The sequence below is a fragment of the Verrucosispora sp. WMMD573 genome (assembly GCF_027497175.1).
In the GTDB taxonomy this organism is placed as follows: domain Bacteria; phylum Actinomycetota; class Actinomycetes; order Mycobacteriales; family Micromonosporaceae; genus Micromonospora.
This window is the reverse complement of sequence record NZ_CP114901.1, coordinates 399993-457527: the sequence shown is the minus strand read 5'-3', so window position 1 is coordinate 457527 and position 57535 is coordinate 399993. Positions and strand designations below refer to the sequence as shown.

52 protein-coding genes, 2 tRNA genes and 1 pseudogene (2 of these 55 only partly in view) are annotated in these 57535 nt (G+C 72.3%); 36 read left to right on the top strand and 19 right to left on the bottom strand.

What is annotated here, in order from left to right; translation table 11 throughout:
- Positions 1-590, top strand: the 3' portion of a protein-coding gene (gene dapE, locus O7601_RS02135; RefSeq protein ID WP_281564621.1) for a succinyl-diaminopimelate desuccinylase. It extends 481 nt beyond the left edge of the window; the window shows 590 of its 1071 coding nt (coding positions 482-1071); its start codon lies off the left edge, out of view; its stop codon occupies positions 588-590.
- A gap of 42 nt (positions 591-632) precedes the next feature.
- On the opposite strand, the gene O7601_RS02130 is transcribed toward dapE, so the two are convergent.
- Entirely contained in the window at positions 633-785 is a 153-nt protein-coding gene (locus tag O7601_RS02130; protein WP_281564620.1) for a hypothetical protein, read from the bottom strand.
- Positions 786-924: 139 nt separating this feature from the next.
- Here O7601_RS02130 and O7601_RS02125 point away from each other — a divergent pair.
- The 9 genes and pseudogenes from O7601_RS02125 to nudC form a co-directional block, all read left to right on the top strand.
- A pseudogene (locus O7601_RS02125) lies at positions 925-1749 on the top strand (TIGR00730 family Rossman fold protein); the annotation flags it as partial.
- A gap of 144 nt (positions 1750-1893) precedes the next feature.
- A complete protein-coding gene (locus O7601_RS02120; protein WP_281564619.1) occupies positions 1894-2439 on the top strand; it encodes a TIGR00730 family Rossman fold protein in 546 nt (181 codons plus the stop codon).
- A 540-nt stretch (positions 2440-2979) separates the two neighbouring features.
- On the top strand, positions 2980-6261 hold the full coding sequence (locus O7601_RS02115) for an ATP-dependent DNA helicase (protein WP_281564618.1): 3282 nt from the start codon (positions 2980-2982) through the stop codon (positions 6259-6261).
- The gene (locus O7601_RS02110) at positions 6258-9614 is read left to right on the top strand and encodes an ATP-dependent DNA helicase (RefSeq protein WP_281564617.1); all 3357 of its coding nucleotides are present in this window, start codon (positions 6258-6260) and stop codon (positions 9612-9614) included. Before O7601_RS02115 ends, O7601_RS02110 begins: the two co-directional genes overlap by 4 nt.
- Positions 9615-9845: 231 nt before the next feature.
- On the top strand, positions 9846-10049 hold the full coding sequence (locus tag O7601_RS02105) for a cold-shock protein (protein ID WP_013735772.1): 204 nt from the start codon (positions 9846-9848) through the stop codon (positions 10047-10049).
- A 264-nt stretch (positions 10050-10313) separates the two neighbouring features.
- The gene (locus O7601_RS02100; protein WP_281564616.1) at positions 10314-10496 is read left to right on the top strand and encodes a hypothetical protein; all 183 of its coding nucleotides are present in this window, start codon (positions 10314-10316) and stop codon (positions 10494-10496) included.
- Positions 10497-10598: 102 nt separating this feature from the next.
- The gene (locus O7601_RS02095; protein ID WP_281564615.1) at positions 10599-11912 is read left to right on the top strand and encodes a pitrilysin family protein; all 1314 of its coding nucleotides are present in this window, start codon (positions 10599-10601) and stop codon (positions 11910-11912) included.
- Between the two features lie 58 nt (positions 11913-11970).
- Entirely contained in the window at positions 11971-13305 is a 1335-nt protein-coding gene (locus O7601_RS02090; protein WP_281564614.1) for a pitrilysin family protein, read from the top strand.
- 61 nt (positions 13306-13366) lie between these two features.
- Positions 13367-14320, top strand: coding sequence for an NAD(+) diphosphatase (gene nudC, locus O7601_RS02085; protein WP_281564613.1), 954 nt, complete (start codon positions 13367-13369; stop codon positions 14318-14320).
- 139 nt (positions 14321-14459) lie between these two features.
- Here nudC and O7601_RS02080 read toward each other — a convergent pair whose 3' ends face one another.
- The 3 genes from O7601_RS02080 to O7601_RS02070 form a co-directional block, all read right to left on the bottom strand.
- Complete coding sequence (locus O7601_RS02080) at positions 14460-14732, bottom strand: hypothetical protein (RefSeq protein ID WP_281564612.1); 273 nt, start codon at positions 14730-14732, stop codon at positions 14460-14462.
- A gap of 210 nt (positions 14733-14942) precedes the next feature.
- Positions 14943-15179 (bottom strand): DUF397 domain-containing protein, encoded by a 237-nt coding sequence (locus O7601_RS02075; RefSeq protein WP_281564611.1) that lies wholly within the window; start codon positions 15177-15179, stop codon positions 14943-14945.
- Between the two features lie 68 nt (positions 15180-15247).
- Positions 15248-16228 carry a helix-turn-helix transcriptional regulator gene (locus O7601_RS02070; RefSeq protein ID WP_281564610.1) on the bottom strand — a complete coding sequence of 327 codons (981 nt, stop codon included), beginning with the start codon at positions 16226-16228 and terminating at the stop codon, positions 15248-15250.
- A 216-nt stretch (positions 16229-16444) separates the two neighbouring features.
- Between O7601_RS02070 and O7601_RS02065 the strand changes: the two genes are divergently transcribed.
- On the top strand, positions 16445-17782 hold the full coding sequence (locus tag O7601_RS02065; protein WP_281564609.1) for an MFS transporter: 1338 nt from the start codon (positions 16445-16447) through the stop codon (positions 17780-17782).
- Between the two features lie 96 nt (positions 17783-17878).
- Here the strand turns inward: O7601_RS02065 and O7601_RS02060 are convergent, their stop codons facing one another.
- Positions 17879-18121 (bottom strand): mycoredoxin, encoded by a 243-nt coding sequence (locus tag O7601_RS02060; protein WP_281564608.1) that lies wholly within the window; start codon positions 18119-18121, stop codon positions 17879-17881.
- 92 nt (positions 18122-18213) lie between these two features.
- Here O7601_RS02060 and O7601_RS02055 point away from each other — a divergent pair, with 92 nt between their 5' ends.
- The 3 genes from O7601_RS02055 (at position 18214) to O7601_RS02045 (ending at position 21291) form a co-directional block, all read left to right on the top strand.
- Entirely contained in the window at positions 18214-20367 is a 2154-nt protein-coding gene (locus O7601_RS02055; protein ID WP_281564607.1) for an ATP-dependent DNA helicase UvrD2, read from the top strand.
- A gap of 138 nt (positions 20368-20505) precedes the next feature.
- Positions 20506-20790: a hypothetical protein gene (locus O7601_RS02050; protein WP_281564606.1), complete on the top strand. Its 285-nt coding sequence runs from the start codon at positions 20506-20508 to the stop codon at positions 20788-20790.
- A gap of 135 nt (positions 20791-20925) precedes the next feature.
- Positions 20926-21291 (top strand): WhiB family transcriptional regulator, encoded by a 366-nt coding sequence (locus O7601_RS02045; RefSeq protein ID WP_099849908.1) that lies wholly within the window; start codon positions 20926-20928, stop codon positions 21289-21291.
- Positions 21292-21590: 299 nt separating this feature from the next.
- On the opposite strand, the gene O7601_RS02040 is transcribed toward O7601_RS02045, so the two are convergent.
- The 3 genes from O7601_RS02040 to O7601_RS02030 form a co-directional block, all read right to left on the bottom strand.
- On the bottom strand, positions 21591-22919 hold the full coding sequence (locus O7601_RS02040) for an AarF/ABC1/UbiB kinase family protein (protein ID WP_281564605.1): 1329 nt from the start codon (positions 22917-22919) through the stop codon (positions 21591-21593).
- Between the two features lie 68 nt (positions 22920-22987).
- On the bottom strand, positions 22988-24034 hold the full coding sequence (locus O7601_RS02035; protein ID WP_281564604.1) for a hypothetical protein: 1047 nt from the start codon (positions 24032-24034) through the stop codon (positions 22988-22990).
- Between the two features lie 194 nt (positions 24035-24228).
- Positions 24229-24396, bottom strand: coding sequence for a DUF5679 domain-containing protein (locus O7601_RS02030; protein ID WP_012014940.1), 168 nt, complete (start codon positions 24394-24396; stop codon positions 24229-24231).
- Positions 24397-24931: 535 nt separating this feature from the next.
- Between O7601_RS02030 and O7601_RS02025 the strand changes: the two genes are divergently transcribed.
- Together O7601_RS02025 and O7601_RS02020 are read left to right on the top strand one after the other, a co-directional pair.
- On the top strand, positions 24932-25453 hold the full coding sequence (locus tag O7601_RS02025) for a M48 family metallopeptidase (protein WP_281564603.1): 522 nt from the start codon (positions 24932-24934) through the stop codon (positions 25451-25453).
- Between the two features lie 42 nt (positions 25454-25495).
- Positions 25496-26179: a hypothetical protein gene (locus O7601_RS02020; protein WP_281564602.1), complete on the top strand. Its 684-nt coding sequence runs from the start codon at positions 25496-25498 to the stop codon at positions 26177-26179.
- Positions 26180-26220: 41 nt separating this feature from the next.
- Here O7601_RS02020 and O7601_RS02015 read toward each other — a convergent pair whose 3' ends face one another.
- Positions 26221-27519 carry a zinc-dependent metalloprotease gene (locus O7601_RS02015; RefSeq protein WP_281564601.1) on the bottom strand — a complete coding sequence of 433 codons (1299 nt, stop codon included), beginning with the start codon at positions 27517-27519 and terminating at the stop codon, positions 26221-26223.
- Positions 27520-27634: 115 nt separating this feature from the next.
- Between O7601_RS02015 and O7601_RS02010 the strand changes: the two genes are divergently transcribed.
- The 6 genes from O7601_RS02010 to O7601_RS01985 all read left to right on the top strand — a co-directional run bounded on the left by O7601_RS02010 (position 27635) and on the right by O7601_RS01985 (position 33572).
- Positions 27635-28648, top strand: coding sequence for a PDZ domain-containing protein (locus tag O7601_RS02010; RefSeq protein ID WP_281564600.1), 1014 nt, complete (start codon positions 27635-27637; stop codon positions 28646-28648).
- Positions 28649-28749: 101 nt separating this feature from the next.
- Positions 28750-31785 carry a UPF0182 family protein gene (locus tag O7601_RS02005; protein WP_281564599.1) on the top strand — a complete coding sequence of 1012 codons (3036 nt, stop codon included), beginning with the start codon at positions 28750-28752 and terminating at the stop codon, positions 31783-31785.
- Positions 31786-31966: 181 nt separating this feature from the next.
- A tRNA-Met gene (locus O7601_RS02000) sits at positions 31967-32040 on the top strand.
- A 182-nt stretch (positions 32041-32222) separates the two neighbouring features.
- Positions 32223-32296: transfer RNA gene (locus O7601_RS01995), tRNA-Met, on the top strand.
- A 118-nt stretch (positions 32297-32414) separates the two neighbouring features.
- Entirely contained in the window at positions 32415-32654 is a 240-nt protein-coding gene (locus O7601_RS01990) for a hypothetical protein (RefSeq protein WP_139233146.1), read from the top strand.
- Positions 32655-32741: 87 nt separating this feature from the next.
- Positions 32742-33572, top strand: coding sequence for a phosphoribosylaminoimidazolesuccinocarboxamide synthase (locus O7601_RS01985; RefSeq protein ID WP_281564598.1), 831 nt, complete (start codon positions 32742-32744; stop codon positions 33570-33572).
- A 22-nt stretch (positions 33573-33594) separates the two neighbouring features.
- Here the strand turns inward: O7601_RS01985 and O7601_RS01980 are convergent, their stop codons facing one another.
- Positions 33595-34068, bottom strand: coding sequence for an ATP-binding protein (locus O7601_RS01980; protein ID WP_281564597.1), 474 nt, complete (start codon positions 34066-34068; stop codon positions 33595-33597).
- Positions 34069-34184: 116 nt separating this feature from the next.
- Here O7601_RS01980 and O7601_RS01975 point away from each other — a divergent pair, with 116 nt between their 5' ends.
- Both O7601_RS01975 and O7601_RS01970 read left to right on the top strand, forming a co-directional pair.
- Positions 34185-35309, top strand: coding sequence for a DUF5931 domain-containing protein (locus tag O7601_RS01975; protein ID WP_281564596.1), 1125 nt, complete (start codon positions 34185-34187; stop codon positions 35307-35309).
- Positions 35306-35968, top strand: coding sequence for a response regulator transcription factor (locus O7601_RS01970; protein WP_281564595.1), 663 nt, complete (start codon positions 35306-35308; stop codon positions 35966-35968). The genes O7601_RS01975 and O7601_RS01970 overlap by 4 nt, the downstream gene beginning before the upstream one ends.
- Positions 35969-35986: 18 nt before the next feature.
- Here the strand turns inward: O7601_RS01970 and O7601_RS01965 are convergent, their stop codons facing one another.
- Both O7601_RS01965 and O7601_RS01960 read right to left on the bottom strand, forming a co-directional pair.
- Positions 35987-36559, bottom strand: coding sequence for a DUF5709 domain-containing protein (locus O7601_RS01965; protein ID WP_281564594.1), 573 nt, complete (start codon positions 36557-36559; stop codon positions 35987-35989).
- A 90-nt stretch (positions 36560-36649) separates the two neighbouring features.
- Positions 36650-37642, bottom strand: a complete 993-nt coding sequence (locus tag O7601_RS01960; protein WP_281564593.1) for an SDR family oxidoreductase — start codon at positions 37640-37642, stop codon at positions 36650-36652.
- A 135-nt stretch (positions 37643-37777) separates the two neighbouring features.
- Here O7601_RS01960 and O7601_RS01955 point away from each other — a divergent pair, with 135 nt between their 5' ends.
- Positions 37778-38980: a glycosyltransferase gene (locus O7601_RS01955; RefSeq protein ID WP_281564592.1), complete on the top strand. Its 1203-nt coding sequence runs from the start codon at positions 37778-37780 to the stop codon at positions 38978-38980.
- Here the strand turns inward: O7601_RS01955 and O7601_RS01950 are convergent.
- From O7601_RS01950 to aroA, 4 genes are all read right to left on the bottom strand, one after another.
- Positions 38935-39879 carry a hypothetical protein gene (locus O7601_RS01950; protein WP_281566762.1) on the bottom strand — a complete coding sequence of 315 codons (945 nt, stop codon included), beginning with the start codon at positions 39877-39879 and terminating at the stop codon, positions 38935-38937. The genes O7601_RS01955 and O7601_RS01950 overlap by 46 nt on opposite strands.
- A gap of 49 nt (positions 39880-39928) precedes the next feature.
- A complete protein-coding gene (hisN, locus tag O7601_RS01945) occupies positions 39929-40741 on the bottom strand; it encodes a histidinol-phosphatase (protein WP_281564591.1) in 813 nt (270 codons plus the stop codon).
- Positions 40742-40811: 70 nt separating this feature from the next.
- Entirely contained in the window at positions 40812-41768 is a 957-nt protein-coding gene (gene rsgA / locus O7601_RS01940) for a ribosome small subunit-dependent GTPase A (RefSeq protein WP_281566761.1), read from the bottom strand.
- A 135-nt stretch (positions 41769-41903) separates the two neighbouring features.
- Positions 41904-43208, bottom strand: a complete 1305-nt coding sequence (gene aroA / locus O7601_RS01935) for a 3-phosphoshikimate 1-carboxyvinyltransferase (RefSeq protein ID WP_281564590.1) — start codon at positions 43206-43208, stop codon at positions 41904-41906.
- 103 nt (positions 43209-43311) lie between these two features.
- Here aroA and O7601_RS01930 point away from each other — a divergent pair, with 103 nt between their 5' ends.
- The 7 genes from O7601_RS01930 (at position 43312) to O7601_RS01900 (ending at position 47683) form a co-directional block, all read left to right on the top strand.
- A complete protein-coding gene (locus tag O7601_RS01930; protein ID WP_281564589.1) occupies positions 43312-44022 on the top strand; it encodes an SOS response-associated peptidase in 711 nt (236 codons plus the stop codon).
- A 195-nt stretch (positions 44023-44217) separates the two neighbouring features.
- Entirely contained in the window at positions 44218-44610 is a 393-nt protein-coding gene (locus O7601_RS01925) for a WhiB family transcriptional regulator (RefSeq protein ID WP_204001477.1), read from the top strand.
- A gap of 41 nt (positions 44611-44651) precedes the next feature.
- Positions 44652-45263 carry an alpha/beta family hydrolase gene (locus O7601_RS01920; protein WP_281564588.1) on the top strand — a complete coding sequence of 204 codons (612 nt, stop codon included), beginning with the start codon at positions 44652-44654 and terminating at the stop codon, positions 45261-45263.
- A gap of 247 nt (positions 45264-45510) precedes the next feature.
- A complete protein-coding gene (locus tag O7601_RS01915; protein WP_281564587.1) occupies positions 45511-46323 on the top strand; it encodes a sigma-70 family RNA polymerase sigma factor in 813 nt (270 codons plus the stop codon).
- Between the two features lies 1 nt (position 46324).
- Complete coding sequence (rsrA, locus tag O7601_RS01910; RefSeq protein ID WP_281564586.1) at positions 46325-46612, top strand: mycothiol system anti-sigma-R factor; 288 nt, start codon at positions 46325-46327, stop codon at positions 46610-46612.
- A 355-nt stretch (positions 46613-46967) separates the two neighbouring features.
- A complete protein-coding gene (locus O7601_RS01905; RefSeq protein WP_093405215.1) occupies positions 46968-47183 on the top strand; it encodes a biotin/lipoyl-binding carrier protein in 216 nt (71 codons plus the stop codon).
- Complete coding sequence (locus tag O7601_RS01900; protein WP_281564585.1) at positions 47180-47683, top strand: GNAT family N-acetyltransferase; 504 nt, start codon at positions 47180-47182, stop codon at positions 47681-47683. Before O7601_RS01905 ends, O7601_RS01900 begins: the two co-directional genes overlap by 4 nt.
- 70 nt (positions 47684-47753) lie before the next feature.
- Here O7601_RS01900 and O7601_RS01895 read toward each other — a convergent pair whose 3' ends face one another.
- Positions 47754-48350 carry a TetR/AcrR family transcriptional regulator gene (locus O7601_RS01895; RefSeq protein WP_281564584.1) on the bottom strand — a complete coding sequence of 199 codons (597 nt, stop codon included), beginning with the start codon at positions 48348-48350 and terminating at the stop codon, positions 47754-47756.
- Between the two features lie 114 nt (positions 48351-48464).
- On the opposite strand from O7601_RS01895, the gene O7601_RS01890 reads away from it, so the two are divergent.
- Positions 48465-50051 carry an MDR family MFS transporter gene (locus tag O7601_RS01890; RefSeq protein WP_281564583.1) on the top strand — a complete coding sequence of 529 codons (1587 nt, stop codon included), beginning with the start codon at positions 48465-48467 and terminating at the stop codon, positions 50049-50051.
- 13 nt (positions 50052-50064) lie between these two features.
- Here O7601_RS01890 and O7601_RS01885 read toward each other — a convergent pair whose 3' ends face one another.
- Positions 50065-51735 carry a tetratricopeptide repeat protein gene (locus O7601_RS01885; RefSeq protein ID WP_281564582.1) on the bottom strand — a complete coding sequence of 557 codons (1671 nt, stop codon included), beginning with the start codon at positions 51733-51735 and terminating at the stop codon, positions 50065-50067.
- A gap of 194 nt (positions 51736-51929) precedes the next feature.
- Between O7601_RS01885 and O7601_RS01880 the strand changes: the two genes are divergently transcribed.
- Entirely contained in the window at positions 51930-52961 is a 1032-nt protein-coding gene (locus tag O7601_RS01880) for an SIS domain-containing protein (protein ID WP_281566760.1), read from the top strand.
- A gap of 25 nt (positions 52962-52986) precedes the next feature.
- Positions 52987-54534 (top strand): PAS domain-containing sensor histidine kinase, encoded by a 1548-nt coding sequence (locus O7601_RS01875; RefSeq protein WP_281564581.1) that lies wholly within the window; start codon positions 52987-52989, stop codon positions 54532-54534.
- 27 nt (positions 54535-54561) lie between these two features.
- Here O7601_RS01875 and O7601_RS01870 read toward each other — a convergent pair whose 3' ends face one another.
- Positions 54562-56088 carry a glycosyltransferase family 39 protein gene (locus tag O7601_RS01870; protein ID WP_281564580.1) on the bottom strand — a complete coding sequence of 509 codons (1527 nt, stop codon included), beginning with the start codon at positions 56086-56088 and terminating at the stop codon, positions 54562-54564.
- A gap of 368 nt (positions 56089-56456) precedes the next feature.
- Between O7601_RS01870 and O7601_RS01865 the strand changes: the two genes are divergently transcribed.
- On the top strand, positions 56457-57535 hold the 5' portion of the coding sequence (locus O7601_RS01865; protein WP_281564579.1) for a nitrite/sulfite reductase. It continues 613 nt past the right edge of the window; only the first 1079 of its 1692 coding nucleotides appear in the window; the start codon lies at positions 56457-56459; the stop codon falls past the right edge of the window.

Below are 57535 nucleotides of genomic sequence, written 5' to 3'. Positions count from 1 at the left end.
ACGGCATCGTCGAGGCCGGCTGCCAGGGCACCGTGCGGGCCGTGGTGGTGACCACCGGGGTCCGGGCCCACTCGGCCCGTTCCTGGCACGGCATCAATGCGGTGCATGGCGCGGGTGAGGTGCTCCGCCGCCTGTCGACGTACCAGGCCCGGCGGGTGACCATCGACGGGTGTGAGTATCGGGAGGGTATGAACGCGACCCGCATCCACGGTGGGGTCGCCGGGAACGTGGTGCCGGACCGGTGCGAGATCGAGGTGAACTACCGCTTCGCGCCGGACCGTACGCCGGCCGAGGCCGAGGCGCACCTGCGCGAGGTCTTCGCTGACTACGAGCTGACCGTGACCGACTGCGCGGCCGGTGCGCTGCCCGGACTGGAGGCCGCCCCCGCCCGGGAATTCCTGGCTGCGGTGGGTGCCGCGCCCATCGGCAAGCTGGGTTGGACCGACGTGGCGCGGTTCGCGGCGATGGGGATCCCGGCGCTCAACTTCGGCCCGGGTGATCCGAACCTGGCCCACCACCCGGACGAGCACGTCGAGATCAGCAAGATCCGCGACGGTGCGGCGACGCTGCACCGTTGGCTGGCCGCCTGATCGTCCGGGCGTCAACTCCGCAGGCGGGTGAGCGCTCCGACGTCAGACGGCGCTCAGGTGTGACTCGGCGGCCGGATCGGCCGGCGGCTCGGGTGGCTTGTCGAGCAGGCGGGTGCGGCGGCGCTCGGCCACCACGTCGCGGATGCGCCGCTGCATCTGGCGGCGGATCCGGATCCGTTCGTTGTTGCTGATCACGCTGTCTCCTCCCCCGAAGCCCGCGCGCCGGGGCATACCCGGTATGTGAATAGTAAGACGTACGGGAAAGCGATTTGGTTGCACAAGATCACAAAGTGTTTGCCGGGTTATCTGGCTGGACTCCACTACGGTTGCTTCCATGACCCAGAGCAACCGGCGCGAACGAGAACAGGAGCGGCATCGCGGCGCCGTAACACTCCGTCGCCAGTCGATCACCAATAGTACCGCGGATCAACGCCTGCTGGATTCCCGGGCGCGGGCCGACTGGAAGACGAAGGATGCCTGGCGGGCGCTGCGCATCCTCTCCGAGTTCGTGGAGGGCTTCGACACCCTCGCCGACCTGCCGCCGGCGGTCAGCGTCTTCGGGTCGGCGCGCAGCAAGCCGGACAGCCCCGAGTGTCAGCTCGCCGAGGCGTTGGGCGCGGCGCTGGCCCGGGCCGGCTACGCGGTGATCACCGGCGGCGGTCCGGGCGTGATGGAGGCGGTCAACCGGGGGGCCAGCGAAGCCGGCGGCCATTCCGTCGGCCTCGGCATCGAACTTCCCTTCGAGCAGGGCATCAACGAGTGGGTCGACCTGGCCATCGACTTCCGCTACTTCTTCGCCCGCAAGACCATGTTCGTCAAGTACGCCCAGGCGTTCGTGGTGCTGCCCGGCGGGTTCGGCACCATGGACGAACTCTTCGAGGCGCTCACCCTGGTGCAGACCGGAAAGGTCACCCGGTTCCCGGTGGTGCTGATGGGCGCGGACTACTGGCAGGGGCTGCTCGACTGGCTGCGTGACACGATGGCCGCCGAAGGCAAGATCGGCCCGGTCGATCTGGAGCTGATCTGCGTCACCGACGATGTCGCGGCGGCGGTACGGCACATCGTGGAGGCCGAGGCCGCCCTCAGCGTCGAGCAGGAGACCGTACGCGAGGAGGCCGTCGCCCGGGTCGCCGCCGACCAGCAGGCCGCCGCCGACGAGTCGGCCACCGTCAACGGGCGCGCCACGGCGGGCGGTTCGGCCGACTCGAACGGGCAGGCGGTTGCGGACGGGTCGGCTGCTGTTGGCGGGCCGGTCGCCGCAGACGAATCCGCCGCGACCGACGAGCCTGCGGGGCGCTGACCGATGGCCGCGATCTGCGTGTTCTGCGCCTCCTCCCGGACACTCGACAAGCGTTGGTTGGACCTGGCGGCCGACACCGGTGCGGAGCTTGCTCGGCGCGGGCACACGCTGGTCAGCGGCGGCGGCTGCGTCGGGATGATGGGTGCGCTGGTCAACGGCGCACGCGCTGCGGGGGGTCGTACGGTCGGCGTGATCCCGCAGGCGCTGGTCGACCTGGAGGTCGCCGACCTCGACTCGGACGAACTGCTGGTCACCGACTCGATGGCCAGTCGGAAGATTCTGATGCTCGAGAAGTCGGACGCCTTCCTCACCCTGCCCGGCGGGCTCGGCACGCTCGACGAACTCTTCGAGGTCTGGACCACCGCGACACTCGCCCTGCACCACAAGCCGATGGTGCTGGTCGACACCGACGGCTTCTACGACCCGCTGCTGGAGTGGCTGCGGAACCTGACCGACCAGAGGTTCCTCAAGCCCGCCGGCTTCGACCTCCTGCGGTCGGTCGACACCGTCCCCGGTGCGCTGGACCTGATCGAATCCCACCTCACCTGACCGCCTGGCCCGTGGCGGCGCGCCCGCTGGCAGGCCCGCCTCGCTGGGCGACCCCGCCGCCTCGCTGGGCGACCCCGCTGCCCCGGGCTGGCCCGGCGGCTGATCGGCCCGGGATGCGGCGAACCACATCTTCCCGCCGGGCGCAAGCCCCACCTCGCCGCACCCCGAGCCCCGAACACCGACCGGGGCGGGTGTGGCGGGTCGGGCGGTGTCGCAGGGCCGTGATGGGATGGCGGGATGCAGGCGTACCGGTTGGTGCGTCGGCCCGCCGGGCCGACCGAGGGGAGCGGCCCGTCCGTCGCCCCGTCCTCGGACGCCGCTGATCCGCAGGCTCGGCCTAGTCGGGTAGCGCCCGACCAGGTTGGACCTGGCCATGCCGGAGCGGATCGGGTTGCGCCGGACCAGGTCGGGTCCGACCACGCCGGAGCGGATCGGGCTGCGCCGGACAACGCCGGACCGTCTCGGGCCGCGATCGGTCGTGTCGGGCCGGGGCAGGTCGATCCGCGGCAGGCGGAGGTCGTCGCGCACACCGCCGGTCCGATGCTCGTGGTGGGTGGGCCGGGCACGGGTAAGACCCGGACCCTCGTCGAGGCGGTCACCGCCCGGGTGACCGAGGGAGTCGACCCGGAGCGGATCCTGGTGCTCACCTTCAGCCGACGTGGTGCCGCCGATCTGCGGCACCGGATCGAGGCGGGCATCGCCGCGACCGGGCAGCGGGTACTGCGCGAGCCGCTGGTGCGCACCTTTCCCGCGTACGCCTTCGGTCTGCTGCGGCGGGCCGCCGCCGAACGCGGCGAGCCGTCGCCCCGGCTGCTCACCGGCCCGGAGCAGGATCTGATCATTCGCGAGCTGCTCGACGTCGTCGGTGCGGAGCCCGACGCGGAGCCCGACGACGACCAGGTCGGTTGGCCGGCGGACCTGCGGCCGGCGCTGCGTACCCGGGCGTTCGCCGCTCAACTGCGCGACCTGCTGATGCGTGCCGCCGAGCGGGGGGTGGGCCCGGTCGAGCTGGCCCGGCTGGGTGAGCGGCTCGGCCGTGCCGACTGGCCGGCCGCGGCCCGGTTCCTCCGGCAGTACGTGGCCGTGCTGGCCCTGCGTGACGTGGCCAACCGAGGCTCGGTCGCCTACGACCCGGCGGAGCTGGTCCGGGCTGCCACCGGGATGCTGCGCGACGATCCGGAACTGCTCGCCGCCGAGCGGCGCCGGCTGGCGTACGTCTACGTCGACGAGCTGGCCGACACCGATCCCGCGCAGCTGGAGCTGCTGGACACGGTGGCCGGCGGCGGCCTTCCCCTGGTCGCCTTCGCCGATCCCGACTCGTCCACGTACGCGTTCCGAGGGGCCGACCCGGGCGGCGTGACGAACTTCCCGCACCGGTTCCGCACCGCCTCCGGCGCACCGGCCGCACAGGTGCTGCTGACCACCAGCTACCGCGCGGGAGCGCGGCTGCTGGCCGCTACCACCCGGCTGGCCCGACGGCTGCGCGGGCCGGCCGCCCACCGGCAGCTACGACCGCTGCCGGACACTCCGCCGGGGACGGTGGAGGTACGCACGTTCTCCTCGACCACGAGTGAGGCGGCGTGGTTGGCGCATGCGTTGCGGGAGGCGCACCTGCTCGACGGCGTGCCGTGGGCGCGGATGGCGGTGCTGGTCCGCTCCACCGCCCGGCAGCTGCCCGGGCTGCGTCGGGCGCTGCACACGGCCGGCGTGCCGACCGTGGTGCACGGTGAGGATCTTCCGCTGCACCTGCAACCGGCGGTCGCGCCGCTGCTGCTCCTGCTGCGCTGCGCCCTGGAGCCGGCGCGACTCGACGAGGAGGCCGCGGTCGCGCTGCTGCACTCGCCGTTCGGTGGCGCCGATCCGCTGGCGGAGCGGCGGCTGCGCCAGGGTCTGCGTGCCCTCGCCCTGGCCCGGGGTGACCGCCGACCCTCCGGAGAGCTGATCATCGAGGCGCTCCGCGACCCGGCCGAGCTGGCCGGAGTCGAGCGGCGCTGGGCCGAGCCGGCGCAGACGGTGGCCGGATTGCTGGCCGTCGCCCGGGAGACGGCCGGCCGGCCGGCCGCCACCGCCGAGGAGGTTCTCTGGGCGGTCTGGCGGGCCAGTGGGCTGGCCGAGCTGTGGTCGGCCGCGCTGACCCGAGGCCCGACCGTGGCCGGCGAGGGCGATCTCGCCCGGCGTCGCCGGGCCGAGGCGGCCGACCGTGACCTGGACGCCGTGCTGGTCCTCTTCGACGCCGCCGCCCGGTTCACCGATCGGCTGCCGGGCGCGCGTACCGAGGTCTTCCTCGATCACGTGCTCGGTCAGGAGCTGCCGGCCGACACGCTCGCACCGACGGCGGACCGGGGCGACGCCGTACGGCTGCTCACCGCGCACGCGGCCAAAGGACTTGAGTGGGACCTGGTCGCGGTGGCCGGAGTGCAGGAGGGCGTCTGGCCGGACCTGCGACTACGCGGCAGTCTGCTCGGCTCGGAGCGGCTGGTCGACGTGCTGGCCGGCCGAGGGGACGGTGCGGCCGCGGTGGCCGTCGTGGTCGGGCAGACCTCGGCGCTGCTCGACGAGGAGCGGCGGCTGTTCCACGTCGCGGTGACCCGTGCTCGGCGGCGGCTGCTGGTCAGCGCGGTCGCCTCGGCGTCGGTGGGCGGCGACGACCACGAGGAGCAACCCAGCCGGTTCCTCTACGAGCTGGGCCCCACCGACGATCCGGGCGGCGCCGCCGGTCCGCCACCCCCGCCGCCGAACGAACCGCTTCCCCCCGGCACCCCGGCGGATGGCGTCCCGGACGATGACGGCCCGACGGGTACCGCCGAGGCCGGGCACACCGGTCCGCGCCGGCTTCCGTTGAGTCGGCCGCCCCGGGCACTCACCCTGCCCGCGTTGGTGGCGGAGCTGCGTACCGCGGTCGCCGATCCGGCGGCACCGCCCGCCCGGCGGCGCGCGGCAGCGGCCGAGCTGGCCCGACTGGCCGCCGCCGGGGTGTCCGGCGCGCACCCGGACGACTGGTGGGGGCTGCGCGCCCTCTCCGACGACCGGCCGCTGGTCGACGACGGTGAGCCGGTCCGGGTGACCCCGTCCGGGATGGAGAGCGCGCTGCGGTGCAGCCTGCGCTGGCTGCTGGAACGGCACGGCGGTAGCGCACCGGCCAGCACCGCGCAGGGCGTCGGCAACCTGGTGCACGCGGCGGCGATGCTGGCCGAGGACGCCCGCGCCGACCGGGAGACACTGCTGGAGTACGTGGCCGCCCGCTTCGACGCGATCGAGCTGGCGGCGCGCTGGATGGTCGGCCCGGAGCAGGCCCGCGCCGAGGCGATGGTCGACAAGCTGCTGCGCTGGCTGGCCGCCAACCCGCGCCGGCTGCTCGCCATCGAGCAGGAGTTCGCGGTACGCCTCGACGACCCGACCCGGCCGGTCGAGCTGACCGGCCGGGTCGACCGGTTGGAGATCGACGCGAACGGCCGGTTGGTGGTGGTCGACCTGAAGACCGGCAAGTCCACCGCGGTCACCGAGAGCGAGGTGGCCGAGCATCCCCAGTTGGGTGCATATCAGGCCGCCGTGGAGGCCGGCGCGTTCGCCGAGTTCGGCGACGAACCCGGTGGCGCGGCACTGGTGCAGCTCGGCACCGGCGCCAAGGATGCCCGCGAGCAGGCCCAGCCGCCGACCACCGACGGCCCGGAGGCCGGCTGGGCGACCGCACTGGTGCGTCGTACCGCCGACACGATGGCCGCCGCCACCTTCGCCGCGGTCGCCAACTCGAAGTGCCGGGTCTGCCCGGTGCGCAGCAGCTGCCCGGTGTCCGGTCAGGGCCGGCAGGTGGTCGAGCCGTGACCCAGCCCACCCTGTTCGAGCCGGTCCCACCGGCACCCCGCGCGGCCGACGCCGGCCCCCGGTACACACCCGTGGAACTGGCGAAGCTGCTCCGCCTGCCGGCGCCCACCCGGGAACAGGCGGCGATCATCGCCGCGCCGGTGGAGCCGCTGCTGGTGGTCGCCGGTGCGGGCTCGGGCAAGACCGAGACGATGGCCGCCCGGGTGGTGTGGTTGGTGGCCAACTCGTACGTCCGGCCGGAGCAGGTGCTCGGCCTCACCTTCACCCGAAAGGCCGCCGGTGAGCTGGCGCACCGGGTCCGCATCCGGCTCGACCAGCTGGTCCGCCGGCTGGGCCGCCGCGACCGCAACCCGCTCGACGATCCCCTCGCCGGTGAGCCAACCGTGGCCACCTACCACTCGTACGCCGGGCGGATCGTCACCGAGCACGGCCTGCGCGCCGGCTACGAGCCCTCCACCCGGCTGCTGACCGAGGCGTCCCGCTGGCAGTTGGTCGACCTGATCGTGCGCAACTACGACGGGGACATGTCCGAGGTGGACCGGATGCCGAGCACCGTCACCGACGCGGTGCTCGCGCTCGCCGGCGAGCTGGACGAGCACCTGGTCGAACCGGACGAGCTGGCCGCCTGGACCGGCCGGTTCTTCGCCGACGTGCAGTCACGTCCGGGGCGGGTCTACGCCGGGGTACGCAAGGCCCTCGCGCTCCAGCAGGCCCGGTTGAAGCTGTTGCCGTTGGTGCGCGGCTACGCCCGCCGGAAGGACGATTTCGAGGCGATGGACTTCGCCGACCAGCTCGCTCGGGCGGCCCGGGTCGCCCGGGACCATCCCGGTGTCGGCGAGATCGAGCGCAGTCGCTACCGGGTGGTGCTGCTCGACGAGTACCAGGACACCAGCCATGCCCAGGTGGTGCTCCTCAGAGCGCTGTTCGGTGACGGCCATCCGGTGACCGCGGTGGGAGATCCCTGCCAGTCCATCTACGGCTGGCGGGGAGCCAGCGCCGGCACCCTGGACCGTTTCCCTACCGAATTCACCCGCGTCGACGACGGCCCGGCGCGGGTGCTCGGGCTGACCACCAGCTGGCGCAACCGACCGGAGATCCTGGCGGTGGCGAACACGCTGGCCACGCCACTGCGCGCGGCCGGGGCGCGGGTGCCCGAGCTGCACGCCGCGCTCGGTGTCGACGAGCCGATCCCGCATCGCAGCCCGCGCGGGGCCGCCGCCGGCACGGTGCACTGCGCGCTGCTGCCGACGTACGCCGACGAGGCCGACTGGATCGCCGACAGCCTGCTGGCCGCCTGGCGCGGCGCGGCCGGCACGCCGGGTGTGTTGCCTGAGCACATCCCCGTGACGCGACGCCCGACCACGGCGGTGCTGGTCCGGCTGCGCAGCCAGATCCCGGCGATCGCCGCCGCGCTGCGCGAGCGCGGCCTGCCGGTCGAGGTGGTCGGTCTCGGCGGCCTGCTGGACACCCCCGAGGTACGCGACGTGGTCTGCACCCTGCGGGTGCTGGCCGACCCGACCGACGGGGCGGCGTTGCTGCGCCTGCTGACCGGTGCGCGGTGGCGGATCGGGCCACGCGACCTGGTGGCGCTGCATCGCCGGGCCGGCTCCATCGCGTCGGCCCGGCGTCGACTCGCCGACGACGGCACTCCGGAGGTCAGCCCCGATCGCCTCGACGAGGCGACCCTGGTGGAGGCGCTCGCCGACCTGGGTCCGGCGCAGGCGTATTCGGCCGAGGGGTATGCGCGGCTGCGCGCGTACGGCCGGGAACTGGGCCTGCTCCGCTACCGGCTGGACCAGTCCCTGCCGGAACTGATCGCGGACGTGGAGCGGACCACCGGGCTGGACGTGGAGGTGGCGGTGCGGGCGGGCCGCGACGGTGCCGGTGACGCCGGCCTGGCCCGGGGCCACCTGGATGCGTTGGGTGACGTGGCCGCCCGGTTCAGCGGGGAGTCGCCGGCCGCCACGCTCGCCGGGTTCCTGGCCTATCTCGCCGCCGCCGAGGACGAGGAGCGCGGTCTCGCGCCGGGCGAGGTCGAGGTGGTCGAGGGGGCGGTGCAGATTCTCACCGCACACGCCGCCAAGGGGCTGGAGTGGGACGTGGTGGCGGTGGCCGGGCTGAGCCGTGGCGGGTGGCCAGGGCCGGTCCGCAACTCGGACCACTGGCTGGGCGGCCTGGGCGTGCTGCCGTTCCCGCTGCGCGGGGACGCCGACGGGCTGCCCGAGTTGGCCCTGGCCGAGGCGGACGACCAGCGCGGCGTGGCCCGGGCGGTGGAGGACTTCACCGATGCCTGGCGGGCCCACGACGAGCGGGAGGAACGACGGCTGGCGTACGTGGCGGTGACCCGGCCCCGGCGGCTGCTGCTCTGCTCCGGGCACTGGTGGGGTGAGGGCACCAAGCGGCCGCGTGGCCCGTCGGCGCTGCTCCGCGAGGTGCACGATGCCTGCCTGGACGGCGGTGCCGGTCATCTGGTCGACGAATGGGCTCCGGAGCCGGCGCCGGACGCGGTGAACCCGACCACCGAGGTGGTTCTGCGGGCCGAGTGGCCGGCCGATCCGCTCGGCCCTCGCCGTCCGGTGCTGGCCGAGGCGGCGGCGCTGGTCCGCCGTTTCCTGACCGACGGTGACGGCGGGGACGGGCCGGACGACGCGATCGGCGAGGATCCGGAGGTGGCCCGGTGGCGACGGGAGGGTGAGCTGCTGCTGGCCGAGCGGGCGGAGGTGAGCCGGCTCTCCGGCCCGATCGAGGTGTCGCTGCCCGAGCATCTGTCGGTGACGCAACTTGTCGCGTTGCGCCGGGATCCGGCCGGGCTGGCCCGGGCACTGCGTCGCCCGATGCCGACCGAGCCCAACCCGTACGCTCGCCGGGGCACCGCGTTCCACGCCTGGCTGGAGCAACGGTTCGGCGCGGACCGGTTGCTCGACACCGACGAGCTGCCGGGGGCGGCGGACGCGGACGCGGCCCCGGACGAGGAGCTGGCCGAGCTTCAGCGGCGCTTCCTGACGAGCGAGTGGGCCGACCGCACCCCGATCGAGGTGGAGGTGCCGTTCGCCACGGTCATCGGCGGTGTGGTGGTACGCGGCCGGATGGACGCCGTGTTCCGTCGTCCGGGCGACCGTTTCGACGTGGTCGACTGGAAGACCGGCGCGCGACCGGACGGCACCGCGGCCGAGGTGGCGGCGGTGCAACTGGCGGTCTACCGGCTCGCCTGGGCGGAGCTGGCCGGTGTGCCGGTCGACCGGGTCGGTGCGGCGTTCCACTACGTGCGGGACGGGGTGACCGTCCGTCCGACGGACCTGCTGGACGTCGACGGGCTGACGGCCTTGATCAGCTCGGTTCCCGAGTCGACATGAAGCACTGGCGTGCTGCCGGATCCATGGTAGGGTTCCCTCGTTGCAGTTTCGGTTACCAGCTCTGTTTGCGCCTGGCGGAATGTGGCCCCAGGCGCTCTTTGTTATGTCCGGACTTCTCCGGGCGGGGCGACCAGCAGCGACAGGCGTTCCGAGCAGGTTCGCTCGGGACATTCCTCTTTCAACTCCGCAACAGGTGCGGAGTTGACGTTCCGTCAAGGAGACGAAACAAGCATGGCTATTGGCACCGTCAAGTGGTTCAACGCTGACAAGGGCTTCGGCTTCATCACCCCGGACGGCGGCGGCGCGGACGTCTTCGCCCACTTCTCGGCGATCCAGTCCTCCGGCTACCGCAGCCTCGACGAGAACCAGCGGGTGGAGTTCGAGGTCGTGCAGGGCCAGAAGGGCCCGCAGGCGGAGAACATCCGTCCGCTCTGACCTCTCGGTCACCCGGTGTCGGCCGGGTCGCCGCCGTGCACTGCGCACCGGCGGCGGCCCGGCCGTCCGCGTTCCTGCGCCTGTCGACGTCCCCGGCCAATTCCGGTTCGCGCCCTCCGGCCCGCGCCGAGCAGGGCCGCAAGCCTGAGTCGGCAATCAGTAGACCGACCGTCGGGTGGGCGACTGTCTTCCTGATCCGGCTCGGCAACCCTGACTGCGGGGGAGGAGCCGGGGGGCTCCTGATCGGGTACGGGGAGGAAGACCATGGTGGGCTCGGCGGTGCGTGAGCTGCTTCTGGTGATCGCGGTGGCGGCCGTCGGGCTGCTGCTGGCCACGGCCGTGACGTTCGCACCCTGGCCGGTCACGCCGGGCGGGTCCGCTCCGTCCGGCCTGGTGGAGTTGCGCGGACCGGCACCGACCGAGCACACCGGCAGCGCGTCCGGCTGACGGCACGCGGCGCTCCGCTCGGGTCCGGGCGTAGCTCCGATGGCGGTGCGCTTCCTTGCACGCCGGCACCGGCGGGCGCGCCGAGACGTTAGGGTCGGTTCCGTGCCGACCCGCAGAGCGAGAATTCCAGCGACGAGGTATCCGGTCGAACGGTTCACCCTCGAAAACGGCCTACGGGTCGTCCTGACCCCCGATCGCAGCGCTCCGGTCATCGGGGTGGCGGTCGTCTACGATGTCGGCATCCGTTCCGAGCCGGAGGGGCGGACGGGTTTCGCCCACCTCTTCGAGCACCTGATGTTCCAGGGCTCGGAGAATCTGGAGAAGCTGGCCCACTTCCGGCATGTGCAGGGTGCCGGCGGCACCTTCAACGGCTCCACCCATCTGGACTACACCGACTACTTCGAGACCCTGCCGAGCAACGCTCTGGAACGGGCGCTGTTCCTGGAGGCCGACCGGATGCGTGGCCCTCGGCTGACCGAGGAGAACCTGCGCAACCAGGTCGACGTGGTCAAGGAGGAGATCCGGGTCAACGTGCTCAACCGGCCGTACGGTGGGTTTCCCTGGTTGACCCTGCCGCCGGTGCTGTTCGACACCTTCCCCAACGCCCATGACGGGTACGGCTCCTTCGACGATCTGGAGTCGGCCACCGTCGCCGACGCCGCGGACTTCTTCCGGCACTACTACGCCAGCGGCAACGCGGTGCTCACGGTCAGCGGGGACATCGACACCGCCGAGACCGTCACGCTGATCGAGCGGCACTTCGGTGACGTACCGGCCCGTCCGGCGCCCGACCGGCCGGACTTCGCCGAGCCGGACCTGACCGCCGAGCGGCGCACCGAGTACACCGACAAGTTGGCTCCGCTGCCGGCGGTGGCGTCGGCATGGCGGGTACCGGACCCGATCGACGACTTCGCCGCCTACCTGCCGTACGTGGTGCTGGCCGAGGTGCTCACCGACGGCGACGCGTCGCGGTTGGTGGAGCGGTTGGTGCGCCGGGACCGCTCGGTGACCAGCGTCGGTGGCTACCTGGGTTTCATGGGCGACCCGTTCGACGTCCGTGATCCGACCGCGTTGCTGCTCCAGGCGCACCTGCCGCCCGGCGGTGACGTGGACAAGGTGCTGCGGACCCTGGACGAGGAACTGGACCGGCTCGCCCACGACGGGCTCGGCGACGGCGAACTGGCCCGGACCCAGGCGCGGATGGCCACCCACCTGCTGCGTGAAACCGATGCGGTGCTCGGCCGCGCGCTGGGCATGGCGGTGCTGGAGCAGCAGCGCGGCGAGCCGGGGTTGCTCGGTGAGCTGCCGAGCCTGATCGGTGAGGTCACCGACGAGCAGGTCCGGGCTGCCGCGGCCACCCTGCGCCCGGAGCGCCGCGCCTCCATCGAGGTCCTCCCCGGAGGTGGGTCCCGGTGAGTGCGAGGAGTGAGCCGGTTCTGCGAGCCCCGCAGTCACGAACGGAAGGTGAATCCCGGTGACCGCGACCGTACCGCGACGACAGTTGCCGCCGCTGGGACCGACCCGTCGGCTCAAGCTTCCCCGGCAGGCCGAGCGCACGCTCGGCAACGGGCTCACCGTCATCGTGGTGCGCCGGCCGGCGGTGCCGTTGGTGGAACTGCGACTCTGGATGCCCTTCGGACGGGCCCATCTGGCCCGGGGCCACCTGCTCACGCAGACTCTGCTCGCCGGCACCGAGACGATGAGCAGCGTGCAGATCGCCGCCGAGTTGCAGAAGATCGGCGGCGGGCTCTCGGCCGGGCTCGACCCGGACCGGCTGATGATCTCCGGTACCGGGCTGGCCACCGGGCTGGACCGGATGCTGGAGATTCTCGCCGAGGTCCTCACCGGGGCGAACTACCCGGCCGGGTGGGTGGGCGTCGAGCGGGGTCGGCTCGTCGACGGCATCGAGGTCGCCCGGAGCCAACCGGCGCATCTGGCCCGTACGGCACTGCTCCGGCGGATCTTCGACGGCCACCCGTACGCCGTGCAGACACCGGCCCCGGAGCAGGTCGCAGCGGTCCGCCCGGCGGCGTTGCGGTCGCTGCACGCCCAGCGGGTGCATCCGGCTGGTGCGGTGCTGGTACTGGTCGGTGATCTGCGCCCGGAGCGGGCGTTGGACGCGGCCGAGAAGGCCCTCGGTGGCTGGAACGGTGCCGGGCACCCGGCCGACGTGCCGCCCGCCCCGCCGCTGGAACCGGGTCCGCTGCTGCTCGTCGACCGACCCGGGTCGGTGCAGTCGTCGATGCGGGTGGCGTTGCCGGCGGTGCCGCGCACCCATCCCGACCACGCCGCCTTGCAGTTGGCGAACTTGATCTTCGGTGGTTACTTCTCGTCGCGGTGGGTGGAGAACATTCGGGAGGACAAGGGCTACACCTACGGTCCGCACTCGTTGATCGAGCACGCGGTGGCCGGCTCGGTGCTGGTGGCCGCCGCCGAGGTGGCCACCGAGGTGACGGCGCCGGCGTTGCTGGAGACGAGCTACGAGATGGGCCGGCTCGCCACCGTGCCGCCCGCTCCGGAAGAGCTGGAACAGGCCCGGCAGTACGCCCTCGGCACGCTCCAACTCGGCATCTCCACCCAGGCCGGGCTGGCTTCGCTGGTCAGCGCGTACGCCGGCAACGGGTTGCGGTTGGACTTCCTGGCCGAACACGCGGCCCGGCTGACGAAGGTGGGCGTCGACGACGTCACCGAGGCGGCGGCTCGCTATCTCGCGCCGTCCCGAGCCGTCACGGTCGTGCTCGGCGACGCCGAGCGGATCGCCGCCTCGCTGGCCACGCTGGCGCAGGTCGAGACCGTACCCGTCCCGTGACGAGCGTGCGTCGTCGTGGTGTCGCGGCGCCGCACACCGGCCGGCGTCCCGGGGGAGCGTCGTGGTGAGCGGGTGCGGGAACAGCAGCCCGCCGCTGGCCCGGTCCACGCTGGATCGTTCGGCGCACCGGCGTACCGATCCGCAGTGGCTGGCGCAGGCGTGGGTCGGGGCGCGGGTGCTGGTCCTGGACGTCGAGGCGGGTGGGCGGGCCCTGGTGCGTACCGACACCGCCGAGCCGGAACTGGTGCTGGTGGCTGCCGGCGACCTGCCGCCGGCCCTCGCCGCCGGCGCGATGTTCCTCGGCGTCGAGCCGGACGGGACGCCGGTCTTCTGTGTGCACGGCACCCTGCCGACGGTGTCGGAGACCCGGCCGGCCCAGCTGCGGAACATCGGGCACCTGCTCAGCGACCGGGACGCCGGACTGTTCACCACCGCGCTGGCGTTGACCAACTGGCACCTGCGGCATCTCTATCACCCGGTGACCGGTGAGCCCACCCGGGCGGACGAGGCCGGCTGGACCCGGGTGGACCCGACCGGCGAGCGGGTGTGGCCGCGTACCGACCCGGCGATGATCGTGCTCGTGCACGACGATATCGACGGCGGCGAGGGCCGGTGCCTGCTCGGCAACAACGCCACCTGGCCCAGTACGGGGCACGGGCGACGGTTCTCCTGCCTGGCCGGCTACCTGGAGCCGGGGGAGTCGGCCGAGGCGGCGGTGCTGCGCGAGGTCCGCGAGGAGGTCGGCGTCGAGGTTTCCGACATCAGGTACGCGGGCAGCCAGGCTTGGCCGTTCCCCGGCTCGCTGATGCTCGGCTTCCTGGCCACCGCCGACCCGGGGCACCCGCTGCGGCTGGATCCGGCTGAGATCGCGGAGGCCCGCTGGTTCTCCCGGCGGGAGATCGAGGCGGCGCTCGCCGGCCGGCCGGTCGAGGTGGGCGGCGCCCGTCTGCTGCTGCCACCACCCTCGTCGATCGCGCTGTTTCTGGTGCACCGCTGGCTCGACGGGCGCTGCTGAGGGGCGATTCGGAGTGCGGCCCCGGTCCGTGACCGTCGTTGCCGCGGCGGTCACGGACCGGGGACACGGGCCGTCGTGGTCGGCTGGGTGAGGAACTCGGCGGGGGAGCCGGTCGACCACGACGGACGGGTGGTGGTTCTCAGGTGCCGGGCCAGTCGGGGGCGGCTCGTTGGTGGCGTGCGTCGTCCAGCGGCAGTACCTTGACCCGCTGCTTGCCGGAGCGTACGGAGCCCACGGTGGCGATCGCGCGGGCCAGCAGCAGCGCGGCGTCGCGGTCGTCGGCGTGGACGACCTGGCGACGTGGCTCGGGCCGGGCGGTCTCGTCCCGCAGCCGCTGACCTCCGGCCCAGGCAGCGGTGATGTCGGCGTCGGCGGCGGCGCGAATGTCGGTGCGAACGATCAGGAACCGCATGTGGGTCTCCGGATGTGTCGCGACGGGTGGAACCGTGGAAGTTCCACGTCACTGTTCCGTCATCGTACGCCCGACGCCCGTCCCAGCAAGTGAAACGCGCCCATCGGCCCGCAGACCCGACCGATCATCCGATCCCTGCTCAGCGTCGATGCGGGACAGACGACAACGGGGTCGCCGGCTGAGCAGCCGGCGACCCCGCGGGCGTCCGCGCTAGCGGTTGTCGAACTGACCGTCCCTGGCACCGGAGATGAAGCCCTGCCATCCCGTCCGACCGAACAGCAGCACCGGGCCACCCCGGTCCTTGCTGTCGCGCAGCGCCACCGCGGCTGGGCCGTTGGACAGCGGTGCGACCTCCACACAGTTGGAGGTCTGGCTGCGCGTACTGGTGCGCCAGGGTACGTCCGCGAGCTGGGCGAGGACGGACGGCGTGTTGCGGAACTCGTTCATCGTTGCGCTCCTGAGGTGAACCGATGGACCGAGTGGCACCGCACCTCCCGACGGCGGGCCGGTGCTGGTCACCGTTCCGTCAGGCGCCCGGAGGATCTGCGGCGTTGAGCCGGCGCCGTTGCCGGACCACCCGCCACAGTGGGCGGGATCGCCGCGCCGGACAGCTGCCCCGACGCATCCATCAGCCAGGAGAGGGTGTCCGTTGCGGAAAGTGCCGCCGTGCATAGCCACTCGAACACCACTTTATAGCGATTTAGGGTGATTGCCTCGGTCGACATGACGTCGGTGAAGCCACCTTCGATGGCGAGCGTCTCCGGATCGAGGGGATCGGCGAACCGATAGACCGAGAACGCGGTCGGCGGGAGGTACCACTGACCGATCGGCGTGTCCCGGGGAAGCACGTGCAGCGTGACGTTCGGCAGCATGGCCAGCTCGCAGAGCTGCGCCAACTGCTCACGCAGCACCTCCGGTGGTCCGGCCCGGCGACCGAGCGCGGACTCCTCCAGCACCGCGGTGTAGCGGGGTGGGTCGGTCTCCCGGGTGAGTGCCGACTGGCGCGCCAATCGGGCTCTGATCTCCGTCTCGATCTCGTCCTCGGCCTCCGGGGCGCCGGCCGCCTGGTCTACCTGCCAGACCGAGGAGATTCGCATCCGCGCGTACCCGGTGGTCTGCAACAACCCCGGCACCAGCACCGGGTTGTACTCGGAGATCTCGGCGCAACCCGCCTCCAGCTCGGCGAAGCCGCGCTGCTGTTGCGTCATCGCCGGATATCGCTTTAACCAACCGCGTATGTCGCCGGCTTCGTGGGTGAAGCTGAGCAGCTCCAGCCGGAGGGCGTCGTCGACGTGGTAAAGGTCGAGCAGATCCTGGACATCGGTCGGATCGGGGCGGCTGCGGCCGTTCTCCAGGCGGGACAGTTTGGACGCGGAAGCCCAGCCGACGCGTTCGATGACCTGGTCGCCGGTGAGCCCGGCGGCCTCGCGTAAACGGCGCAGTTCGCCGCCGAGCCGGCGGCGGCGCAGGATCGGGCTGGGTGCGGCAGGAGGCACAGTGTCCTCTTTCCGTCGACCGCCGCGGACGCGACGGTAACTGTATGAAATTCGCCCCCCACGGTCAGTATGGACGTCGCGCCCTCCGCCGGAGGTGCCGGCGGAGGGCGTGTCACCAGAAATACGCAGACCCGACAGCGACTCCGGTCGGCGCGATCCGCGTCGTCGGCCCCGCCGACCCCGCCCACCGTCCCGAGTCGCGCCAACGGAGGATCAATGCGCACCGTCCTGAGTCGCCCGGACTTCCGCCTGCTCTTCGGTGGGCTGTCGGCCAGCATGGCCGCCGAGTCGATCCTGCTGCTGGCGCTCGCTGTATGGGTGAAGGACCTCACCGGATCGGACGGCCTCGCCGGTGCCACGATCTTCGTCATCCTCGTGCCACGCGTGCTGGCGCCGCTGGTCGGCTGGTTCGTCGACAGGTGTCCGCGGCGTCCCCTCTTCGTGGTCACCAACCTCGCGACGGCGCTGCTGCTCACCCCGCTCTTCGCGGTCCGTGACGCGGGCGACATGTGGATCATCTACGCGGTGGCCGCGCTGTACGGGCTGTCGAACCTGACCGTCGGGGCGGTGCTCAGCCGGCTGGTGCGGGAACTGGTGCCGCCGGACCTGCTCGGCGAGGCCAACGGGGCGTTGCAGACGGCGCGGCAGGGACTGCGGTTGATCGGCCCGCTCGCCGGTGCCGGCCTCTACGTGGCGCTCGGCGGCTGGCTGCTGGCCCTGGTGGGAATTGTCGGATTTCTGGTCGCCGCCGTGGTGGTCGGCGCGCCGCAGACGGTCGCCACGCCCGGCGCGTCGCTTGCGCCGTCAGTTCCGCCCACGTCAGGCAGGTCGCCGACGCCGCACACGTCGGCCGGTGGCTCCGGGCACCGGACGCGTTTGCCGCGGGAGTTGGTCGCCGGACTCCGCCACCTCGCGACCGAGCCGGCACTGCGGCGGGCGCTGCTCGGCTACGGCCTCGGTTCACTGGTGATGGGCTTCACCGAGTCGTTGATTTTCGCCTACGTGGACCGGGGGCTCGGGCGGGAACCGGCGTTCGTCGGCGTGCTCTTCACCGTGCAGGGCATCGGTGGCCTGGCGGGTGGGCTGCTCTCCGCCGCCGTGCTGCGGCGGGTCGGTGAGCTGGGTGCCCTGGCTCTCGGAGTGGCGCTCTTCGGACCTGCCGCGCTGATGCTGGCGTACCCGAATCTGTGGCTCGGCCTCGCCGCGGTGCTGGTGGCGGGCCTGTCGCTGCCGCTGACCCTGGTCGGGCTGCACACCCTGATCCAGCGACGGACCCCACCGGAACTACTCGGCCGGGTGGCCGCCGCCGCCGAGGCGGCGGTCAGGTTCCCGCAGGCGCTCTCGATCGGCATGGGCGCGCTTGTCGTCGCCCTGCTCGATTACCGGCTGGTCTTCGCGACGGTCGGCCTGGCGACCCTGCTCGCCGGCAACTACCTCTGGCGTGGCCGCCACCTGAGTCCACCCCCCGGGCCGCCGGTGCGGCTCCCGGTTCCCGCCCAACGCCGAGCACCCGAGGCCGAGATCGTCGCCCTCGACCCCCTCCGGCGCAGTTGACCATGAAGTTGTTGCCCAGGTAGGCGCCTACCTGGGCAACAACTTCATGATCGGTGCGGAAGAGGCGAGGGGAGCGCGGGAAGTGTGCCGGTGCGGTCAGGCGGCGATGCTCGCCAGGTGCTGCTTGACCTGGTTGATCGACGGGTTGGTCAGCGCGCTGCCGTCGGCGAAGCGCAGCGTGGGTACCGTCTGGTTGCCGCCGTTGACCTGCATGACGAACGTCGCGGCCGCCGGATCCCGCTCGATGTCGACCACCTGGTAGGCGATCCCCTCCCGGTCGAGCTGCGACTTCAGCCGGTGGCAGTAGCCGCACCAGGGAGTGGAATACATCGTCAGCATGGTGAGATCCTCCAACGTCGCGCCCGGTGGCTTGCCGATCAAGCACAGGCTATCCGCTGCAACGTCCGGAGAAGCTGCGACAATTCCCCGCTGTGGTGGTTAACTCCGCGTCCGAACGCGTGCTTGCCGGGCTCGATCCGGAGCAACGCGCGGCGGTGACCGCCCCGGCCGGCCCGGTCTGCGTACTCGCCGGTGCCGGTACCGGCAAGACCCGGGCCGTCACGTCCCGGATCGCGTACCGGGCACTGACCGGTGAGATCTCGGCCCGGCATGTGCTCGCGGTCACCTTCACCGCCCGGGCCGCCGCGGAATTGCGTCAGCGGCTCGCCGTGGCCGGCGTGGCCAGCGTGCAGGCGCGCACCTTCCACGCGGCTGCGCTGCGGCAGGTGCGTTACTTCGCACCGCGGCTGCTCGACGGCCGGGCCATGCCCGAGCTGCTGGACAGCAAGGTCAGGTTGGTCACTCTCGCCGCGGCGCGAGCCGGCCTGCGCGCCGACCGGACGGCCGCACGTGACCTCGCCGGTGAGATCGAATGGGCCAAGTCCTCCCTCGTCGAGCCGGGCGAGTACGTGGTGGCCGCCGCCAAGGCGCTGCGCGAGACCTCGCACGAGCCGGCAAAGGTGGCGGAGGTGTTCGCCGCCTATGAGAGGCTCAAGCGGACCGGTGGGGTGATCGACTTCGAGGACGTGCTGCGTGCCGCGGTCTGGGGGATCGAGGAGCATCCGGACGTCGCCGAGCAGGTCCGCAACCAGTACCGGCACTTCGTCGTCGACGAGTACCAGGACGTCAACCCGTTGCAGCAGCGGCTGCTGGACGCCTGGCTCGGCGGACGGGACGACCTGACCGTGGTCGGCGACGCCTCCCAGACCATCTACTCGTTCACCGGGGCCACCTCGGCGTACCTGGTCGACTTCCCGCGTCGGCACCGGGCGGCCACCGTGGTCCGGCTGGTCCGCGACTACCGGTCGACGCCGCAGGTGGTCGGGCTTGCCAACGCGGTCATCTCGCAGGCGCGGGGCACCGAGGCGCGGCTGCGCCTGGAGCTGGTCGGGCAGCAGCCGGCCGGCCCGGAGCCGGAGCGGCGGATCTTCACCGACGAGCCGGCCGAGGCCGCCGCGGTCGCCGCCCGCTGTCGGGCGCTGATCGGCGCCGGTACCCCGGCCCGCGAGATCGCCGTGCTGTTCCGCACCAACGCGCAGTCCGAGGCGTACGAGAAGGCGCTCGCCGAGGCCGGTGTGCCCTACCAGGTCCAGGGGGCGGAACGGTTCTTCGAACGCGCCGAGGTTCGCCAGGCGATGGTCGCGCTGCGCGCGGCGACCCGGTCGCTGCCGGGTGAGACCCCGCTGCGGGCAGCGGTGGTCGAGGCGTTGGCCGGCGTCGGATGGGCACCCGATGCTCCGCCGGCGGGGGGTGCCGCCCGCGAGCGGTGGGAGGCACTGGCCGCGCTGGTGCAGCTCGCCGAGGAGTACGCGGCCACCCCGGAGATCCTGCCGCTGGGCGTGGCCGCCACGGTGGAGCGCCCGGTCACCCTGACCGACTTCACCGAGGAACTGGCCCGGCGGGCGGCCCAGCAGCACGTGCCGACCGTGGACGGCGTGACGCTGGCCTCCCTGCACTCCGCCAAGGGGCTGGAGTGGGACGCGGTCTTCCTGGTCGGCCTGGCCGAGGGCACCCTGCCCACCACGTACGCGCGCACCACCGAACAGGTCGAGGAGGAACGCCGACTGCTCTACGTCGGTATCACCCGGGCCCGCCAGTGGCTCTGGCTGTCGTACGCCTCGGCGCGCTCGCCGGGCGGCCGGCCCCGGCGACCGAGTCGATTCCTGCCGCAACTCGCGCCCGCCGGCGCGACGGAACGGGTCGACGCGCAACGGCCGGGGCGGACCCCGCAGCGGCGGCCCGCCACCCGGATCGTGTCCTGCCGGATCTGCGGCACGACCCTGCTCGCCGGGCCGGACCGCAAGCTGGGCCGGTGCGCCACCTGTCCCTCCGACATCGACGACGAGTTGCACGAGCGGCTACGCGAGTGGCGGTCTCGGGTGGCCGGCACGCAGAAGGTGCCCGCGTACGTGGTGTTCACCGACGCGACGCTTGTGGCACTGGCCGAGCGGCGGCCGGGCCGGGCCGAGGAGCTGGTCGCGATCGCCGGGATCGGACCGCGCAAACTGGGCCTGTACGGGGAGGCGGTGCTGGCGTTGGTGGGTGGCGCGACCGTCGACGAAATCTGCCCGCAGAAAACTTTCTGAATCCGACCGTTAATTCGTTTGCCCTCGCCCCACCGGCCGGCATAGCCTCAGGGCACACCTCGGAAGGGGCCCTGTTCGGGCTGCTCACGGGGTCTGTTTCCGGGTCGACCACGAGTGCACGTCAAGGAGGTGGCACCGATGGAGAGCTACATCTACCAGCGTCCGACGGCGCTGCCCGTTGCCGTCGCTCCGCTGTCGGCTGCCTTGACGACCGCCGCTCCGCTGGCGGAAGTCCGGGCCACCGCCGTCGCTGCGCGACCGTGGGCTCCGCAGGTGCACCGGGCCGAGATTCAGGCCGAGCTGATCCTCGCACCGGTCACGAACGGGCTCCAGGGAAGCAGTGGCTTCACGGGCAAGGGCGTCGATGGCGTCAACAAGCGGATGGACGTCCGCGGTGTTCCACCTCGAGGTAGACCGGTCTGACCACAGACCACCGGCTCACCTCGAGGCCGCGGAACCCGCACACCGGGATCCGCGGCCTCAGTTTTTTGCACCGCCCGCCGAAGTACGTCGCAACAGCGATCCACGAGATCGCAGTGAGAGAGAGGTGACCGGGCGATGAGTCTGGCGTTGGCCCCACTCGACGTGAGCGTCGAGGTGGAGGCGAACCTGCCCTGCCGGAAGTTCGACCCCGACCTGTGGTTCTCCGACTCGCCCACCGAGCTGGAACTGGCCAAGTCGCTCTGCGGGGACTGCCCGCTGCGCGTCGAGTGCCTGGCCGGCGCGGTCGAGCGGGCCGAGCCGTGGGGCGTCTGGGGTGGCGAGATCTTCGAGCGTGGCGCGGTCGTTCCGCGCAAGCGACCCCGTGGCCGCCCGCGCAAGGAGGATCTCGCCCGTGACGCCGAGTTGCGGGTCGAGGCCGAGGCGCGGCTGGCGGCCAATGGTCTCGCCGCGTCGCGCAGCGCTGTCCGGCTGGCTGCCTGACATGTTCCCGATTCAGACCGACCCCGCCGGTGTCGCACCGGCCGAGAGAAAGCTGACCACCGTGCTGCACCTTCCGAACGGAGCCGAGATGTACCTACTCCACGAAGCGTTGTCGAGGGCTCGAATGCTCCGGCCTCAGGCCGGTCGCACCACCACGAGCACTGAGGCAACCCGATCCGCCCGTACCATCGCCATGACCGGCCGCGCCCGGTCAGCCCGCGAGCTGGGCGTTCTCTAGGACGAACACGCAGACGGCGGGCGGGGACCATTCGGCCCCGCCCGCCGCGTCGCGTCCGGGCTCAGCCGACCGCGGCGAATCCCGGTAGCCAGCGCTCCAGGATGCCCCGGTAGGGGGCCTTGGCCTCCAGCTGGCAGAGCACCCCGATCGACCCGAGCGTCACCCGGTGGATGAGCAGGTAGGACGGCGGCAGGTTGAGCTGTCGGCTGAACTGGTACGCCGGGGAGCGGGGGCTCGCCAGCCGGGCCGCTTCGGCCCGCAGCCAGGCCCGGGTGAACCGGAACTCGTCGGCGGCGATCGGCTCCAGCATCGGACGCAGGAACTCCAACAGGGCGTGCGCGTCGATCGGCTCCGTGCCACTGACGAAGCCCTCGGCCCGCAGCCCGGCCTCCACCCCGTCGGCGTCGCCGCGCAGGGCCAGCCCGGCGATTCGACCGATCGGTTCCGGCGTACCCTCCGGCATCCGGGCCACCGCCCCGAAGTCGATCACGCCGAGCCGGCCGTCGGGCAGCAGCCGGAAGTTTCCCGGATGCGGGTCGGCATGCAACAGCCCGGCCCGAGCCGGCGCGGAGAGATGGAGGGTGGCCATCAGGCGGCCCGCCGCGTCGCGCTGCTCCTCGCTGCCGGAGCGGATGATGTCGGCCAGCGGGGTGCCCTCGATCCACTCGGTCACCAGGACGCGGGACGAGGCGAAGCAGACCTCCGGCACGTAGATTTCCGGGTCGTCGGCGTACCCGGCGGCGAAGGCCCGCTGCGACTCCGCCTCCAGCTCGTAGTCCAGCTCCTCGGTGATCCTCTCCCGCAGCTCGGCCAGGAGCGGCTTGATGTCGAGCCCCGGCTGGATGGCCCGGAACATGCCGCCGAGCCGGGAGAGCTGCTTCAGGTCGGCGAGCAGGGCGTCACCGGCACCGGGATACTGGATTTTCACGGCGACGTCGCGGCCGGAACCGTCCGGTAGCCGCCAGATGGCCCGGTGCACCTGCCCGATGCTTGCCGCGGCGGCCGGGGAGTCGTCGAAACTCACGAACCGGTCCCGCCAGGCTGGCCCCAGCTGCTCGGCCAGCACCTTGTGCACGCTGGCGGCGGGCAGCGGCGGCGCGGCCTCCTGGAGTTTCGTCAGCGCCTGCCGGTAGGGCGCCGCGATCTCCTCCGGGAGGGCGGCCTCGAACACCGACAGCGCCTGACCGAACTTCATCGCCCCGCCCTTGAGCTGCCCGAGGACGCTGAACAACTGCTCTGCCGTGCGTTGCTGGATCTCTGCGGAGATCACATCGGAGGCGAGCCCGGTGACGCGCTTTCCCATGCCGAGGACGGTCCGTCCGGCGAAGCCGAGCGGCAGAGCGGCGAGCTTGGCGGTCCGGGACACGGCCCGGCGCGGGATGTCGGTCACTCGGTCATTGTTACCGACTCGGCCGGCCCGCTGCTGCCGTGCAGGCGCACCCGCTGCCGGCCCATCGGTCAGCCGCCGCATCGGCAGCGCGGGTGGGGCGGCCAGTAGCGTCGCCGGAGGTTGCCGGAGGCCAACACCTCGACCGATCCGCCGAGGGTCTCGGGGGTGCCGCCGTCGAGGTGGCTCAACGCCTCACCGACGGCGTATCCGGTCGCCGCCAGCAGCAGACTCACGGCACAGGCCGGGGTGGGCGGGGCGCTGGCGAGCTGGGCCGCGAGCGTCGGCCAGCCGGGGTCCCGGTCGGCCCGGTGCAGGTCGAGACAGCGCAGGCAGGGGCCGATCGGCGGGCGGACCAGCGGGCCGACCGTCGGCATTGCCTCCCGGATGTCCACCAGCAGGTGCGGCTGCCGCCGTTGGGCATGACCGGCGGCCAGCAGCGCTGCCGGCCGGTCACAGCCGAGTTGCACGACCAGGTCGGGGCGGGGCCGACGCAGCGGGCCGGTGCCGGTGCCGGGGGCGGCCCGCAGTACCGCGGCCCGGGCTGCGGCGTCGAGCGGTCTGCCGATCTCCGTGGCGGCGATACCGGTGCCGACGAGATCGAGCGGGCGAACCACCCCGGGCAGGTCGGGATGGACGTGGCCGACGCCCGCCTGGGCCAGTGCTACCGCGATGGCGGGGCCGAGTGGACCGCTGCCGGTGACCGTCACCCGGGCGGTCAGGCGGCGTCGAAGCACCTGGGCGGGGGTGCCCGGCAGCCGGGCGGCGGCCAGCGCCAGCGCGCCGACCTCGGCGGCAAGGCGGGTCCGTCGCGGTCCGGTGAGGTCCCGGGGCACGAGGGTGTGCGCCGGCACCACCAGACCGGCGGTGCGCAGGGCATCGAGCAGAGCGCGGGCGTGTTCCGGGCGGACTTCCGTCCCGGCCAGCACCTGCCGTTCGCTGCGGGTGCCGTCGAGCAGGTCGAGCAGCCGGGCCGCTCGCGGGTCGGCCACCTCGACCAGGACCGCCCGCTCCCGGCCGAGGCCGAGCTGGAGGGTGTGCCGGTCGCGCCAGAGACGGGTGAGCCCCGGTAGCAGGCGGGGACGGGGAGAAGGCGGCTGATCGGCGGTTCGCGTCATGAGCACGAATAGTGACCGTGTCCGCGCTTTCCGTCGATCGTTGTCCACAGGTGGCCGGCCCCAGATCCAGGGCTGTCCACAGGTTTCGGCGAGTTATCCACAGCCCACGGTCACTACTGTCGGTGGTCCGACAGTGACCGTGCATGTGGGCGGGGGGTGGCCGCAGGCCACCCCCCGAATGTAGTACGCGTACGTCAGACCTTCGCCTTGCCCAGGATGCGGTTCACTGTTGTGCCACATACCGGACACTTGCCCTTGGCCATGTTCATGCCGGTCTTCGAGACCTCGACACGGCCCTCGAAGTCCCGCTTCTCCTTGCACTTGACGCAGTAACCGTTGTAGGTCTGGGCCTGGTCGGCCACGGTGTGCCCTCCTTGTGTCGTCCACCGGTCGATAACGACCCGGTGGGTCTCCCGGTGGCGGCCGCTCAGGGCGTCCGGCGCCGGTCCTGTCCGGCGGCCACCTACGTGACCGCCGGTTGGCGGACCCTACCCAGGTGTGGGCGGTTCCATGTCAGCTGCGCATTGCCACTGTGAGCAAGGCGACGTCGAGAGTGTGCACGCCGAATTGCGTCAGATCAGTCAGTTTGCCGGGGACACGCCGACCAGCATCCCGCAATTGCGCTGGTGAGGGGGTCGAGCGGGGGCGTGGACCCCGATTTGAGCTCCACAGCAATGATCACTTAGCGTGTTTGTCGGCCCGGGTGTGACACCTCGGCGGCCACCACGAAGGGTGACCGTGACGGCTGTCCCCGGGTCCGGCAAGAATTTTTTCGGGACTCCTGGCGACCAATCCCCATTTTCCGGACGCGTGTCGGGGCGTTGACTCTTGCGGACCCCTGGTCACAACGCATTAGCTTGCCAACGTGACAGCAAACCGAGGCTGCGCGGTCCACTGATGGCAGGGCCGCGGAAGCCGGTCGTCGAGGTACGGCGCAGCCAGCGTCGGCGACGTACGGTGTCCGCCTACCGCGACGGGGAGCGGGTCGTGGTCCTCATTCCCGACCAGTTCTCCCGGGCCGAGGAGAGCGAGTGGGTTGACCGGATGCTCGCCCGGCTGGCGGCCCGTGAGGGGCGCCTGGTCCGCTCCGACGCCGAACTGCTCGCCCGCGCCAGTCGGCTGATCAAGCTCTACCTCACCGAGTACGGCGACCAGGCCCTGCCGGCCAGCGTCCGGTGGGTGAGCAACCAGAACGGGCGGTGGGGCTCCTGCACCCCGGCGGACCGTTCGATCCGGCTGTCCCACCGGATTCAGGAGATGCCGGACTGGGTGATCGACTATGTGCTGTTGCACGAGCTGGTCCACCTCATCGTGTCCAGTCACAACGCGCAGTTCTGGGCACTGGTCGGCAGGTACCCCAAGACTGAACGGGCGCGCGGCTATCTGGAGGGCGTGGCGGCCGTCGCCGGCGCCCCTTGACAGACCGTCGGGCCTTCGGTGCCGCAGCGGTAGGGTCGGTGAATGGCCCGACGAGTGGTGGTGGCGCTGCTCGCGCCGATCGCCTGGACGCCGCCCGGTGTCGACCCGGTGGACTGGCGCAGCGCGCTCGCTGAGGACGTGGTGGACCTGCTCGCCATGCTCAACGAGGTGGACACCGCGGTGGCGGTCACCCGAGCCGACCGCTGGTTGGCCGACGCGGTGATCTGGCCCGGCACGACCGTGTACGAGGTGCCCGAGCCGAGCCCGAACGCGGTGTTCGCCGCCCTGACCGACGCCTGCGGCCCGGCCGGCCCGGACCCGCAGTCCGATGCCGGGCCGGTGGACGGGACGTCGGCGACGGTCGACCGCTACGAGCAGGTGGCGGTCGTCGCGGGCGACGCGCCCGACCTGCCCGGACTCACCGTCGGCAAGCTGCTTCGTCCGCTGACCAGTCGACCGGTCGCGGTCGCACCGGCCGAGGGCGGCCTGCCCGGGTTGCTCGGGGTGGCGGCCCGCCTCCCCGTACCGTCCTGGTTGCCGCCGCTGGACATGGACGCCACGGTGCCCGCGGCCGTGCGGGCGGCGGCACCCCGTCCCGGCGACCTGGCGGTCACCCCCTCCTGGCACCGGCTGCGCGGCCCGGCGGATCTGGCCCGGCTCGATCCGGCGCTCAACGGGTGGGAGCACACCCGGACCCTGCTGTCCGGGGCCGGCCGGAGCGGCTGACACGCCGTCTCGGTGCGACCGCCACCGGCCGGTCCAGCAGGTCAGGTACGGCCCTCGCCACCCTCGGTGTCGTCGCGGCGTTCCGTCTCGCCGGGGGCCTTCTCCTCCGGGCCACCCGGGGCAGAGAAGTCGAAGTTCTCCAACTCGGTCATCAGGTCGACGTCGGCCATGGCGAAGGCCACCGGGTCGGCGAAGTCGTCGTCGGAGGGAAGCAGGTCGGGGTGCCCCCACAGCGCGTCCCGGCCGGCGATTCCCCGGTGCTCGGTGAGCGCCGCCCAGAGCGCGGCGGCCTCGCGCAGCCGACGGGGCCGCAACTCCAACCCGACCAGGGCCGCGAAGGTCTGCTCGGCCGGCCCGCCGGCCGCCCGGCGGCGACGGAACGCCTCGCCCAGCGCCACCAGGTTCGGCAGCCGGCCGTCGGCCGCGCCGTCGACGACGTGGCAAACCCAGCCCTCCACCAGGGCGAGGGCCGTTTCCAGCCGAGCCAGCGACGCCTTCTGTGTCGGGCTGTCCTCCGGCGTGAAGATTCCCTCCAGGGCGATCGCCTGCATCGACTCCGGGTCGGTCGGGTCGACCCGTCCCATCGCCTCCTCGATCGCCTCCCGATTCACCCGGATGCCGGCGGCGTACGTCTCGACGGCGTTGAGGACGTGCCCCCGCAGCCACGGAACGTGCTCGAAGAGCCGCTGGTGCGCCGCCTCGCGCAGGGCCACGTAGAGGCGGACCTCGTCCTCGGGCAGCTCCAGCCCTTCGCCGTACGCCTTGATGTTGGCGGGGATGAGCGCGGCCGTGCCGGCCGGCCCGAGCGGTAGGCCGATGTCGCCGGCGGAGAGCACCTCCGCGGCGAGCGACCCGAGGGCCTGACCGAGCTGGCCGCCGAAGAGCGCGCCACCGAGGGTGGCGACCATCGACTGCATCGGGCCGAGCTGGGCCCGGGCCTCCGGCGGGACCAGGTCGCCCATCGCGCCGACCATCCGGCTGGCCACCGGGTCACACAGCTTGCGCCAGACGTCGAGCGTCTTGAAGATCCACTCGTTGCGGTTCCAGGACACCGTGTTACGGATGCCCGAGGGCAGCGCGGAGGACGGCTCCAGCCAGAGGTCGGCGATGCGCAGCGCCTCCTCCACCGCGTGACGCTCGTAGGGCGAGACCGCGGGGTCGCCCGCCGCGGCGAGCTGACTGGCCGCCACCTGACGGGCCAGGTCCCAGTTGACCGGCCCGCTGCCCGACGCGGAGAGCAGGTGCTGCAACTGCGACATGAACTGCTGCATCTGCGCAGGGTCGTTGGGGTCGGGCGGCTGCCCACCCGGTAGCGCGAAACCGAACGGAATATCAGGCACGACGTCTACGGTACGCGCGCTCCGCCCCGAGTCGCCGCCACCACGGTTGCGCTCAGGGCGAAGTCGTTGGTCGTGCCGGCCGGGCGCCGCGACCGGGATCGGTACGCTCTGCCGCATGAGACGTCGCGGCCTGACCGTCCTGCTCGGTGCCCTGCTCACCGCACTGCTCAGCATCGGGGTGCTCGGCGCACCCGTCCCGTACGTGGTGCTCGGCCCCGGCCCGACCGTCGACACGCTGGGCCAGGCGGACGGCAAGGAGGTCATCCAGGTCACCGGGCGGGAAACCTCCAGCTCCGCCGGCCAACTGCGGCTGACCACGGTGGGGGTGCAGCCCGGCGTCAAGCTCCGCTCGGCCATCCAGGGCTGGCTCTCCGACGAGCAGGCCGTGGTGCCGCGGGAACTGGTATACCCGCCGGGGGAGACCCAGGAGGAGGTGGAACAGCGCAACGCGGAGGACTTCCAGGTCTCGCAGACCAGCGCGGAAACCGCCGCGCTGCGGGAACTCGGCTACGAGGTGCAGGTCGTGGTCAAGTCGGTCGCCGCCGACGGGCCGTCGGCCGCGGTGCTGCGCCCCGGCGACGTGGTGACGTCGGTCGACGGTGAACCGGTGCCGTTCGCCTCCCGGCTGACCGAACTCATCCGGGCCCGGCCGGCCGGCAGCGCGCTGCGGATCGGGTACACCCGGGACGGCAACGCGCGGACCGACACCATCACCAGCCAGGAGCACGACGGTCGGCCTCGGATCGGGATCGAGATCGAGCAGCAGCAGCCCCACCCGTTCACCCTCTCCTTCGACCTGAAGGACATCGGTGGCCCCAGCGCCGGTCTGATGTTCGCCCTGGGCATCATCGACAAGTTGACCCCGGACGACCTGACCGGCGGCCGGATCATCGCCGGCACCGGCACCATCGACGACGCCGGGCAGGTCGGCCCGATCGGTGGCATCCCGCAGAAGTTGGTCGGAGCGAAGCAGGCCGGCGCGACCGCGTTCCTGGTGCCGGCGGCCAACTGCGCCGAGGCGGTCCGTAACCGGCAGCCGGACCTGCCGTTGGTGAAGGTGGGCTCGCTCGACGAGGCATTGGACGCGATGGAGACGCTGCGTTCCGGAGGCGAGCCGGCGTACTGCTGAGCCGCGCGGCATGACCTTGCGCTCACGCTTTCAGGAACACCCCGTACTCTGGGTGCCTGGTCGGAGCCGATCATAACGAGCGTGCGGAGCCAACAGTGGTCATGCGTAGCAGCAGCCCCCTGCCGAGGATGAGCCGACGCGGACGCGTCACGATCGGGGTCCTGATCGGGGTGTTCGTGCTGTTCACCCTGCTCGGTTGGGGAGTGCAGGCCTGGACAGACTGGCTCTGGTTCTCCGAGGTCGACTACACCGAGGTGTTCCGGGGGGTGCTGGTCACCCGGCTGCTGCTCTTCCTGGCCGCGGGCCTGGCGATGGGGGCGATCGTCGGCGGTAATCTCTGGCTCGCACAACGGCTGCGCCCACGGATGCGTCCCCACTCACCGGAACAGGCCACCCTGGAGCGGTACCGGATGCTGCTCGGCCCCCGACTGGGCCTGTGGATCACCGCGGCCGCCGCCGTCGTCGGCCTCTTCGCCGGCCTGTCGGCGCAGAGCCGTTGGAACCAGTGGCTGCTGTTCCTGCACGGCGGCAACTTCGGTGTCGACGACCCGGAGTTCGGCGTCGATGTCGGCTTCTACGTCTTCCAACTGCCGTTCTGGCGGTTCCTGCTGGGGCTCGGTTTCACCGCGGTGGTGCTGGCGCTGATCGGTGCGCTGGCCGTGCACTACCTCTTCGGCGGGGTACGCCTACAGGGCGTCGGCGATCGGATGAGCAACGCCGCTCGGGCTCACCTGAGCACCCTGGTCGCGGTCTTTGTCCTACTCAAGGCCGTCGCGTACGTGCTGGACCGGCGCGCGATGCTGCTGGAGTACAACGACGGCGTGAACGTCTACGGCGCCGGCTACGCCGACATCAACGCCCTGCTGCCGGCCAAGGAGATCCTCGCCTACATCTCCGTGGTGGTGGCGATCGCGATCATCGTCTTCTCCAACGCCTGGATGCGCAACCTGGTCTGGCCGGGCATCTCGTTGGCCCTGCTCGGCGTGTCCGCGGTGGCGATCGGCGGCATCTACCCGTGGGCGGTGCAGACCTTCGAGGTCAAGCCCAGCGCCCGGGACAAGGAGGCGCCGTACATCCAGCGCAGCATCGACGCCACCCGCGCGTCGTTCGGGCTGGACATCACCCAGAGCTCGGCGTACTCGGCCAACAACCTGAACCCGCCGGAGAGCCTGGCCACCGACACGTCGGTGGTGCCGAACGTCCGGCTGCTCGATCCGCAGCTGGTCAGCGAGACCTACACCCAGCTCCAGCAGGTCCGTGGCTTCTACGACTTCGGTCCCAAGCTCGACATCGACAGGTACACGCTCAACGGCGCGACCCAGGACTACGTGGTCGGCGTACGTGAGATCAACTACGGCGAGCTGACCGCGCAGCAGAGCAACTGGATCAACCGGCACACCGTCTACACCCACGGGTACGGGGTGGTGGCCGCGCCCGCGAACCGGGTGGTCTGCGGTGGGCAGCCGTTCTTCGTCTCTGGTTCGCTCGGCGAGCGGTCGCAGGAGTCGTGTGCCTCACCGACCGACCTGATCCCGGCGAGTCAGCCGCGGATCTACTACGGCGAGCGGATGGCCACCGGTGACTACGCCATCGTCGGCAAGCCGAACGCGGACGCCAACCCGGCCGAGTTCGACCGCCCGGCGGGCGAGAGCGGCGAGGACGGTGAGGGGCCCGAGTCGTACTACACCTACACCGGTTCCGGCGGCGTCGAGGTCGGCTCGTTCACCCGTCGCCTGCTCTACGCGATCAAGGAGCAGGAAGCGAACTTCCTGCTCTCCGAGGCGGTCAACGACAACTCGAAGCTGCTCTACGTGCGTAACCCTCGGGACCGGGTGGAGAAGGTCGCGCCGTTCCTCACCCTGGACGGCGACCCGTACCCCGCCCTGGTCGACGGCCGGGTGCAGTGGATCGTCGACGGTTACACCACCGCCGCGACCTATCCGTACGCGGAGCGGGTCAACCTCCAGCAGGAGACCACCGACGAGCTGACCGGCCGGGGCACCATCCAGCTGGCCCGGGAGAACGTCAACTACATCCGCAACTCGGTGAAGGCGACCGTCGACGCGTACGACGGCACGGTGGTGCTCTACGAGTTCGACGAGACCGACCCGGTGCTCAAGGCGTGGAACAAGGCGTTCGGTGGTGACCTGATCAAGCCGCGCGCCGAGATCCCACCCGCGCTGGCCGACCACTTCCGGTACCCGGCCGACCTGTTCAAGGTGCAGCGCAACCTGCTGACCCGGTTCCACGTGACCAACCCCGGCGACTTCTACTCCGGCCAGGACTTCTGGCAGGTGCCGAACGTGCCGGACGCGCCGGACAGCGGGCAGAAGCAGCCGCCGTACTACCTCTACACGCGGTTCCCGGGCCAGGACGCGCCGCGCTTCCAGCTCACCAGCGCGGTCACCCCCAACGGCCGGCAGAATCTTGCCGCACTGATCTCCGGTTCGTACCAGGACGGCAGGCCGACGTTGCAGGTGTTGGAGCTGCCGGATCAGACGGCGATCTCCGGGCCGGTGCAGGTGCACCAGCGGATGACGAACACCAACGCCACCATCCGGCAGCAGCTGAACCTGCTCTCCTCGAACCAGGCCCAGGTGCAGTACGGCAACCTGCTCTCGCTGCCCTTCGGCAACGGGATGCTCTACGTCGAGCCGGTCTACGTCAAGAGCAACCAGCAGGACGCGTATCCGCTGCTGCAGAAGGTGCTGATGTCGTACGGCGACGGGGGCTCCTACGTCGTCCTGGCGGACAACGTCGCCGACGGCATCAAGCAGCTGGTCGAGCAGGGCAAGCAGGCAGCGGCCGGTAACCCGCCGCCGGCCGGGGGCGAGGAGCCACCGCCGGAGGGCGAGGAGCCGCCGGCGTCGCCGACGGCCACTCCCTCGCCCACGGCCACTCCGTCGCCGGGCGACGCCCCGCCGCTCACCGGCGACCTCGGTGCGGCCGCCGAGCGGGTACGGACCGCGATCACCGAGGTGCGTGCCGCCCAGGCATCCGGCGACTTCGAGCGGTACGGCCGGGCGCTGGCCGCGCTGGACGAGGCGCTCACCGCGTTCCAACAGGCGCAGCAGGCGGCGGGCAGCGGCGGCGCGAGTCCGCCGGCGCCTTCCGGTAGTCCCTCACCGACCGGCTGACCGACCCACCAGGTGAAGCCCGCGGCCCGGCGTTCCTCGTCGCTGCCGCGGGCTTCACCGTGTCTGAGCGGCGACTGAGCCGAGCGCTCACCGGAATCGGCGGTGCGGCGGAGGTCGAACCGGGCGTTCCGTGGGTCGTTTTGCGGGCAGCGGGGGTGGTGCGCTACGGTGGATCTACCGACGCGGGGTGGAGCAGCTCGGTAGCTCGCTGGGCTCATAACCCAGAGGTCGCAGGTTCAAATCCTGTCCCCGCTACTGCAAGAAGAGGTCCCGGATCCGTCCGGGGCCTCTTTCTTCATCCGGAGACGATCCCCGTCCGGTCGGTCGTGCCGCGCTGGGCCGCCGGGCCAGCCGCCGGGGCGAATTGCCTGCCCCGGGCGTTACGGGTGGGGCTGGTGATTGATCGAGTCACGGATGAGGTAAGCTGTTCCTACCGACGCGGGGTGGAGCAGCTCGGTAGCTCGCTGGGCTCATAACCCAGAGGTCGCAGGTTCAAATCCTGTCCCCGCTACTGCGAGACAGTGGCCCCGGATCCGTCCGGGGCCACTGTCGTTGTCGGGTGCCGCACCGGCGTCGGCACGGGCGTCGTTCGGCCGGCCGAGGTTGCGCGTCTCGGCGAGGATGGGCGCATGTCTTCCTTCGGTAGGTGGTGGGGGCGGCTCGGCACGCTCCTGGGTACGGTGGTGCTGACGGTTTTCGTTCCGGTCGCGGCGTGGGCGTCGACCGGCACCGGCGAACTGGTGGTGGAGGCGGCCCGACGGCGCGGGCGCGGTTTCGGCGTCTTCGGTTTCCTGAGCCTGCTCTGCTGCCTGGCGGTGGTGGCCGTGATCGTCCTGCTGGTGATCCGGATGACCCGCCGTCGGCGCTGAGCAGGCGCACCGAGGCGGTGCGTGCCCCGGCGGCCGGGCCGTGGACCGCCAGCGGCGGTACGCCCGGCGCGTGGTCTACTTGTCCGCGTGGAACTTCTGCACTCGGGCAAGGTGAGGGACGTCTACGCCGAGGGCGATGACCTGATCCTGGTCGCCTCCGACCGCATCTCCGTCTACGACGTGGTGCTGCCGACTCCGATCCCGGACAAGGGCAAGCTGCTCACCGCCTTGTCGCTGTGGTGGTTCGAGCAGCTGGCCGACCTGGTCCCCAACCACGTCATCTCGGCCACCGACGTGCCATCGGGGTTCGCCGGCCGGGCGATTCGTTGCCGGCGGCTCGAGATGGTTCCGGTCGAGTGCGTCGCTCGCGGCTTCCTCACCGGCGGTGGCCTGAAAGAGTACGAGAACACCGGCAGGGTCTCCGGCGTCGAACTGCCGCGCGGGTTGGTCGAGGCGTCGATCCTGCCGGAGCCGATCTTCACCCCGTCGACGAAGGCGCCGGTGGGTGAGCACGACGAGCCGATGACCTTCGCCGAGATGGTCGACAAGGTGGGCGCGGAGACCGCCGACCGGCTGCGGCAGCTGACCATCGACGTGTACTGCCGGGGCGCCGAACTGGCGGCCGACCGGGGCATCCTGGTCGCCGACACCAAGATTGAGCTCGGTTGGGCGGCGGACGGCACCCTGGTCCTCGGCGACGAGCTGCTCACCCCGGACTCGTCCCGATTCTGGCCGGCGGAGTCCTACCAGCCAGGGCGCGCCCAGTTCTCCTACGACAAGCAGTACGTACGGGACTGGGCGGCGCGCAGCGGCTGGGACAAGCGGGATCCGGCACCGGAGTTGCCCGCCGATGTGGTCGACGCCACCCGGGCCCGTTACGTGGATGTCTACGAGAAGCTGACCGGCGAGCGCTGGTAACTCTCGCGGGCGCGGCCCGTCCCTATTCGCCGCTGCGATGGCGGCCGAGGTGCTGCTCGGCGGGGACGGTCGCGGTGATGATGCGTACCGTGGTGCCGGCTGACCCGGTCTCGACGTCCATCGCGTCGGTCAGCTCGCGGGCCAGCCAGAGGCCCCACCCACCGGCCGTCTCCGGCGCGGGTCGGCTGCGGTTGTCGAGGCTCTGTGTGCTGATGCCCGGACCATGGTCGGCGACCTCGCACAACACCAGGCCGGGCTCTTCCCACAGCCGCAGCCAACCCTGTCCGCCGCCGTGCCGCACCGCGTTGGTGATCAGTTCGTTGACGGCGAGCACGAAATCGTCCAGCCGGTCGTCGCGTAGCCCAGCGGTGCGCACGCAGGAGGCGACCGAGTGTCGGAGCTCGGTCACCTGGGCCTGGTCGAAGGCGTCGGCGATCAGGAGGGCGTGTTCGATGGGCACCACCGTACGCGGTGGGGGAGGTCCTGCGTTCGTCATGGCCCCGTCCTGACAGAGATCGCAGAGTTTTACGCGGCTTTTACCACCGTACGTCAGGGTTGGTCGAGGTGCATCGGCCGCAGGCGGCCCGGAGGGCCTGTGACATCGTGGCGCACGTGCCTGCTGCCGGTGGTTTCGAGGTGCCGCTCTGGCGGGCCGTCGCGGTCTTCCGGGTGGCCTCCCTGGCGTACGTCTGCGTGGTGTTGATCCGCGACGCGGACCGCTACGCCCACCCCCTCGCCGCGACGGCGCTGGTGCTGCTCATGGCGCTCTGGACCGCCGTCACCGCGATCGGGTACGCGGTCCCGGCGCGGCGTGGCTGGCCACTGCTCCTGGCCGACCTGGCGGTGGTGGTGGCGATCCTGCTGGCCACCCCGTGGGTGATGGGCCGGCCGGCGCTCGACGCGGGGTTGCCGACCCTCCCGGTGGCCTGGCTGAGCGGTCCGGTGCTGGCCTGGGCCGTCTCCGGCGGGCGGCGGCGCGGCGCGGTCGCGGCACTCGTGCTCGGCGCGGCCGATCTGGCTACCCGGGGCGTGGTCACCCCGAGCGCGTTCAACGGAGCGATCCTGATGCTGCTCGCCGGCGTGGTGGTGGGGCACGTCGCGCGGCTGACGGTGACCGCCGGGGAGCGGCTGCACCGGGCGGTCGAGTTGGAGGCCGCCACCCGGGAGCGGGAGCGGCTGGCCCGGGACATCCACGACTCGGTGCTCCAGGTGCTCGCGCTCGTGCAGCGACGGGGCGCCCACCTCGACGGGGAGGCGGGCGAGTTGGCCCGGCTGGCCGGCGAGCAGGAGGTGGCGTTGCGGTCGCTGATCTCCGGTGCCGGACCGGTGCCGGCCGGTGCCGCCGACGCACCGGTGGACCTGCGTACCCTGCTCGGCCGACACGCCGGCGCCACCGTGTCGCTGTCGGCACCCGCGGGCCCGGTGCCGCTGCCCCCGGCGGTGGCCCGCGAACTGGCGGCGGCCGTCGCCGCGGCGCTGGACAACGCGGCCCGGCACGGCGGCGGTCGAGCCTGGGTGCTGGTCGAGGACGAGGGGTCGGTGGTCACCGTGTCGATCCGGGACGAGGGGCCGGGTTTCCCGCCCGAGCGGCTGCACCAGGCGGCGGCCCAGGGACGGCTGGGTGTCGCCCAGGCCATCCAGGGCCGGCTGGCCGACCTGGGCGGTACCGCCCGGATCAGCTCGACACCGGGTGCCGGCACCGAGGTGGAACTGATCGTGCCGAGGAGGCAGCCATGAGCGGCGTACGCGTGATGGTGGTCGACGATCACCCGATGTGGCGGGAAGGGGTGGCCCGCGACCTGGCCGAGGCGGGCCACGAGGTGGTGGCCAGCTGCGGCGAGGGCCGCCAGGCGATCCGGGTGGTCGCCGCGGCCCGTCCCGATGTGGTGGTGCTCGACCTGCAACTACCGGACATCTCCGGCGTCGAGGTGATCCACGGACTGCGGACGGCACACCCGGAAGTACGGGTACTCATGCTCTCGGCCAGCGGTGAGCAGCAGGGCGTGCTCGACGCGGTGAAGGCCGGCGCCACCGGCTACCTGCTCAAATCCGCCGGGCTGGCGGAGTTTCTGGAGGCGGTGCGACGCGCCGCGGCGGGCTATCCGGTGTTCACACCCGGGCTGGCCGGACTGGTCCTCGGCGAGTACCGCCGACTGGCCGCGAGCGGCGATCACGCGGCGGCCGGTGCGCGCGACGCGGCACCCCGGCTCACCGACCGGGAGACCGAGGTGCTGCGTCTGGTGGCCAAGGGGATGTCGTACCGGCAGATCGCCGAGCGGCTCGGGCTGTCGCACCGTACGGTGCAGAACCACGTGCAGAACACGCTCGGCAAGCTCCAGCTGCACAACCGGGTGGAGCTGACCCGGTACGCGATCGAGCGCGGGCTGGACGACTGAGCGGCGGCGTCGGCTGGATCAGACCGAGTGCGGCGGCCGGGTCTCGTGCACGGCCAGTTCCTCGGCGCTGGCACCGCCACCGGCGGCCCCCGCGTCGTACGCGATCGAATCGGTCTCCTGGTCGGTGTGCGTCCCTTCGTCCGGCTCGACCAGCCGGCCGACGGTGGCGTCCGCGCTGGTCCCCAACCGGTCGTGGTCGTAGAGGGAAACCGGGGACTTCGGGTCGGAGGTGGGGCCGGGATCGATCACGTCGGCGTCGAGCTGCGCCTGCGCCGCCTGCTCCCGGCTGTCCGCCTCGGCCGCGATGTCCGGGTCGACCGGTCCGGCCAGCGGATCGTCGACCGGCAGCTCGAACCGTTCCCGGCTCAGCTTGTAGTCCAACGACTCGCCGTCGAGCTGCTCCTCGGCTGTGGTGCCGAACTCGTCGACCGCCACCGGCGTCCGGTCACCGGGCAGCTGAGCCGGTGCCGGGCCGTCCGCTTCCCGTCCGGTCAGCACGTCGTCCCCGGCCGTCGAATCGTCGTCGGCGGTGTCGGGCAGACCGTCGGCCTCGGGATCGGACACGGGGGTCGGGTACTCGTCGTCGCGCATGACCCACCACTACCCGCTGCCCTCCCGCCGTAACCGGTCCCGGCGGGGCGGTTGGTCGACCGGCGCGGCCGTCACGTGTCCCGGCCGCGCTCAGCGGGTGATCCGGCGGGCCAGCGCGGCGACCGTGCCGACGGCGGTACCGGCGGCCGCCAGCCCGAACGCGGCGGAGATCCGGACCAGTTGGCGACGCCGGCCGTGCCAGCCGCCGTCCGTGGTCGCCGCGGCATCGGCCTGGAAGACGTTCCCGCTGGTGTCGGCCGTTGGCGGCGGCCCGAACTGGGTGTACCGGCCGTACCAGCCGAGGACCCGTTCGGCCAGGGCCGGCACCAGCCGCCACTGCATGCCGACCAGGCGAGCGGCGCCACCGGCGTACGCCTCCCGGCGGGGCCGCTTCAGCAACCGGACGATCGTCTTCGCGACCACCTCCGGCGGATAGACCGGCGGCGGCGGAAGAACCTGCCGGCCGCTGTGATTGGCGGCGTGCCGGAAGAACGGCGTGTCGATGGTGGCCGGCAGCACGGTACAGATCGAGACGGACCCCCGGCCGGTGACCCGTAGCTCCTGGCGAACCGTGTCGGACAGTCCCCGGACAGCATGTTTGGCGGCGTTGTACGGGGACTGGTACGGCATCGCCACCTCGGCCAGCAGCGAGGCGTTGTTGACCACGACGCCGCCGCCGGCCGCACTGAGGTGTGGCAGCGCGGCCCGGATCCCGTTCGCCGTGCCGAGCAGGTTGACGTCCAGCACCCGGCCGAACTCGGCCACCGGGATCTCGTCGAACAACCCGATGGTGCCGACCGCGGCGTTGTTGATCCAGGCGTCGATCCGGCCGAACTCCGCCACCGCGGTCGCGGCGAGCCGTCGCATCGCGTCCGCGTCCGTCACGTCGGTGGGCACCACCAGGGTGCGACCGCCCAGCTCACGGCAGTGCCGGGCCACCTCCCGCAGGGCCGGCTCCGAGCGCGCGGCGAGCACCACGGTGCTGCCGTGCCGGGCCAGGGCGTACGCGGTCGCGGTGCCGATGCCACTGGACGCACCGGTGATGACGATGGTGGCGTCGGCCAGGTTTCGGGCGAGGGGCATTCCTCATCGGTACCCCGTGGTGTCCGGGTCATGCCGCCGAGCGTGCCCCGGATCTGCGAGGTTTCGGCTCTTCGGAGGCCGGTTAATGGGACGCTCTGACCGGAGACCACCGCCTCATCCGCATGGAGGTGACCCATGCGCGTTGGCCTTGTCTGTGCCCACGCCGCTGCGCCGCCGTCCGGCGACGGAACCGTCGTCGGCACCTACCAGCACATCGCACGGGTCGCGGCCGAACTGGCCGGGCGGGGTCACGACGTGCGGGTCTACACCCGTCGGGACGACCCCGAGGCGCCGGAGACCGACGTCGTGGACGGCTACCGCGTGGAGCGGGCGCCGGTGGGCCCGGTCGCGCCGATCCCCACGGCCGAACTGGTGCCCCACGTGGCGGCGTTCGGCCAGTGGTTGGCCGACCGGTGGTCCGCCGACTGGGCTCCGGAGGTGGTGCACGGCCACTACTGGATCGGAGGGCTGGCCGCCGCGCACGCGGTGCGGGAAACCGACATCCCGATGGTGCAGACGTTCCACTCGATCGGCATGGAACAGCTGCGTCACCTCGGCGCCCAGTACGACGGGCCGGGCACCCGCATTCCGCTGGAGCGGGCGCTGACCCGGGCGGTGGACATCGCGGTCGCCCAGTGCAACGACGAGGTCGACGAGTTGACCCGGATGGGTCTGCAACGCACGTCGGTCGCGATGGTGCCGACCGGGGTCGACACGGAGCGCTTCCATCCCGATGGTGAGGCCGCTCCGCGCGAGCAGCGTCCCCGGATACTTTCGGTGGGCGGGCTCGGGCGGGGCCACGGCCAGGAGGACCTGATCCGGGCGATGCGCCTGGTTGGTGAGGCGGAGCTGGTGATCGCCGGCGGGCCACCGACGGACCGACTGGCGAACCACGCCGAGGCCCGTCGGCTGCGGGAGTTGGCCGACCGGGTCGGGGTCGGTGAGCAGGTGCAGCTGGTCGGCGCGGTGCCGCACGAGCAGATGGCCACCTGGTACCGCTCGGCCGACGTGGTGGCCTGCACCCCGCACTACTCCTCGGCGGGGCGGGTGTCGCTGGAGGCGATGGCCTGCGGCGTCCCGGTGGTGGGCTACGCCATGGGTGGCATCGCCGACGCCGTGGTCGACGAGGTGACCGGCAAGCTGGTGCCGCCGGGTGACGTACGCACCCTCGGGATGACGCTACGTAGGCTGCTCGCCGACAACGCCGGCCGCTTCGCGTACGGGCACGCCGCGGTCGACCGGGTGCGGTGCAGCTACACCTGGGAACGCACGGCCAGTGCGCTGGAACGCCTCTACGAGCGGGTGGTGGGCCGGCGCAAGCCGGTCGAGGCGGCCTGAGGCAGCGGATCGGCGATGACCCCGGCGGTGCCGGCGACGCGGGCCGTGGGCTGCTTCACGAGCGGCGGTGGAACACCGACCACCGCCCGGGTGACAGCGTGCTGATGCTGCGGCTCCGCGTACCGGGTGAGCCCGACGACGGCGGCGAGGGTGACCAGGAAGCCGATCCCGGCGAGCCACTCCCGGCCCGGCCAGATCTTGTCGTCGAGCAGCAGCAACCCGACGATGGCGGCGGGCACCGCGCCGGCCGCGTCCATGGCGGCCACCGCGGCCGTGGTGGAACCGCGTTGCATCGCCAGCCCGAGCAGCAGCTGGCCGACCACGGAATGGCCGACGAGCAGGTAGAGCAGCGGGTCACCGAGAAACGCGTCCCAGCTCGGCGCGGACGCCAGCGGGCGGGCCGCCACCGCGGCGGCGGAGAAGGCCAGCCCGGCCAGTGAGCCGAGCGCGACCGATCCGGGCGCGCCGTGCAACCGGACCGCGAAGAATCCCAGCACCGCGATCACCGCCAGGGCCACCAGCAGGGCGACCATGCCGGCGGTGCCGAGGGCCTTCGACGGTGCCGGCCGGGCGGCGAGCACCAGCGCGGTGATCCCGGCGAAGAGCAGCACCAGCAGCGCGACCTCGGCCACCGGTAGCCGCCACTTCAGCAGGACCACGCCGAGCAGGGCGGTGACGCCCAGCCCCGCCGCCACGCTCGCCTGCACCAGGAACAGCGGCAGGTCCCGCCGGGACAGGAAGGCCAGGACGAACCCGGCGACCTGGCAGGCCAGCCCGACCAGATAGGTGCGGTGCCCGGCCAGGCGCAGCAGCAACCCGGGGTCGAAGGTGTGATGCACGGTGGTGCGGGCGGCGGCCACCGACTGCAACAGGTTGGCGACGCCGTACGCGACGATCATCGCCGCCAGGAAACACCAACCGGAGGTAGCCACCTGGCGAGGATAGAGGTTACCGGGCGTCAATGCGCGGCGGGCCACCGAGCCGGCGAAGGATGTCGGCGTGCAGCGCTCCGTTGCTGGCCAGGGTGCTGTTGTCGCCGCCAGCCGGTGACGGACGGCCGGCCAGATCGGTGATTGTGCCGCCCGCTTCGGTCACGATGGGTACCAGTGCGGCCACGTCCCAGAGGGACAACTCGGGCTCGATCATCACGTCCAGCGCGCCCTCGGCCAACAGCATGTAACCGTAGAAGTCGCCGTAGGCCCGGCTGCGCCAGGTGTCCCGCATCAGGTGCAGCACCGCGTCGAGTCGGCCGGCCTTCTCCCAGCCCTCCAGCGAGGAGTAGCAGAGGCTGGCGTCGGCCAACCGGGTCACCCCGGAAACTCGGATGGGCGTCCCGTGGGCGGCGTCCGGGCCCGCGTACGCCCCGGTGCCCTGCGCCGCCCACCAGCGGCGTCCCAGGGCCGGCGCGGAGACCAGCCCGGCGACTGGGCGGCCGTCCTCCAGCAGGGCGATGAGCGTGGCCCAGATCGGTACGCCCCGGACGAAGTTCTTGGTGCCGTCGATCGGGTCCACCACCCACTGGCGGCTGCCGGCGGCGGGTGTCGCGCCGTACTCCTCGCCGAGCAGCCCGTCGTCGGGCCGGTGCTCGGCCAGCAGGGCGCGGATCTCCCGTTCCACGGCAGTGTCCGCGTCGGAGACCGGGGTCAGGTCGGGCTTCGACTCGACCCGCAGATCCAGGGCACGGAACCGGGCCGTCGACAGGGCGTCGGCGGCGTCGGCGAGCCGGTGGGCGAGGGTCAGGTCAGCGGCGTACCCGGTCATGCCGGACACGGTAGCGACGCCGGCGCCGGGCCGTCGCCAGGGGCCGGGCTACGGCCCGTCGCGCGTCGGGTCACTCCGGCCGCCCGTGCGGGTCGGGCTCGGTCCGTGGGTCGGTCTCCCCGGCCCGGGAGGCCAGCAGGCGGCGGTACGAGGCCAGCCGGCGCGGATCGGCCCGCCCTGCCGCCACCCAGCCATCGAGTGCGCAGTCGGCCTCGTCGGCCGTGTGTGGGCAGTTCGCCGGGCAGTCGGCGGTGGCCTCGACCAGATCCGGAAAGCCGTGCAGCAGGCTCTCTGCCGAGACGTGGGCCAGCCCGAAGCTGCGTACCCCCGGGGTGTCCACGATCCAGCCCGGATCCTGCTGCGCGTCGGGTGGCGCGGGCAGCCGCAACGCCACCGCGCTGGTCGAGGTGTGCCGCCCCCGGCCGATCGCGCTGACCGTGCCGACCGCCCGTTCGGCCTCCGGCACCAGTCGGTTGACGAGCGTCGACTTGCCCACCCCGGAGTGACCGACGAGCACCGAGACCCGGCCGGCCAGCAGGCTGCGCAGCGCGTCCAGCGGGGAGTCCGGCCGGAGGAGCAGGTACGGCAGTTCGAGTTCGGTGTAGTAGTCGAGCACCTTCTCCGGCCCGGCCAGGTCGGCCTTTGTCAGGCAGAGCAGCGGTTCGATGTCCGCGTCGTACGCGGCGACCAGGCACCGGTCGATGAACCCCGTACGCGGCGGCGGGTCGGCCAGCGCGCTGACGATCACGAGTTGGTCGGCGTTGGCGACGACGACCCGTTCCAGCCGCCCCTCGGCGGTGCTGGCGTCGTCCTCGGCGGTGCGCCGCAGCACGGACCGGCGTGCCTCGATCCGCACGATGCGGGCCAGCGCGCCGGACGAACCGGAGGTGTCGCCGACCAGCCCGACCCGGTCGCCGACCACGACCGACTTACGGCCCAGCTCGCGGGCGCGCATCGCGGTGACAGTGGGGTCGTCCGGGCCGGCGCCGGGCAGGACGCAGGTGTACCGTCCGCGGTCCACCGCGATGACGAAACCGTCCTTGGCGTCGGCGTGTCGGGGCCGGGTCCGGGTACGCGGGCGGGAGGACCTGCCGGGCCGGACCCGGACGTCGTCCTCGTCGTACTCCCGCCGCCTGGTCGCCAGGGCCGCCCCTTCTTCCGCTCAGCTCTTGCCGGTCACCAGTGCCGACCATAGTGCCGGGAACTCGGGCATGGTCTTCGAGGTGCACGACACGTCGTCCAGCTCGATGCCCGGGACCACCAGCCCGGCCACCGCCGCCGCGTGCGCCATCCGGTGATCATGGTAGGTGCGGAACACTCCGCCGTGCAGCGGCCGGGGCCGGATCTCCAGGCCGTCGGCCGACTCGGTGATGTCCGCGCCGAGCCCGGTGAACTCCCGGTTCAGCGCGGCCAGCCGGTCCGTCTCGTGGCCCCGGATGTGGCTGACCCCGGTGAACACCGAGGGCGAGTCGGCGAGCATGGCCAGCGCGGTCAGCGCCGGGGTCAGTTCGCTGACGTCGGACAGGTCGGCGCGCAGACCCCGCACCGGGCCGGTGCCGCGCACCGTCAACCCCTCGGTGGTGAGCGCGACCTCCGCCCCCATCTGCTGCAACAGCGAGCGCAGCCGCTCCACCGGCTGGGCGCTGCCCCGCGCCGGCCAGCCGCGCAGGGTCACCTCGCCGCCGGTGATCAGGGCGGCGGCGAAGAACGGCACCGCGCCGGAGAGGTCCGGCTCGATCTCCCAACTGCGACCGGTCAGCGGCCCGGGCTCGACCGCCCAGACGTCGGGGGTGCTGTCGTCGACCGCGGCGCCGGCGGCGCGCAGCATCTGCACGGTCATCCGTAGGTGCGGTGCGGAGGGCACCGGCGGCCCGACGTGCCGGACCACCAGCCCTCGGTCGAAGCGTGGGGCGGCGAGCAGCAGGCCGGAGACCAGTTGGCTGGAGGCCGAGGCGTCGATCACGACCTCGCCGCCGGTCACCCGGCCGGTGCCCAGCACCACAAGTGGCAGGCTGCCGGTGCCGGGGGCGTCGACGCGTACGCCGAGCGAACGCAGCGCCTCGATCAGCGGGCCGAGCGGGCGGGTGCGGGCGTACGGGTCACCGTCGAGGGTGACCTGCCCGTCGGCCAGCCCCGCCACCGGTGGCACGAAGCGCATGATCGTGCCGGCGAGCCCCACGTCGACCTGGGCCGGGCCGAACAGCCGGTGCGGCCGGACCAGCCAGCGGTCGTCGTCGGCGATCGAGACGTGGGCGCCCATCGCCCGCATCGCGGCGGCCATCAGCTCGGTGTCCCGGGCGCGCAACGGAAGGGACAGGGTCGAGGGCCCGGCGGCCAACGCGCTCAGCACCAGAGCCCGGTTGGTCATCGACTTGGAGCCGGGCAGGCGCAGTGACGCCGACACCGGGTCACTGGCCGTCGGTGCGGTCCACGGCTGTAGCGGCCGGGTCGCGGTCACATTCCCCACGGGTACATTCTGCCGTGCCGTGGCCCGGTGGCCGCTACGGTGACCGGGCCACTCCCGGGGATCGGGACAGCCGCTCGGCGTACCGCGCGCTAGCGTGAGCGACATGTGCGGTAGGTACGCCACGACCCGGAACGCCGGTGAGCTGAGCGGCCTGTTCGAGGCCGTCGACGAGACCGGTGACGGGCTGGTCGCCGACCACAACGTGGCGCCGACCGATCCGGTGCCGCTGGTCCGGGTCAGCGCCGAGGGGCACCGGACGCTCTCGCTGGGTCGCTGGGGTCTGGTGCCACAGTGGTCCCGCTCGCCCGCCGGTGCGGCCCGCATGATCAACGCGCGGGTCGAGACGGTCGCCACCAGCCGGGCGTACGCTCCCGCCTTCGCCCGCCGTCGGTGCCTGGTTCCCGCCGACGGCTGGTACGAGTGGGTGCGGCTGGCCGGCGGCACGAAACAGCCGTACTACATGACCCCACGCGACGGCTCGGTGCTCGCCTTCGCCGGCATCTGGTCACGCTGGGACGGCCCGGACGCGACGCTGCTGACCTTCAGCGTGCTGACCACCGCGGCGCTCGGCGAACTGGCCGAGGTGCACGACCGGATGCCCCTGCTGCTGCCGCCCGAGCGCTGGGCGACCTGGCTGGGCGGCGACGAGGACCGGGCCGAGCTGCTCGTACCGCCGCCGATGGACTGGCTGGCCCGGTTGGAGGTGCGGCCGGTGGGGCAGGCCGTGGGTGATGTGCGTAACGACGGTCCGGGGCTGACCGCGCGGGTGCCGCTGACCCGTCCCGCCGAGCCGACGGAGATGACGCTCTTCTGATCCGCCCGGCACATTGTCGGGAGTGATTTGCTGCGGTTGCGGGTGAAAGGTGACGCGCACGTTCTGCCAACTTCCCGGCGAAGTCTTGTCCCGGTGTGCGCAAATGCGATAGAACACAGCGCCGGTGTTGGGTGTCGTTCGCGTTGGGTGAACGATCTCCATCGATATTGCTGGTCCCACGGGGGAGGTGGGTGGATGACACGGGCGCGTATGCCCCGTCCGCACGAGGTGGCCGCCGCGCGACGTGATCCGCGACTGTTGCGGGCGTTGCGTGAGCGGCGACAGGACGAAGCCTGGCGTACCAGAGGCACCTGTCAGAGCGTCGACCCGGAAACGTTCTTTCCGGCGCCGAACGAGCCGGCCGACGCGGCGGTGGCCCTGTGCCGCAGCTGCGACGTGCAGGGCTCCTGCCTGGCGTGGGCGCTGGAGGTCGGCGACTGTCACGGGGTCTGGGGTGGCACCACCCCGCGGGAGCGGCGGGCGATGCTGGTCGCCTGGCGCAGCGAGGTGCAACCCGATCCCGAGGCCGCCGGTGAGCCGGGTCCGCCGGTACGCGACCGGCTGCTCACCCTGGTGCCGTTGAGCTGACCGACGGGACCCGGTCCGCCCGCAGCGGGTTCAATGGGGCGGTGCCACACGACGTCCTCGACACCCCACGCGGCGCCGCTCGGGTCGACACCGATCAGCCGTCCGGCCCGTCCCGAGCGCTGCTGGTGCTGGGGCACGGGGCCGGCGGCGACGTCGACGCCCCGGATCTGGTCGCCCTGCGCGACGCGGCGGTCACCGCCGGGCTGGTGGTGGTGCGGGTGACCCAGCCGTACCGGGTTGCCGGCCGCCGCGCGCCCGCCCCGGCCGGGCAGCTCGACGAGGCGTGGTCCGCCGTGCTGACGGTGCTGCGGCGGCGGCATCCGGGCGTACCGCTGGTGGTCGGTGGCCGCTCCAGCGGCGCGCGGGTGGCCTGCCGGACGGCGACCGCGGTGGGCGCTGCCGGGGTGGTGGCACTCGCCTTCCCGCTGCACCCGCCCGGTCGACCGGAGCGGAGTCGGGCCGGTGAGCTGGTGACCGGCGTGCCGACCCTGGTGGTGAACGGGGAGCGGGATCCGTTCGGTGTGCCGGAGCCGGGCCAGGGGATACGGGTGGTGGTCCGGCCGGGGGAGCGGCACGACCTGCGGGGCGACCCGGTCGGCACGGCCGCACTGGCGCTGGACTGGCTGCGCGAGCACGGCTGGGCCACACCCTGACGGCGGTCGGGCGGTGGCCGGGCCACCGTGCCCCGGGTGCCGTGTCCGCCGGCCGCGCCGCTTCGTTGCACCCGATGGTGTCCCAGTGCCCGTCCGGGCGGCGACACCGGGCTCCCAGGCCCTTCCTGGTCCCAGCCGCGGTCGCACCGCCGGGGCGGGGACCAGGAACACCCGGGCCGAGCCGGAATGTCCCGCCCCACGGCGCGTGTTGAACACCTCGGACAACCACTGTGCGAGGGGGTGACCGGTGCCGACCGAGATCCGGAGCCGGGAACACGACGAGCGGGAGGCGCGGCAGCTCAGGCAGCTGCTGGCCGGCCCGAAGTGGCCGGCGGCGGTGCCACCGGCCGAGGTGGCGACGGGCACACCCGTCGGAACCGAATCTTCCGGGAGGCCGGTGCGCGTATCCTCGGCGGGGAAGCATCCAACCCGAGGGGATGTGCGGTTGACCACGGAGAAGACGGACGAGCGCAGGGCCCGGTTCGAACGGGACGCGATGCCATTCGTCGATCAGCTGTACGCGGCCGGCCTGCGGATGACGCGTAACCCGGCGGATGCCGAGGATCTGGTTCAGGAGACCTACCTGAAGGCGTACGCCGCCTTCCACCAGTTCGAGCAGGGCACGAACCTGAAGGCCTGGCTCTACCGGATCCTGACCAACACCTATATCAACTCGTACCGCAAGCGGCAGCGCCAACCGGTGCAGGCGCCCACCGACGAGATCACCGACTGGCAGCTGGCCGAGGCGGAGTCGCACACCTCCAGCGGGCTGCGGTCCGCCGAGACCGAGGCGCTGGACCGGCTGCCGGACAGCGACGTCAAGGAAGCCCTCCAGCAGTTGCCGGAGGAGTTCCGGCTGGCGGTCTACCTCACCGATGTCGAGGGCTTCTCCTACAAGGAGGTCGCCGACATCATGGGCACGCCGATCGGCACGGTCATGTCGCGGTTGCACCGTGGGCGTCGTAATCTGCGCAAGCTGCTTGAGGGGTACGCCGCGGAGCGGGGTTTCTCCGCGGCCCAGCCGGCCCGGAGTTCGACCGCCACCGGCCGGGAGGTGTGACGTGAGCTGTGGAGATCCGCACGACACGGACTGCCGTGAGGTGCTCGCCGAGGTCTACCTCTACCTCGACCTGGAGTGCGCGGAGGAACGGCGGACGCTGATCCGGCACCATCTCGACGAGTGTGGTCGCTGCCTGCGCGAGTACGGCATCGAGCAGGAGGTCAAGGCCCTGGTCGCCCGCTGCTGCGGCAACGAGTCCGCGCCGGACGAGCTGCGCGAACGGCTGCGGGTACGGATCACCGAGCTCGTCGTCTTCGAGACCAGCGAGTCGCGCGAACTGGCCGACTGACACGCGCCGGTGCCCGGGTCGATTCCGACCCGGGCACCGTGGTGTCCGTCGTCCGATCGCGGCGGGCAGCCGCCCGCCGGCTCAGGAGTTGGGGCGCTTGCCGTGGTTCGCGGCGCTCTTCTTACGGGCCTTCTTCTTACGGGCCTTCTTCGCCATGGTGACCTCCTCGTGATGGCCGAATCAGGCGGGGTACGACCCCGTCAGCGGGCGCTGGCGCCCGTGCCGGCGTCGGATCCCGACCCGTTGATGCTAGTGCCGGCGGTGCGGGTGGGCTGCTCCCGGGGCCGCACCGCGCCCACCGGCCGCCCGCTCATGATTGGATACGTCGCAGGAGCCGCGAGGAAGGGGCCGGGAGATGGCCGAGGAGATCCGTGCCGAGATGGTGGCGAACGTCTGGAAGGTCGTCGCATCGGCCGGGGACACCGTGTCCGAGGGGGACACCCTGGTGATCCTGGAGTCGATGAAGATGGAGATCCCGGTGATCGCCGAGTCCGACGGTGTCGTGCAGCAGCTCGCGGTGAACGAGGGCGACGTGGTGCAGGATGGTGACCTGATCGCGGTGATCGGTTGAGTGGCCCGCTGATCCGCCTGATCGAGCCCGCCGATTTCGCCGCCGTCGCCCGCCTCACGGTCGCCGCGTACGAGGCGGACGGGCAGCTCAAGGGCGAGACCGGCTATGCCGACGTGCTGGCCGACGTACCTTCCCGGGCGGAACACGGTGACGTGCTGGTGGCCGTGGAGCCGGCGACCGGTCAACTGCTCGGCTCGGTCACCTTCGTGCTGCCCGGCACCCGGTACGCCGAGATGTGCGGCCCGGGGGAGGCGGAGTTCCGGATGCTGGCGGTGGACCCGAGCGCGCAGGGGCGGGGTGCCGGCGCCGCGCTGGTCGAGGCGTGCGTCGCACGGGCGATCGAGCTGGGCTGCACCGCGGTGATCATCTGCGTACGCGATGGCCTCGCCGAGCCCGCCCACCGCCTCTACCGCAGGCGTGGCTTCGTCCGCCAGCCCGACCGGGACTGGACCCCCTTCCCCGGCGTGAACCTCCTCGCCCTCCGCCTCCCCCTCCCCTGAACCCCACAACCCGTGTTGATCATGAGGTTGGCGGCAGATTCATAGATCAACTTAGCCGCTAACCTCATGATCAACCTGGCGGTGGATGGGGGGTGGGTGGTGGCGGGGCGGTGATTGCGGCGAGGAGTTCGTCGGCGACCTCCAGGGCCACCCGCTTGCGCTCGGCGTCGGTGATGTCCGGCGTGCGTACGGCGAACCAGCTGCTGTGCACGGCGAACAGGGCCAGCACGGCACGGAGTTGGGCCCCGGGGGAGTCGTCGCCCTGGCAGAGCGCGGTGGCCAACCGGAACATTCGGCCGCGCAGCTCCCGGCCGGCGGAGAGGCTCTTCAGCGCGGTCTGGTTCTGCTCGAAGAACCGCATCACCGAGGCCTGCTCACCGGTGAACGTGGCGTCGGCGTACCGCTCGATGACGGCCTGCCGGGTGGCCAGCGTGGTCGGCTGGCTCTCGGCCCAGGCGATCAGGGCGTCCATCCGCTCCAGCCGGTCCTCCACCACGCTGGTGACGATCTCGTCCTTGCTCTTGAAATGGTAGTAGAGCGCGGCCTTGGTCACCCCGAGCCGCTCGGCCACCTCACGCAGGGACGTCGCCTCGTAGCCCTGTTCCGTGAAGAGCTCCAGCGCCACGGCCTTGATCCGCTCCCGGGTGCCGCCTGTGCTCTGACTCACCCATACCTGCCAATCCGGTTGACCGTCGTTCCCTGTCCAACTTACCGTCCGGCTAGTAAGGTGACTAGCCGGGCGGCAAGTAAGTGCGCCGCATCTCGGGGGGAGAGCTTACCGATGGCCCAGCAGAACCAGGCTGCCGTGCGACCCAATGTCCGGGTCGTGCTCTTTGGTCTGATGATCGCCATGATGCTGGCGATGCTCGACAACATGATCGTCAGCACCGCGCTCCCGCGCATCGTGGGCGAGTTCGGCGGGCTCAACCACTTCACCTGGGTGGTGACCGCGTACGTGCTGGGTACCACCGTCTCCACCCCGATCTGGGGCAAGCTCGGCGACCTGTACGGCCGTAAGGCGGTCTTCCTCACGGCTGTGGTGATCTTCCTCGTCGGCTCCGCGCTGTGCGGCATGGCCGGCTCGGGATTCCTCGGCGGCGCCGACGACGGCATGGTCCAGCTGATCGCCTTCCGGGCCGTCCAGGGTCTGGGCGCCGGTGGCCTGATGGTGGGCGTCATGGCGATCATCGGTGACCTGGTGCCGCCCCGCGAGCGTGGCCGCTACCAGGGCATGATCGCCGGGATCATGGCTATCGCGATGGTCGCCGGCCCGCTGGTCGGCGGCTTCATCACCGATCACCTCTCCTGGCGCTGGGCGTTCTACGTCAACCTGCCACTGGGCGGTGTGGCGCTGGTGCTGCTGATCGCCACCATGCACCTGCCCAAGTACCGCACCGAGCACCGTATCGACTGGCTCGGCGCCGCGCTGCTGTCGGTCGGTATCACCGGGATCGTGTTGATCACCACCTGGGGCGGCAACGAGTACGCCTGGGCCTCCCCGCAGATCCTCGGCCTCGCCGTACTGGCCGTCGCGGCCCTTGTGGTGTTCGGGTTCGTCGAGCGTCGGGTCCCCGAGCCGATCCTGCCGCTGCGGCTCTTCGCCAACCGCAACTTCGCCCTCATCTCGGTGATCGGCTTCCTGCTCGGCTTCGCGATGTTCGGCGCGATGAACTTCCTGCCGCTCTACCAGCAGACCGTGCAGGGCGCCTCGGCCACCAACTCCGGCCTGCTGCTGCTGCCGTTGATGTTCGGCATGCTGCTGGTGTCGCTGGTCGTGGGCCGGGCGATCACCCGGACCGGCCGGTACCGGATCTTCCCGATCATCGGCGGCGGGGTGATGGCGCTCGGGCTCGCCCTGCTGAGCCTGCTCGACGTGGACACCAGCAGGTTCTCCTCGTCGCTCTACATGCTCGTGCTCGGCGCAGGCATGGGCTTCCTCATGCAGACCTCCATGCTGATCGCGCAGAACAGCGTCGCCCAGAAGGACCTGGGGGCGGCCAGCGGAGCGGCCACCTTCTTCCGGTCCATCGGCGGGTCGTTCGGCATCTCGTTGTTCGGTGCCATCTTCGCCAACCGGCTGGCCGGCTCGGCTGCCGGCGGCGCGTTCAGCGGTGGCGGTGAGGCCGGCGCGGCGATGAACATCGAACAGCTGCGGGAACTGCCGGCGCAGGCCCGCGAGCTGGTGCTCGGTGGGCTCGCCGACGCGATCTCGCATGTGTTCCTCTGGGCGGTGCTCTTCGCCGTCGTGGTCCCGGTGCTGGCCTGGTTCATCCGCGAGATCCCGTTGCGCACGAGCAACGAGCCGGAGCCGGACAGCAGCGGGCAGGAGCAGGCCGAGGTCGAGCTGGCTCGGTCCCCGGCCGTCTGAGGCCCAGGCACGCTCAGGGCGTGCCGCGCGGGCGGGTCCGCCACGGGGGCAGGAGACGACGCAGCAGGGCACGCAGCGCACCGCGACGCTGGCCGGGGGTCACCCCGGCCAGCGTCCGCGCGGTGGTGGTGGTCTCCGGGTCGAGGTCCGGCGTGGCCAACGCCAGGTGTGCCAGGGAGGCCGCGTTGGGCAGCTGATGGTGCCGGGCCGCCGCCAGCCGCTCGGCGACCAGTTCGGCCACGTCCCGGCGGACCGACGGATCGACCCAGGCGGCGGTCACCAGAGCGAACAGGGCCGCCTCGGCGACCTCTGGCACCTCGCGCGCCAACTCCACCAACACCCGCCGCCGGGTGGAATCAGCCCACGGCTCGTCGGTGCGGTGATGCAGCAGCCCGAGACAGGTCCAGACCTGCACGCAGCGCAACCACAGTGCCGGGTCCTGACCGGCGAGCACCCGCCCCAGCGCGGTCTGCGGGGTCTCCGGCGGATGGGCCAGCAGGCCGAGCAGGTCGGCCAGATCGAGCGTGGCCAGGCCGACCGCCGCGTCGTAGGCCGCCGGTGGATGCGGCCAGGCCGGGTGAGCGAGTTCCCGTAGCCGGCGGGCGGCCTCCGCCGACGGCGGCGGTGGCGTGGTGCGCGGCGGCGGCTGCGTTCCGTCGTGCCCGGTGCCGGGTTGCCCGCTCGTCCCGCGGGCCGGCGCCACCGGGGTCAGCTGACCCAGCCAGGGGCGGCCCCGACAGCATTCGGCCAGGTCGCCGTGCTCGTGCGAGTCATCCGGATGGTCGCGGATGAAGTCCGCCAGCGCCACCAGGTGACGCACTGCGCCGTCGCGGAGGAACCGCAGGCGGTGCGCGGTGTGCACCGCGCAGTCGAAGGACGGGTTGCGGGCCAGGGCGCGCTCGATCCAGCCCAGCGCCGCCTCCAGCCGGCCGTGGTCGGCCAGGGTGCCGGCGATGTCGGCGTACACCGCCAGGTCGTCCGGGTCGTGCTCGACGGCGCGGCGTAGCGCGGCGAGCGCCTCCCGGGTCCGGCCGGCGCTGCGCAGCGCGTACCCGAGCCACACCTCGCCCATCTTCGACGGCGCCGCGCGTACCCCCCGGCTGGCCCAGCGGACCGCGAGCGGAATCTCCTCCACCCGCCGGGCCAGCGCGGACGCCGTGCCCAGTAGCAGCGCGTGCTCCGGGTGCACGGTGATCGCGTTGCGGGCCAGCGTGAGATACGGGGCCAGGGCGCTGCGGTTCGGCGGCGGAACGGGGTCGGGAACGGCGGCGCAGACCTGCATCAGTACCCGGGCGGCCTGCTCGGGCCCGAGACGCTCGGCCAGTTCGGGCGAGGTCACCCAGGGGACGCCCGCCCAGTCCGCGCCGGGTGCGTGCGCGGTGGCGGCGACCAGCAGATCGAGGCCGTCGGCCGGGCGGCCGGCCGCGGCGAGCAGGTGTGCCCGGGCAACCACGGCGCCGACGAAGGTGTGGTGCTGCAACGGGAACAGGTCGATCCCGCCGTCGCCGCTGGCGGCGGCCAGCCGGGCGAGGGTCTCGTGGACCTCGGGCAGTGTCGGTGCCCGGGCCAGCGCCGCCGCGACGTGGTCGGCGGCATGCGACAGCTCGCCGGAATCCAGGGCCCGCCGGGCCAGGATCAGTTCCTCCGTCGCCGGCAGCGCCCGGTCGTCCGTTCCCTCGGCCACGTGGTCCTCTCGCTCGTCGGTACCGGTTGCGCGGTGAGGTCGGGTCAGCGTAGGGGAAGAGATCCAGTTTTGGTGATCCACTGCGCATTCCTGTTCGTTTGATTGCTCGGACTGGCGCAAAGGTGCAAGACTGAGCAGCAATCGCGCGGATAATGCGCAGGGGAGGAGTTTCCGTGACGCGCCCAGGTAGCGGCATGGCCGCCGACATCGACGAGCAGCCGGCCGGTTACGAGCGGTTGCTCTCCACTGAGCACGCCGCCGCCATCGCCCGGGTGGCCGCAGCCGTCGCCGAGCGCCGCCCCCGACACGTGGTGTTCACCGCACGGGGCACCTCGGACCACGCCGCGCTCTACGGTGCCTACCTCAGCGAGATCCGCCTCGGCCTGCCGGCCGGTCTGGCCTCGCCGAGCGCGGTCACCCTATTCGGCGCCCGGCCGGACCTCTCCGACGCCCTGGTCGTCGGGGTCAGCCAGAGCGGCGGATCTCCCGACCTGACGGAGGTGCTCCGGGCCGCCCGCGACTCCGGTGCCCTCACCCTCGCTGTCACCAACGCCCCGGACTCCCCGTTGGCGACGACCGCGGAACTCTCCGTGGACATCGCGGCGGGACACGAACGGGCGGTGGCCGCCACCAAGACCTACACGGCCGAGTTGCTCGCCCTGCTGATGCTGGTGGAGGGGATCCGGGCGGGTGACGGCGTGCTGCCCGTCGAGGAGCGCCGGGCGCTGGCCGACCTGCCCGAGCTGGCCGCCCGCACCCTCACCGACCCCGTGGCGGCTCAGCTCGCGCCGCGTTACCGCTTCGCCGCCCAGATCGTCACCACCGGCCGGGGATACGCGTACCCGACCGCCCGGGAGGCGGCGCTGAAGCTGATGGAGACGTCCTACCTGCCGGCGTTGGCATTCTCCGGCGCCGACCTGCTGCACGGGCCGCTGGCCATGACCGACCCGGACGTGCCGGTGCTGGCGGTGGTCGGCTCGGGGCCGGGCGGGCGGTCGATGGGCGAGGTGCTGCCCCGGCTCGGTGAGCGCCGCGCCGACGTGGTGGTGGTCGGCTCCGCGGAGATCGACGGCGCCACCCGCCTCGCCGTGCCCGAGGTCGACGAGCGGTACGCCCCGCTGCTGGACATCCTTCCGTTGCAGCGGCTGGCGTTGGCGCTCGCCCTGACCCGGGGCGAGGACCCGGACGCGCCGCGCGGGTTGAAGAAGGTCACCGCGACGATGTGACGGTCGGCGTGGCACGCTGGTCGGCGTGTCAACGCTGCGCGATCTCGCCGAGGAGCACACCCGCCTGCGCCGGGTCGACATCGACCACCTGCACCGCATCGCCGGTGACTGGCAGTTGCTGTCCGACCTCTCCTTCGCCGACCTGCTGCTCTGGGTTCCGGTGGACGGCGAGGGCAGCTTCCTCTGCGTGGCCCAGGTCCGCCCGACCACCGCGCCGACCGCGTACCAGGACGACCAGGTGGGACGGATCGTCGGCGGCCCGGAGGTGGCGCACCTGGAGGTCGCCTACGGGCAGGGGCGCATCTGGCGGGAGGGCGACCCGGTCTGGTACGGCGACGTGCCCGCCCGGCACGAGGCGATCCCGGTCCGACTGCGCGCGGCCGACGGCGAATCCGGCGAGGTGATCGCCGTGGTGGGCCGGGACACCAACCTCTCCACCGCGCGTACCCCCAGCCAGCTGGAGTTGAACTACCTCACCACCGCCGACGACCTGGCGCAGATGATCGCCGACGGCACCTTTCCGCCGCCCCGGCACCCGGGCGAGACCACCTCGGCGCCGCGGGTCGGTGACGGGCTGGTGCGGCTGGACGCCGGTGGCAAGGTCACCTACGCCAGCCCCAACGCGCAGTCGGCGTACCGTCGCCTCGGTCACGCCTCGCTCCTGGTCGGTGAGGATCTCGCGGCGCTGCACCGGCGGCTGGCCGGTGATCCCCTGGAGGGCACGGACGCCGCGAACGGCATCCTCGCCGCGCTGCGCGGCGAGGCGCCGCCGCGACGGGAGATCGACGCGCGGGGGGCGACCATGCTCACCCGGGCCCTGCCACTGATGCCCGCCGGTGTGCCGATCGGCGCGCTGGTGCTGGTCCGCGACATCACCGAGGTACGCCGACGTGACCGCGCGCTGATCACCAAGGACGCCACCATCCGGGAGATCCACCACCGGGTGAAGAACAACCTGCAGACGGTGGCGGCGTTGCTGCGCCTACAGGCCCGCCGGGTGTCCATGCCGGAGGCGCGGGTCGCGCTGGAGGAGTCCGTACGCCGGGTGGCGTCGATCGCTCTGGTGCACGAGACGCTCGCCATGTCCAGCGACGAGGCGGTGGAGTTCGACGGGATCGTCGACCGGGTGGCCAACGCGGCCACCGAGGTGGCGGCGACCGAGGTGAGCGTCGCGATGCGCCGTACGGGCACCTTCGGCGTGCTGCCGGCCGAGATCGCCACCTCACTGGTGATGGTGCTCAACGAGCTGCTGCTCAATGCGGTCGAACACGGCTTCCCGCCGGCCGGTGACGACGCTCCGGTGACCGTCGGGCCGGCGAAGCCCGAGGTGGTGGTCTCGGCGCACCGGCTCCGCCGGATGCTGCATGTCACCGTCGCGGACAACGGCCGGGGCCTGCCGGCGGGGTTCGAAGCCGAGGGCGGCGCCAAGCTCGGGTTGCAGATCGTCCGGGCGCTGGTCACCGGGGAACTGCGCGGGACCATCGAGTTGCGCCCCGGCGCAGCCGGCGGCACCGAGGCGTTTCTGGCCCTTCCGCTGGCGCGCAGCGCCCCCGAGGGCCGCGGCGGCGGGTGACCGGCCGGGGCCGGCGTCGGGGGACGGTCAGCCGTGTCGGGTCAGCAGGGCGAGGGTGAGGCCGGCGCGCGGCCAGACCTCGGTCACCGTGAAGCGGTCGCGTAGCGCGTCCCCCTTGGCGCCCGGCACGGCGGCGAGGGGGTCGGATGACCGCCCGGCCAACACCAGCCAGACCCGGTCGACTCCGGCCAGGCACTCCGCCGGGCGGTCGCATTCGGCGGCCCACAGGTCACCCCGGCCTTCCTGCCCCTCGGCCAGCAGCGCGTCCCGTGGGACTCGACCGCCCAGGTGATAGCGCAGGCCGAGGTCGAGGAAGAGCCAGCTGTCTCGGGGCGAGTAGACCACCGCGTCGCCGGGCCGCCGGCTTGCCGCGATGATCCCGGCCGTGGCCCGGTAGTCCACCGTGGCGGTGCGTGGCCACTCGTGGGTACGGCGCAGGGCCGCCTGCTCGGGTAGGCCGAGCAGGCCGGCCAGAGCCACCACCGCCAGCGCGGCGGGTAGCCGGACGGAGGTGAGTGCCGCGCCGGCCAGCAGGCAACCGAAGGGCACCACAAAGACCAGGTAGCGGGGCACCCACAGGGGGACGACCAGCCCGGCCAGGAACAACAGCAGCACCGGTGCCAGGACGCTACTCAGCGGCAGCAGCGCCCGACGGCCGGCCCGGGCCGCGCCGAGCGCGGCCAGTCCGACCAGCACACCGCCGACGACGCCGCTCTGCGCCACCCCGCCTGCCAGGGCCGCCAGGTCTCCGGGCCGGGCGGCGTCCACCCAGTCGAGCTGCCGGCCCCGCTGTCCGCCGGCCGTCAGGGCCAGCGGCACCACCGCCACCGCCACCGGCACCAGGGCGGCCAACCAGTACCCGACCACCCGGCCGGGTGCTGGCGACTGCCATTTCCCGCTGTCGCTCGGCCGGTCACGCCGGCCCTCGGCATCGGCGTCAGTGGCGGGATCGGCGCGGATGGTTGTGGTGAGCACGGCGACCGCGTGGGCGGCGAGCAGGGTGAGAGCCACCAGGTGGGTGAGCCCGAGGGCGGTGGTCGCCGCCGCGTAGCCGATCCAGCGTCGCCGGGTGCGCCGTCGCAGCGCGTCGACCAGCAGCAGCGTGCTCAGCACGGCGAGCGCGCTGACCAGGGCGTACGGTCGCGCCTCCTGCCCGTATCGAGAGGTCCCGGGCAGCACCGCGAACAGTAGGCCGGCGAGGGTGCCGACGCGGGTGTCCCAGAGCCGGTGCCCGAGTACGGCGGTCAGACCGGCGGTCGCGGCCATGGCCAGGGCGGAGGGCAGGCGCAGCGCCGCCACCGAGTCGCCGGCCGAGGCCAACCAGGCGTGCATGAACAGGTAGTAGGGGCCGGTGGCGGCGTCGATCGTGCCGGCCAGCCGGAACAGGCCGCCCAGTCCCCTGGTGGCGGCGCTCCAGGTCGCCAGCTCGTCGCGCCAGAGCTGGGCGGTGTCCAGCCCCACCAGCGTGACCAGCAGCGTGACCGTCGCCGGCACCAGCCATACCGGTACGGAGCGCAGCCGCCCGCCGCTCAGCCGGACGCCGATCCCGACCACCGGAATCGACCTATCGGACAAATGCCCCACGTCGCGAGCCTGCCACACGGTGACGCTCGGGGGAGCCGGCAGCGACCGCCCGTGATGTGGGATCACGCACGTCACCATTGGCTGCCCCGCCCGCGGTGTGGCAGCATGACGTCCATGACTGCCGCTGTCGTGCGCCGCTTCGTGGCTCGACGCCACGTCGATTACGGCCGCGTGCGCAGCGCCATCTGTCCGGCTCACTGACGACGCCCGACCATCCCTGCCTCGGGCACGCAGCGCGCCGGCCGTGCAGAGACATCGCTGTCCACGGTCCCTCCGGGAACCGGTCGTCGCGCCTGCTCAGCCCCACCGAGGCGCAGCAGACAACGGAGGACGCCGCGATGGCAGTCAGCGAGATTCCGGCCCGCCCACCGCGGGCGCCCCGGCGCCCCCGTGGCGAGGGCCAGTGGGCGCTCGGGCACCGGGAGCCTCTCAACCCCAATGAGCGGATCAAGAAGGACGACGATCCGCTGAACGTGCGGGCCCGCATCGAGAACATCTACGCCCACCGCGGGTTCGCCTCCATCGACCCGCAGGATCTGCGTGGCCGGTTCCGGTGGTGGGGCCTGTACACCCAGCGGAAGGCAGGCATCGACGGCGGGCGCACCGCCGTGCTGGAGCCGCACGAGCTGGAAGACGAATTCTTCATGCTGCGGGTACGCGTCGACGGCGGCCAGCTCGACCTGACCCAGTTGCGGACGATCGCCGAGATCTCCCGGGAGTTCGCCCGGGACACCGCGGACATCACCGACCGGCAGAACATCCAGTACCACTGGATCCGGGTCGAGGACATGCCGGAGATCTGGCGGCGGCTGGAGTCGGTCGGATTGCAGACCACCGAGGCGTGCGGAGACTGTCCCCGGATCGTGCTCGGCAGCCCGGTTGCCGGGGTGGCCGAGGCCGAGCGGATCGATCCCACCCCCGCCATCGACGAGATCGTCAAGCGGTACGTCGGCGACAAGCAGTTCTCCAACCTGCCGCGCAAGTTCAAGTCGTCGATCTCCTGGCTGGTGGACACCCCGTACGAGGCGAACGACATCGCCTTCCTCGGTGTCGATCACCCGGAACACGGCCCGGGCTTCGACCTGTGGGTCGGCGGGGGCCTGTCCACCAACCCGATGCTGGCCCAGCGGCTCGGCGTCTGGGTGCCGCTGTCCGAGGTACCCGACGTCTGGGCCGGCGTGGTGGGGATCTTCCGCGACTACGGCTACCGACGACTGCGCCACCGGGCCCGGCTGAAGTTCCTGGTCGCCGACTGGGGCGTGGCCAAGTTCCGGGAGGTGCTGGAGAAGGAGTACCTCGGTCGGACCCTGCTCGACGGTCCGGCACCGGCACTGCCGGAGCGGCCGATCGACCACATCGGCGTGCACCGGCAGCGGGACGGCCGCGACTACGTCGGTGCCGCCCCGGTGGTCGGGCG

Coding starts and splice junctions, on each gene's coding strand:
- O7601_RS02120 (WP_281564619.1), top strand. CDS start 1,894: ATGGCCGCGATCTGCGTGTTCTGCGCCTCCTCCCGGACACTCGACAAG.
- O7601_RS02115 (WP_281564618.1), top strand. CDS start 2,980: ATGCTCGTGGTGGGTGGGCCGGGCACGGGTAAGACCCGGACCCTCGTC.
- O7601_RS02105 (WP_013735772.1), top strand. CDS start 9,846: ATGGCTATTGGCACCGTCAAGTGGTTCAACGCTGACAAGGGCTTCGGC.
- O7601_RS02100 (WP_281564616.1), top strand. CDS start 10,314: ATGGTGGGCTCGGCGGTGCGTGAGCTGCTTCTGGTGATCGCGGTGGCG.
- O7601_RS02080 (WP_281564612.1), bottom strand. CDS start 14,732: ATGCGGTTCCTGATCGTTCGCACCGACATTCGCGCCGCCGCCGACGCC.
- O7601_RS02075 (WP_281564611.1), bottom strand. CDS start 15,179: ATGAACGAGTTCCGCAACACGCCGTCCGTCCTCGCCCAGCTCGCGGAC.
- O7601_RS02065 (WP_281564609.1), top strand. CDS start 16,445: ATGCGCACCGTCCTGAGTCGCCCGGACTTCCGCCTGCTCTTCGGTGGG.
- O7601_RS02060 (WP_281564608.1), bottom strand. CDS start 18,121: ATGCTGACGATGTATTCCACTCCCTGGTGCGGCTACTGCCACCGGCTG.
- O7601_RS02050 (WP_281564606.1), top strand. CDS start 20,506: ATGGAGAGCTACATCTACCAGCGTCCGACGGCGCTGCCCGTTGCCGTC.
- O7601_RS02045 (WP_099849908.1), top strand. CDS start 20,926: ATGAGTCTGGCGTTGGCCCCACTCGACGTGAGCGTCGAGGTGGAGGCG.
- O7601_RS02035 (WP_281564604.1), bottom strand. CDS start 24,034: ATGACGCGAACCGCCGATCAGCCGCCTTCTCCCCGTCCCCGCCTGCTA.
- O7601_RS02025 (WP_281564603.1), top strand. CDS start 24,932: ATGGCAGGGCCGCGGAAGCCGGTCGTCGAGGTACGGCGCAGCCAGCGT.
- O7601_RS02020 (WP_281564602.1), top strand. CDS start 25,496: ATGGCCCGACGAGTGGTGGTGGCGCTGCTCGCGCCGATCGCCTGGACG.
- O7601_RS02010 (WP_281564600.1), top strand. CDS start 27,635: ATGAGACGTCGCGGCCTGACCGTCCTGCTCGGTGCCCTGCTCACCGCA.
- O7601_RS02005 (WP_281564599.1), top strand. CDS start 28,750: ATGCGTAGCAGCAGCCCCCTGCCGAGGATGAGCCGACGCGGACGCGTC.
- O7601_RS01990 (WP_139233146.1), top strand. CDS start 32,415: ATGTCTTCCTTCGGTAGGTGGTGGGGGCGGCTCGGCACGCTCCTGGGT.
- O7601_RS01980 (WP_281564597.1), bottom strand. CDS start 34,068: ATGACGAACGCAGGACCTCCCCCACCGCGTACGGTGGTGCCCATCGAA.
- O7601_RS01970 (WP_281564595.1), top strand. CDS start 35,306: ATGAGCGGCGTACGCGTGATGGTGGTCGACGATCACCCGATGTGGCGG.
- O7601_RS01965 (WP_281564594.1), bottom strand. CDS start 36,559: ATGCGCGACGACGAGTACCCGACCCCCGTGTCCGATCCCGAGGCCGAC.
- O7601_RS01960 (WP_281564593.1), bottom strand. CDS start 37,642: ATGCCCCTCGCCCGAAACCTGGCCGACGCCACCATCGTCATCACCGGT.
- O7601_RS01955 (WP_281564592.1), top strand. CDS start 37,778: ATGCGCGTTGGCCTTGTCTGTGCCCACGCCGCTGCGCCGCCGTCCGGC.
- O7601_RS01950 (WP_281566762.1), bottom strand. CDS start 39,879: ATGATCGTCGCGTACGGCGTCGCCAACCTGTTGCAGTCGGTGGCCGCC.
- hisN (WP_281564591.1), bottom strand. CDS start 40,741: ATGACCGGGTACGCCGCTGACCTGACCCTCGCCCACCGGCTCGCCGAC.
- O7601_RS01930 (WP_281564589.1), top strand. CDS start 43,312: ATGTGCGGTAGGTACGCCACGACCCGGAACGCCGGTGAGCTGAGCGGC.
- O7601_RS01925 (WP_204001477.1), top strand. CDS start 44,218: ATGACACGGGCGCGTATGCCCCGTCCGCACGAGGTGGCCGCCGCGCGA.
- O7601_RS01905 (WP_093405215.1), top strand. CDS start 46,968: ATGGCCGAGGAGATCCGTGCCGAGATGGTGGCGAACGTCTGGAAGGTC.
- O7601_RS01890 (WP_281564583.1), top strand. CDS start 48,465: ATGGCCCAGCAGAACCAGGCTGCCGTGCGACCCAATGTCCGGGTCGTG.
- O7601_RS01880 (WP_281566760.1), top strand. CDS start 51,930: ATGGCCGCCGACATCGACGAGCAGCCGGCCGGTTACGAGCGGTTGCTC.